Below are 57,375 nucleotides of genomic sequence, written 5' to 3'. Positions count from 1 at the left end.
TTTAAATCGCGTGCCATCGGGACCACACGCAGTTGTTTGTTCAAAACCCATCGTGTATCAATAGCGTGTCGCAAAAGAACGCAGTTAATTCGACTCGGAATAAATGCGTTGTCGTCGATTCCGGATGGAGGTTGCAATGTCTTCCTCGAGGTTTGAACAGCATGCTCGCCTGCTCCTCGGCATCGTCGTCACCGCCTTCTGCATCAATGCCGGGGCCCAGACTCCGACCCAACCCGCGACGCCTGCGTCCGGTGCGGGCCCGGAGCGATACACGATTTCGTACATCTGCGGTGATGCACGAATCGACGGTACGGCGCCGCTCCCCCCCGACGGCCGTCCGTACAACCTCGGCGTGTCGTTCGTATCGGGCGGCACGGGGCAACCGCTGTCGAACGTGGAGGTGCGGCTGAGACGGCATGGCCGCGTGCTCGTCGCGTTCAAGGCAACGGGCCCGCGCTGTCTGTTCAGCGTGCCCGAAGCAAGCTACCGGGTCGAAGGGACTTATCAGGGGGCCACGCAATTCGCGATCGTCGAAACGGGTGCCCTCACCACGCAGCTGAAATGGTGAGCCGTATCCGAACCCGCGTGCCGACAGCGCGCGAGATCGCACCGTTCCCCGCCATCCATCATACGAGGAGGATTGAATGACTCGTGCAGAACGACCGGACGGCGCGCCCGTCCGTGAGCCGAAACCCTCCTGGGGTCCGGGAAAGAATGCGGCACTGAGCATCGTTGCGTTTGCCGCCATCTTCGGGGCCTTCGCGTATGTCGAGCGAGACACGAGGGTCGGCCATGCGAGCGTGACGCACGACATCGCCGGCGTAATCGGAAGCGCCGTCGGGAAGTACCGCAGCCTCGTCGTGGCTGCGACGGCGAGCGCACCCGGCGCGTCGGGCACCTCCGGCGCAGCCGCGCCCGGCGGGTCGACGTCGACGGTCGCGCAAGCCGCGACGCTCGCGCCGCCTGCGTCGGCAACGCCGTCGGTATCGGCCGCGGCCGAACCGGCCGCGCCGCCGCAACCGGCGGCCCGCTCCAGCGCGCGACATACGCGCCCCGCCCATGCGCCGTCCACCCGGCTCGCAGCCAACGCGTATGCCGCGTCGGCCGGCGGTCGCGGCGGACGGACGGCCGACGCGCACCGTACGTCGCGGTCGCAAACGCTCGCGCGCACGAGAAAACAGGCCGATCCCGCACCGCGGTTGCAGCCGCAATCGTATACCGCCGACACCACGCACATGGAGGCCACCAGCGTCACGCGCGACGAACTGGAAGGCGCCCGTGCGCTGGCCAGGGCGCGGTCGTGCGCACAGATCGACGCATGGAACTGCGTGGAGCAGAACGCGAGCCGCGCACTCGCGATCGACCCGACGAACAGCGAATCGCGCGCGCTGCTGGGACAAGCGATCCGCAACCGCCTGTGAACCGGTCGGATACCGCCGGGCCTTGCTGCCCGGCGGCGCGACGGCCGGCGACCCGCGTCGTCGGGCGTGCAACCGATGTGATCGTTACAGAGTGAGGACACACCGTGGCCAACAATCGTAAACAACAATGCACTACCGCGGCTCCGCCCACGCGGCGGATCCTCCTGCATGCGCCGCTGCTCCTGATGCTCGTCGCGTCAGGCTCCTGTCTCGCCGCCGAAGGCGATGACCAGCCGCGCGGCGCGAGTGAAATCGCCGGAACGAACGGCGCGCCGGATGCGCCACCGCGCGACATGCAGCCGGCCGGTGCGTCGCTGACGAGCGTCCAGATTTCCGACGCCGTTCCGCCCAATGCGCCGACGCCGATTGCTCAGTCCTCCGATGCGTCGTTGCAGATCGCGCAGGCTTCGACCCCGCAGCCGCCGGGGACCCCGACCACCGTCGTGATCGAGCCGGAAGCGCCGCCGCCGGGCAATCCGGCGCCGGGCGGGCAAGCACCGAATGCGCCGATGCAGGCCGCGCCGGCATCGGACGCGGCGCCGCCGACCATGCCGGCACCGCATTCGCAGACCTCCGATGCGCCGATGCAGTTCGCGCAGGTTTCCGACACTGTGTCTCCGGATCTTTCGGCACCGCATTCGCAGACGTCGGATGGTCCGATGCAACTCGCGCAGGCATCCGACACCGCGACTCCCACCACGCCTGCCGCGCGTTCGCAGACCTCGGATGCGCCGATGCAACCTCCGCAGGTGTCCGCCGATACCGCATCGCCGACGACATCCGCACCAGCGCCGCATGCGCCCGACCTCCCGATCCAGGCCGCGCAAGCAGCGGACCCTGCGTCGCCCGCCACGCCGGAGCCCGCATCGAGCACGCCCGCGCCGAGCGCCCATCCGTCGGACGCCCCCGCACAGCTCGCCCAGACGACCACTACACAGACGAATCCGCCGACGCAGACCGCGGAGATATCCGGTACGCCGATGCCGAACTCGCCTTCCCCCGTCACCACGGCGCCTGGCGTGCAGCCGCCATCGACGCAGGGACCGGGCTCGCAATCGCCCGGCGCCGAGCTCCCCGGCGAAGCGACGCAACGCTCGCAGGGGCCCGACGTCGAGACGCCGAACGCGCACGCGCCGAACCTCCGAACGGCCGACGTCCCGACCGTGCGCAACGACGTGTTCGGCCTCGCGGCGAGCGGCGGCGCCGTCCAGGCGCTCGAAGAAGCGAAGGCGCGGCCCGATGCGTTCTCCGCGGTCGACATCGCGCAGCTCGAAGAACTGAAGATTCGCCAGCAGGTTCGCGGCGGCCGCGACAAGTCGCGCTCGATGACGAGTACCGACCGCTTCGACGGCCTCGACAACGCGCTGAAGGCGGCGGACGACCTCGACAAGCGGATGCCGGCCACACCCGAATACACGCCGGTCAGGACCGCGCTCGCGGGCGACCGCACGGTCGCCCTTGCGGCGCGCGGCGACATGAAGCAAGCCGTCGCGACGTTCGAGACGATTCCGTCCAACGCCGAAATCTCGGTCGACGCGCTGGCCGCCGTCGGCGATGCGTACCTGTACCTGAGCGAGCCGGCCAAGGCGAACGCCGTCTACCTGCGCGCGCTGCAGCAGGCGACCGCGTCGCCGACGGACCGCGCGACCCGCGGCTTCCAGTACGGCGCCCGCACGCGGCCGATCGAACTGCGCGAAGGGGTGTTCTGGTCGTACGTCGACCAGGGGCGAGCGCCGGAAGCGAAGCAGGTGCTCGACGACATGGAGAAGTCGCTGCCGCCGGCCAAGCAGGTGACCAACGTCGGCCCGGGAGAAAGCGACTATCTGCGCTACTACCGGCTGCGCGCGCAGTACCTGATCTTCACCGGTCATGTCGACGAAGGGATCGCGGCGCTCGAGCAACTCGAGAAGGAGGTGCCGTTCAACGCGGAGATCCGTGCCGCACATGCCGACGCGGTGTCCGGCCAGGCGCATCCGCGCCAGGCGATCGCGATGTATCGCGCGTCGCTCACCGATCACCCGGACAGCGTCGAGATGCTGTCCGGCCTCGGCCGCGCATCGCTCGCGGCGGACGACTACGCGTCCGCGAAGAGCGTCGACCAGACGCTCGGCGACACGTTTCCCGACAGCGGCGCCGTGCGCGGCTTCAAGCGCGACTACAAGGCGTACCGCAGCCCCGTGTTCACGACCGACCTCAGCTACGAACACGGCAACAGCGCGTTGGCCGACAACAGCTTCACATCGGACAGCTACGTGTATTCGCCGCCGTTCGGCGACAACTGGCGCGTGTTCTCGCACACGTTCTTCGGCTATGCGCAGACCGACGGCGGCAACATCAAGCGCACCCGCACGGGCATCGGCGGCGACTACCGGCACGGGCCGCTCACCGTGCAGGCCGAAGCCACGCGCTCGCTCGGCACGGACGGCCGCACCGGCGGCCGCGGGTCGATCGCGTACGCGCTGAACGACTACTGGACGGTCAGCGCCGGGCTCGACAGCAACGACAACTCGCTGCCGTGGAAGGCGTACGCCGCGCACATCTGGGGCCGCTCCGCGAACGCGTCCGTCGTGTACCGGCAGAACGACCGTCGCGAGGTCAAGCTGAGCTACGGCGTGAGCCGCTACAGCGATTCGAATTTCCACCAGGAGATCGCGGCAACCGCGACGCAGCGCGTGTACACGTCCGCCCGGCAACTCGTCAACGTATCGCTGGATCTCGGCACCGACAGCAACACGCGCCGCGACGCGCCGTACTACAGCCCGGGCCGCGACTATGCGGCCGCGGCAACCGTCATGCACCAGATGATGCTGTGGAAGAAGGGCGACATGGGCCTGCAGCAGCGCATCTCGGTGTCGGGCGGCATCTACAACGAGCGCGGGTTCGGTTCGAGCCCGCTGTGGAGCGCGCGCCTCGAGCACGCGTGGACGTTCAAGCACGACATCACGCTGAGTTATGGCATCGAGGTCAGCAGCCACGCGTACGACGGGCAGCGCGAGCGCTCCGAAACCGGCTTCATGTCGGTCAACCTGCCGTTCTAGCAAGGAGATCGCGCAATGCAATCCAGACGGACCTTCATGTGCGGATGCCTCGGCGCGTTTGCTGCCTGTTCGCTGTTCCCCGGCGTGTCCAACGCCAAGATGATCGACCTGCTGCCGCCGTCCGATCCGGCCGACGGCAAGACGTTTCGCGTGATCTGCCTGCACGACGTGCGCGACAACCTGATGGCGTCGTTTTCGGGGCCCTCGGCGGTGATCGACCCGTTCGCGGTCGACACCGGCACGCTGACCGCGATCTTCTCGTGGCTGCAGACCAACAACTACCACACCATCACGGTCAAGCAGATCGAGGAGTCGCGGCACGGCGGCAAGCCGCTGCCGCCGCGCTCGGTACTGCTCACGTTCGACGACGGCTTTCGCAGCCACTACACGAAGGTGCTGCCGCTGCTCGAGCGCTTCAAGTATCCGGCCGTGATGGGCCTCGTCACCGCGTGGATCGATACGCCGGCCGATACGCCGATCCGCATCAGCGACAAGGTCCAGGTGCCGCGCGACTATTTCCTGTCGTGGGACGAGGTGAAGAAGCTCGGCCAGTCGCCGTTCGTCGAGCTCGGCTGCCATACCCACAATCTCCATCACGGCGCGATCGCGAACCCGCAAGGCAACGAACTGCCGGCAACCACGTCGCACCTGTACCTGCAGCACGAGAAGCGCTATGAAACCGACGCCGAATTCCACGCACGCGTGCACGACGACCTGCAGACGTGCGTGCGCCAGATCCGCGAACGCACGGGCATCGTCGCACGGTCGATGGTCTGGCCATACGGCGCGGAAAATCAGCCCGTGCGCCAGATATCGACGTCGCTCGGCATGGACATCCAGTTCAGCCTCGATGCGGGCCCGAATACGCCCGACGTGCCGCTGGACCGGCTGAGACGGATTCTGCTGATGTACGACGTCGACATCGGCGGGTTCGAACGCTCGATGCGCGAGCCGGCATCCAACCGCGGCGACGTCGACGTGCCCGAACGCACGGTGCAGGTCGATCTCGACCAGGTCTACGATCCCGATCCCGCGCGGCAGGAAGCGAACCTCGGCAAGCTGATCGAGCGCATCTACCGGATGCAGCCGAAATCGGTGTACCTGCAGGCGTACGCGGACCCGAAGGGCACGGGCGTGGCCGAAGCCGTGTATTTCCCGAACCGGCACCTGCCGATGCGCGCCGACCTGTTCTCGCGCGCCGCGTGGCAGCTCAACACGCGCTCCAACGTGCAGGTGTACGCGTGGATGCCGGTGCTCGCGTTCCGGCCGCCGGCCGACAAGCTGCGCGGGCTCGAAGCCGTGACCGCCTATGGCGGCGCGCCGGCCCGCGAGAACGGCACGCGCGTGTTCCGGCTGAGCCCGTTCGATCCGGAGGCGCGGCTGATGATCCAGCAGGTCTACGAGGATCTCAGCAAGCACGCGTCATTCAGCGGGATCCTGTTCAGCGACGATGCCGTGCTCGACGACTACGAAGACGCGAGCCGGCACGCGCTGCGCATGTATTCGCAATGGGGGCTGCCGGCCGACGTCGGCAAGATCCGCGAGAACCCCGAGCTGTTGAAGCGCTGGACGCGGCAGAAATCGCGCTACCTGATCGAACTGACGAAGCAGCTGGAACAAATAGTGCTGGCCCACCAGAACGCGGGCGACGTGCTGACCGCGCGCAACATCTTCGCGATGCCGGTGCTCAAGCCGGAATCGGAAGCGTGGTACGCGCAGAACTACGACGACTTCCTGGCGACCTACGACTACGTCGCACTGATGGCGATGCCGTACATGGAACAGGCCAAGGATCCGGAGGGCTGGCTGGATCAACTGGTGAAGGCGGTGCGTGCGAAGCAGCGCGGGCTGCAGCGCACCGTGTTCGAACTGCAGTCGTACGACTGGCATGCGAAGAAGGAAGTACCGGCCGGCACGCTCCTCTCGCAGATGCGGCGGCTGCGCAGCGAGGGCGCGGTGAATTTCGGCTACTACCCCGACAACTTCCTGAACGGTCAGCCTGAACTCGATGCAATGCGCGACGTGATGTCGCTGAAGTCCCGCCTCGATCCGACCTCGATCAACGCACTGATGCAGCAGCAAACGAAGGGAACCAAAACACCATGAACTCCCACAGCATCATCCAGCGCCTGCAGGACTTCGTTTTCTACTATCCGTTCTTCATGTCGTATCTGTGGATGATCGGCGGCGTCGTGCATTACTTTCTGCTCGAGGAGGGTCGCGTCCTGTCGACGCGCACGATCGCGGCGAGCGGCATTCCGAAGATCTCGATCGTCGTGCCGTGCTTCAACGAGGCCTCGAACGCGCGCAGCGTGATCCGTCACCTGAACGCGATGGACTACCCGAACTACGACATCATCGCGGTGAACGACGGCAGCAAGGACCGCACCGGCGAGATCCTGAACGAGCTGGCCGTCGAGATCCCGCGCCTGCTCGTGATCCATCACGCGCGCAACGAGGGCAAGGCGGTCGGTCTCACGACGGCGGCGGCGGTATCGAACGCGGAGTACCTGCTCTGCATCGACGGCGACGCGCTGCTCGCGCACGATGCGATCGGCTGGATGCTCGAGCATTTCCTGACCGATCCGGGGGTCGGCGCGGTCACGGGCAATCCGCGCATCCGCACGCGCACGTCGCTGCTCGGGCGCATGCAGGTCGGCGAATTCTCGTCGATCGTCGGACTGATCAAGCGCACGCAGCAGGTGTACGGCCGCATCTTCACGGTGTCGGGCGTGATCACGATGTTCCGCAAGACCGCGCTCGCCGACGTCGGCTACTGGAGCTCGGACATGCTGACCGAGGACATCGACATCAGCTGGAAGCTGCAGTGCCGCGACTGGCGCGTCGTCTACGAGCCGCACGCGCTCAGCTGGATCCTGATGCCCGAGACGGTCAAGGGGCTCTACCGGCAGCGGCTGCGCTGGTCGAAGGGCGGCATCCAGGTGCTGCTCAAGTACGCGGGCACGCTGATGCGGCCCACGCAGATGATGATGTGGCCGTTGTTCGTCGAGTACCTGATCGGCATCGCATGGGCGTACGCGATGTCGTTCATCCTGCTGCTCGCGCTGATCGACGTCTTCTATCCGCTTCCGCCGACCTGGCATGTGTCCGTGGTGCCGCACTGGCACGGGATGCTGCTGGTCGCGACCTGCATCCTGCAGCTGATCATCGGCAGCATGATCGATCGTCGTTACGACGAGAAACTCCTGATGTACTTCCTTGACACCATCTGGTACCCCGTGGCGTTCTGGTTGATCAGCATGATCACCACCGTCGTCGCCCTGCCCGCCGTCGTACTGCGGGGCCGCGGCAAGCGCGCCGTGTGGGTCAGTCCCGACCGAGGCATTCAACATGAAGAACGCGCCGATTATTGACCTTTCCCTGCGCGCACCGCGCGACATGATTGCCGAACGCGGCAACATCGTCGGTCCCGTGCTCGTTGCGTGGTTCCGCCTCGTGCGGCCCGCGCTGGTCGGGGGTGTCTGGGCATCGATCTGCATCTATACGTACCGCTACCTGCTGCCATTCAACGAGGCCGAGATGCCGATCGAGCAGATCGTGTTCTACGTGACCAGCATCGCGCTGATCGCGGGCACGATCGTCACCTGGCTGATCGCGGGGCGCGTCGTGCATCCATTCGCGTACCGGCTGCGCGTATCGAAGATGCTGCGGCGCACGGCGAGCGTGAAGGTGCGCTCGGTGCCGGCGACCGCGCTCGGCGGCGATCGCCGGCGCGGCACGCGGCGCACGACGCGCATTCTCGTCGCGTCGCACGATGCGAACGGCTCGATCTCGGGCATCGAATGGATCGCGCATGCGGGGCCGCAGCCCCGCGAGTGAGCACCGGAGACGGGCGGCGCCGCGCGACGGACGGCACGGCGCCGCAGCGCTCCTCAAATCGTGCCGGCACGCACCGCGCGCCGGACGGACAACTTCATGTAGGCGAGGTGAATCATGTGCGGAATCGTCGGAGCAAGCGGTCTGAAGAATCAGGTGCCACAACTGGTCAATGCGCTGAGCCGGCTCGAGTATCGCGGCTACGATTCGTGCGGCATCGCGGTGCTGCGTGACGGCCATTTGCGCAGCGAACGCACGCTGCGGCGCGTCGCGGACCTGCAGGACCGCGTGCTGACGCTCGGTCTCGAAGGGCAGACGTGCATCGCGCACACGCGCTGGGCGACGCACGGCGCGCCGTCCGAAATGAACGCGCACCCGATCATGTCGGGCGACACGATCGCGGTCGTGCACAACGGGATCATCGAGAACCACGACGAATTGCGCGCCGAACTGCGGCAGCGCGGCTACACGTTCCGCGGCGAGACCGACACCGAGGTGATCGCGCACCTGATCCACAGCGTGTATCGCGACGATCTGTTCGATGCGGTCGTCCGCGCGGTCAAGCGGCTGCACGGCGCGTATGCGATCGCGGTGCTGAGCGCACGCGAACCGCAGCGGCTGGTTGCCGCGCGCGCCGGCTCGCCGCTGGTGATCGGCATCGGTGCGGACCAGAACTATCTGGCGTCCGACTGCGCGGCGCTCGGCGACCTGACCGACCGCTTCGTCTATCTGGAGGACGGCGACGTCGCGCTGATCACGCCGGAACGCATCGACGTGGTCGATTCGGTCGGCGCCGAAGCGAGGCGTCCGCTGTGCGAGGTCAAGGCGCGCGCAGACGATGCGGCGCTCGGGCCGTACCAGCATTTCATGCAGAAGGAGATCTTCGAGCAGCCGAAGGCGATCGCGGCCACGCTCGACGGCATCGACACGATTTCGCCCGCGCTGTTCGGCGGCACCGACAGCGCACGCGCGTTGCTGTCTAAGACGAAAAGCGTGCTACTGCTCGGCTGCGGCACCAGCTACTACGCGGGCCTGACCGCGAAATACTGGCTCGAGAGCATCGCGGGCATCCCCGCGCAGGTCGAGATCGCGAGCGAATACCGCTACCGCGATACCGTGCCCGATCCGCGCACGCTGGTGGTCGGCATCTCGCAGTCCGGCGAGACCGCCGACACGATCGGCGCGATCGAGCGCGCACGCGGGATGGGCCAGGACATGTCGATGGCAATCTGCAACGTGGCGACCAGCTCGATCGCGCGCGCCGCCCCGCTCTGCTTCCTCACGCGCGCCGGCATCGAGCTCGGCGTCGCGTCGACCAAGGCGTTCACGACGCAGCTCGTCGCATTGTTCCTGCTGACGCTGACGCTCGCGCAGCAGCGCGGCCGGCTCGACGCCGCGCAGGTCGCGCTGCATCTGAAGAAGCTGCACGAACTGCCCGACCGCATCGGCCACGCGCTCGCGCTGGAAACGCAGATCATGGGCTGGGCCACGAAGTTCGCGCGCACCGAGAACGCGCTGTTCCTCGGCCGCGGCATCCACTACCCGATCGCGCTGGAAGGCGCACTGAAGCTCAAGGAGGTGTCGTACATCCACGCGGAAGGCTATCCGGCCGGCGAGTTGAAGCACGGGCCGCTCGCGCTGGTCACGAGCGCGATGCCGGTCGTCACGATCGCGCCGGACGACCGCCTGTTCCAGAAGCTGAAGTCCAACATGGCGGAGGTACGCGCGCGCGGCGGAAGGCTGTACGTGCTCGCGGGCCATCAGCTCGACATCGACGCCGACCGCGACACGCACCTGATCCGCGTGCGCGAATCGGGCGACGCGCTGTCGCCGATCGTCAACGTGATCGCGCTGCAGTTGCTGGCCTATCACGTCGGTTGCGCGCGCGGCGCCGACGTCGACAAGCCGCGCAACCTCGCGAAGTCGGTCACGGTCGAATGATGGCGCTGCCCGTCCGGTTGCCGGGTGCGATGCGATCGCACCCGGCGTTGCGTGCGGCGACGCGGCTCGCCGCGGCCGCGATCTTCAGTGCGGGTTGCGGCGCCGGCTGCGACGGCGCGCCGGCCAACGCACCCGTCGTGCACACGGTCACGATCGACGCGCCCGCCGAGCCGGCCGACCCGCCCGCCGCCGACAAGGACAAGGAGAAGGACAAGGGCGATCCGCGTCGCTTCATGCACGGCATCGGCGTGGCCGATGCCGGCGACGGCAAGCGCTGGGTGTTCTTCAGCAGCTCGGGCCTCGTGCCGCGCGGTGCGATGCGCAACGGCAGCTGGTCGCACGACGTATACGTCGGCGAATGGCAGCCCGGCACGCCGGAGCTGACGCACGTGCGCACGTTCATCAGCCGGCCGGAGGCGCAGGAGCCCGTGTCGATCGCGCAGAACGGGCGCGGCGTCATCTTCGTCACGTTCGAGGACGGCTGGAACACGTCGCAGGAAGTCAGCCAGCGATACGGCGTCTATCGGCGCAACCTGAAGCCGATCAAGCCGTATCCGAACGACGTCGAAGCGGGCGGCCATTCGGGCCACGTCGCCGCGGTCGGCGAGCGCTTCGTCGTGTTCTACTCCGCCGACTGGGTCGACGGCGGCGGCGTCGACAATCTCGGCAGCGGCAACGGCGTGTACGTGAAAACCTACGATGCGGCCGGGCGCGTGCTGAACCATGTGCCGGTCGTCTCGCATCGCCGCGAATGGTGGCCGATCGTCGCGGGCTCGCCGCGCCGTGCGTTGCTGGTCTGGCAGAAATACATCGACGGCAGCACGGACGCGACGCTCGAATATGCGATGTTCGATCCGTTCACCGCGAAGCTGGAGAAGCTCGGGCCGCTGAACGACGCGATCCAGTACTACGTGTATTCGTCCGCGTACGTGCCCGCGGTCGATCGCTTCATCGTCGTCACGACGTCCGCGGACAATCGCGGCGTCGCGATCCTGATCGGCCCCGACGGCCGCCGCATCGCCACGCTCGACTGCCTGCCGCCGTCGGTGCGCGAATCGGGAATCGGCGTCGATGGCGCGCATGCGTACGTGCCGACGCGTGACGGGCGGCTGTTCACCCTTACGCTGACGGCAACGGGCATGTCGGTCGGCGGCGTGCAGCGTTCGCCGATTCCGTGGGGTTCGACCGGTATCGCCGCGTTTCCGGCGCGCGGCGGCACGATGCATTTCGTGTCGCTGACGCCGACCGGCACGCGCGAAGCCGATTTCGACACGGCGCGTGAAACGCTCTTGCCGAAGGCCGACGCGCAGTGCCAGAGCCATTGAAGTCGACGGCGATCGTGCCGGATCGGCGCGATCGCCGCACGCCGAGGTGACGCTGGACGGATCGCGCAACGCGATCCTGCCCGCATCCCGCCTGCCGGGTTGGCCCGCACGCCGCCGCCCCGCTCCACGGTGCGATCCCGGCCGCGCCGGATCCGCCGCGCCGAAGTCGCCAGCGCCGCCCGTACCGGATAGACTGTCGCCCGATTCCTTCGGCCGGCCGCGGTGCCATCCGCCCTGCCGCCGCCGACGCCCCCCTTTCACGGAGAACGAATGCTGAAGCGCCAGTGGTTTTCGCTGTTGCTGCTGACGGTGTGCCTGATCGCCACGCGCGCGTCCGCGCAGGGCACGCTCGAACTCGAGACCGACGGCACGCCGCGCGTGCTGACTCGCGAGGCGCTGCTCGCGCGCGCCGATGCGACGGACATCCACGTGCCGCGCGACATCGCGTACGGCCGCCCGATGACGTTCCGCGCGGTGCCGTTCGCGGCGCTGCTCGGCGACACGCCGCTGCCGGCGGACGGGGTGCTGGAGACGCGCGCGGCCGACGGTTTTGCCGCGCAGCTGCCGCTGGATCTCGCGCGCCGCCGCGCGCCGGGCGGCGCCGTCGCATGGCTCGCGATCGAAGATCCGGCGCACCCGTGGCCCGCGCTGCCGGGCAAATCGGTCAGCGCGGGGCCGTTCTATCTCGTATGGCTGGGGCCGCACGCATCGTCCGTGCGCGGCGAGCAGTGGCCGTACCAGATCGTGCGCATCACGATCGAATCGTCGCCGCTCGCACGCTGGCCGTCGCTCGCCGTCGATCCGTCGGTGCCGGCGAACGACCCGGCGCGCGCGGGCCAGCGGCTGTTCGTCATGCAATGCCTCGCGTGCCACCGCATCGACGGCGCGGGCAGCAGCCAGGCCGGCCCCGACCTGAACACGCCGATGAATCCGGTCGACTACTTCCAGCCCGCCGCACTGCGCCGCTACATCCGCAATCCGGCATCGGTGCGCGACTGGCCGGGCCGCGCGATGCCGGCGTTCCCGCCCGACCAGTTGAGCGACCGCGAACTCGGCCGGATCGTCGCCTACCTGACCTACATGGCCCGGCGCAAGGCCGGCAAGTAAGCCGCGCGCCGCGGCCCGCGCGCGTCAGGCGCCCGGTTCCTGCGCGCTTTGCAGCACCGCGCGCAGCAGCACGTCGGCGCCGGCCGTCGACCATTCCGGCGTGATCGCCTCCGCTTCGTTGTGGCTCAGCCCGTCGACGCACGGCACGAAGATCATGCCGGTCGGCGCGACGCGCGCGACGTAGCACGCGTCGTGGCCCGCGCCGGACACGATGTCCATGTGCGACAGCCCGAGCGCCTGCGCGGCGTCGCGCACCGCGTCGATGCAGCGCGGCGCGAACGGCACCGGCGCATACGTGAAGATCTGCTCGATCTGCGCGCCGAGCCCCGCGTCGGTCGCCACGCGCGCGAGTTCCGCACGCAGCGCCGCATCGAGTTCGTCGAGCACCGCGTCGTCCGGATGACGGAATTCGACCGTGAAGAAGCAGCCGCCCGGCACCGTGTTGCGCGAATTCGGCCGCGCGTCGATCATCCCGACCGTCGCGCGCGCATGCGGCGCATGGCGGCGGCCGAGCGCATCGACGAACTGGATCATCCGCGCGGCGCCGACCAGCGTGTCGCGCCGGAATTCCATCGGCGTCGTGCCCGCGTGCGCGTCGACGCCCGTCAACGTCACCTCGTACCAGCGCTGCCCCTGCCCGGCCGTCACGACGCCGATCGTCTTGCCCGCGCGCTCGAGAATCGCGCCCTGTTCGATATGCAGCTCGTACGCGGCATGCACGCGATAGCCGCCGACGGGCTCGCTGCCCGCATAGCCGATCCGCGCAAGCTCCTCGCCGATCGTCTTGCCGGCGCCGTCGGTGCGCGACAGTCCGTATTCGAGCGGATAGACGCCCGAGAACACGCCGGCCGAGATCATCGCCGGCGCGAAGCGCGAGCCTTCCTCGTTGGTCCAGATCACGACGTCGATCGGACGCTCGGTCTCGATGCGCGCATCGTTCAGCGCGCGCACGACCTCGAGGCCGCCGAGCACACCGTAGATGCCGTCGTAGCGGCCGCCGGTCGGCTGCGAATCGGCGTGCGAACCCGTCATCACCGGCGCCGCGTCGGGATTGCGGCCCGCGCGGCGCGCGAACACGTTGCCCATCCGATCGACGCGCACCGTGCAGCCGGCTTCGCGCGCCCACTGCACGAACAGGTCGCGCGATTCGCGATCGAGGTCGGTCAGCGCGAGACGGCAGACGCCGCCCTTCGGCGTCGCGCCGATCTGCGCCATCCGTTCGAGCGATGCCCACAGACGCTCGCCGTCGACGCGCGGCGCGCTCGCGAGGTCGTCACGCATTGCCGGCCTCCGGCGCGTCGCCCTGCGGCTTCGTCTGCAGCGCATAGCGGAAATCGCAGCGCTTGCCGCCCTGCATGATCGTGCTCGTGCGCGTCAGCGCGATGCGCGGATCGTAACCCTCGATGAAGTAACTGTCGCGCGCGCAACTCAGCAGGTGGCCGATCTCGCCGAGCCCCATCGCGTGATACATCTCCGCGTAGCTGCAGCGGTGTACGTCGTAATCGTAGTGCGCGTCGTCCGCGCGGCGCACCTCGACGTCGAGCGCATCGTCCTTCTCCCACAGCACCTGCAGCGCGATGAACGACTGCACGCTCGTGCCGTCCGGCTCCTGCGCGGCGAACGCGCGGCCCGCGTCGACGGCCGCGCCGCGCACGGCTTCCGCGATCACGGCCTGCGCGCGCTCGATGCCGAATTCGCGCTTCATGATCTCGTAGATCGGCTTGATGATTTCCGCTTCGATGCGGCGCCGCGCGAGAATGCCGAGGCGCGTGTCCTCGGGCGCTGCGGCGGATGCGTGATTCGTGTCGGTCATCGGATATCTCCGTCGTTATTTGGTTGCGGGGCGCGCGCCGCCGAGCACGTCGACGACGGCCCACTTGCCGCCGCGCACCTGGTAGATGGTGAACGCCGGGTCCTTCAGGTTGCCTGCGCCGTCGAACGCGACGCGGCCCGTGACGCCCGGCCGGTCGATCGCGCGCACCGCCGCGACCAGCTTCGCCGGCTGCGTCGTGCCGGCCTTCTGCGCGGCGGCGATCAGCGTGGCGGCCGCGTCGTACGCAAACGGTGCGTGCAGTTCGATCGGCGCGTGGAAGCGCGCGCGGTATTGCGCGTCGAACGCGCTGCCGCCCGGCATCCGGTCGAGCGGCAGGCCCGGTTCGAGTGCGGTCACGCCGTCGCCGTCCTTGCCCGCGAGCGACAGGAAGGTCTGGCTCACGAAGCCGCCGGCGCCGAGCAGCGGCGCGGTCACGCCGAGCTGGCGCATCCGGCGCGCGATCGGCGCGGCCTGCGCGTCGAGCCCGCCGAAGAACACGAGGTCCGCGCGCTTGCCCTTGATCGCGGTCAGCACGCCGCTGAAGTCGGTCGTCTTGTCGTTCACGTACTGGCGATCGACGATCGCGCCGCCGTTCGCCTGCACGCCCTTGATGAACTGGTCGGCAAGCCCGGCGCCGAACGACGTGCGATCGTCGATCACCGCGATGCGCTTCGCCTTCAGCGTCTTCACCGCATAGGTGCCGGTGAACTGGCCGCCCGCATCGTCGTGACCCATGATGCGGAACGCCGTCGCGTAGCCCTGCTGAGTGTACTGGTGACCGGTGGACGCCGGCGCGATCTGCGGAATGCCCGCATCGCGGTACACGCGCGACGCCGGCACGCTGCAACCGGTGTTCCAGTGACCGACGACGCCGATCACGTGCTGGTCGACGAGCTGCTGCGCGACCGCGACGGCCGTGCGCGGGTCGGACTGGTCGTCGGCCGCGACGAGCTTGTAGACGACCGGCTTGCCGCCGATGCTCGGATGCTTCGCGTTCGCGTCGTCGATCGCGAGTTGCGCACCGTTCTGCAGGTCTTTGCCGATCCGCGCGGACGGACCGGTGAGCGGCGCGGCAAGACCGATCAGGATCGTCTGCGGCGCGGATTGCGCGAACGCAGGAACGGCGACGATCAGCGCGACTGCGGAGAATGCGAGGCTGGCGGGAAGGAAGGCGATTTTCATGTACGGGGACCGGTGGCTCGAATCAAAACATGAAAAATATTAAATATTCCGCACCCACACCCCAAATACTCAATTGTTGGATGCTTATGCCATGCCGCGCACAATAACGTAAACACCTGTAAATACGCGGTATTTTCGTGTTGTCGCTTACCCTGATTTTTCGATAAAATTCCATACATGAAAAATATCGAACAATTGCCGCACGATCCGCCGTTACGCGCCGTCCGCGCGTTCGAGGCGTTTGCGCGCCTCGGGTCGGTCACTGCGGCTGCGCACGAGCTCGACATCACGCCGTCCGCGGTCAGCCATCAGCTGCAACTGCTGGAAGCGTTCATCCAGACGCCGCTGACCGTGCGCGAAGGCCGGCTGCTTGCGCTCACCGACGAAGGGCGCGACTACTACCGTTCGATCAGCGCCGCGTTCTCGGTGCTGCGCAGCGCGACGCGCTTCGTGCGCGACCGCTCGTCGCTGCGCCAGATCACGATCAGCCTGATCCCGCTGCTCGGCATCGGCTGGTTCATTCCGCGGCTGCACGCGTTCCTCGCGGAGAACACCGATGTCGACGTGACCGTGCTGTATGCGCATCACCGCAACTATCGAAGCGACGCGTCGGACCTGTCGATCCGCTTCGGCACCGGCGACTGGCCCGGCTACCGCTGCGAGCGGCTGCTGCCGGGCGCGATGGTGCCGATGTGCAGCCCGTCGTTCCTGAAGCGCCACGGGCCGTTCCGCACGCCGGCCGATCTCGCGCGCGCGCCGCTCGTGCACGACGAGGATCGCAGCACGTGGGTCAACTGGCTGCAGGGCGCCGGCGTGCGGCACGTGTCGCATGCGGTGGGTCCGATGTTCGAGGACGGGCAACTGACGCTGAGCGCGGCCCGTGCGGACCTCGGCGCGGCGCTGCTGCGCGCGCCGCTGGTCCAGCGCGAACTGGCGAACGGCGAGCTCGTGCAGCTGTTCGACCATGCGCTCGACGATGGGCGCGATTACTACCTGTGCACGCGCGACGATGCGGACATGCCGGATGGCGCCAGGCGCCTGGCCGCATGGTTGAGGCGGATGGCCGCGTGAACGGCGGCCCCGCAGCACGCGCGCGGAATCGCGCGGAGCGCCCCGCCGGAACAGGGGCCGGAAGCAGATAGAAATTCCCGATGCCGAGGATTGAGACAAGCAATTTCACAAACCGAGGGTGACCCCGGATACTGGGAACACTTCATCAACACCCCAGCAAAAGGAACCCGCAAGATGCCGATCATCAACACCCAGATCAAACCGTTCAAGGCAACCGCATACCACAACGGCGATTTCGTGCCCGTGTCCGAAGAGAACTTCAAGGGCAAGTGGTCCGTCGTCGTGTTCTACCCGGCCGACTTCACGTTCGTCTGCCCGACCGAACTCGGCGACCTCGCCGACCGCTACGACGAATTCCAGAAGCTCGGCGTCGAAATCTACGGCGTGTCGACCGATACGCACTTCACGCACAAGGCGTGGCACGACACGTCGGACACGATCGGCAAGATCAAGTACCCGATGATCGGCGACCCGACGCTCACGCTGTCGCGCAACTTCGACGTGCTGATCGAGGAAGAAGGGATGGCGCTGCGCGGCACGTTCGTGATCAACCCGGAAGGCGAGATCAAGCTGTGCGAAATCCACGACAACGGCATCGGCCGCGACGCAGGCGAACTGCTGCGCAAGGTGCAGGCCGCGCAATACATCGCGGCGCACCCGGGTGAAGTGTGCCCGGCCAAGTGGACGCCCGGCGCGGAAACGCTGACCCCGTCGCTGGACCTGATCGGCAAGATCTAACGGTGGCGCGGCGCGCGTCGCACGACGCGCGCCACCCGCCCCCGGCCGGGCCGCCGCCTCGCGCGGCCCGCGCCCTTCTCCGGCACGACGTGCCCGACCCGCCTCATCAATACGGAATCCGAAACGCCATGCTCGACGCCAATCTCAAGACCCAACTGAAAGCGTACCTCGAAAAGATCACGCGCCCGATCGAACTCGTCGCATCGCTCGACGACAGCGCGAAGTCGCAGGAACTGCTTGCGCTGCTGAACGAGATTGCGTCGCTGACGTCGCGCGTGACCGTGACCGAACGCCGCGACGATGCCGAGCGCAAGCCGTCGTTCTCGATCGGCGAACCCGGCAAGCCGGCCGGCATCCGCTTCGCCGGCATCCCGATGGGCCATGAATTCACGTCGCTCGTGCTCGCGCTGCTGCAGACGGGCGGCCACCCGATCAAGCTCGACGACGACGTGATCGAACAGATCCGCGCGCTCGACGGCGACTACGCGTTCGAAACGTATTTCTCGCTGTCGTGCCAGAACTGCCCGGAAGTCGTGCAGGCGCTGAACGTGATGTCGCTGATCAACCCGCGCATCCGCCACGTCGCGATCGACGGCGCGCTGTTCCAGAACGAAGTCGACGCACGCCAGATCATGGCCGTGCCGACCATGTTCCTGAACGGCGAATCGTTCGGCCAGGGCCGCAGCAGCGTGAAGGAAATCCTCGCGAAGCTCGATACGGGTGCGAGCGCGCGTGCCGCGAAGTCGCTCGAGAACAAGCCGGTGTTCGACACGCTGATCGTCGGCGGCGGCCCGGCCGGTGCGGCCGCCGCGATCTACTCGGCGCGCAAGGGCATCGCGACGGGCGTCGTCGCCGAGCGTTTCGGCGGCCAGGTGCTCGACACGATGGCGATCGAGAACTTCGTGTCCGTGCAGGAAACCGAAGGACCGAAGTTCGCGGTCGCACTCGAACAGCACGTGAAGCAGTACGACGTCGACATCATGGACGTACAGCGCGCCGATGCGCTGATTCCGGGCGACGTGCACCAGATCCGCCTCGCGAACGGCGCGGTGCTGAAAGCGAAGACGATCATTCTCGCGACCGGCGCGCGCTGGCGCGAAATCAACGTGCCGGGCGAGCGCGAATACCGCAACCGCGGTGTCGCGTACTGCCCGCACTGCGACGGCCCGCTGTTCAAGGGCAAGCGCGTCGCGGTGGTCGGCGGCGGCAACTCGGGTGTCGAGGCTGCGATCGACCTGGCCGGCATCGTGAAGGAAGTCACGCTGATCGAATACGGTGCGCAACTACGCGCGGACGAAGTGCTGCAGCGCAAGCTGCGCAGCCTGCCGAACGTGACGATCGTCACGCAGGCGCAGACGACCGAACTGACCGGCGACGGCAGCAAGCTGAACGGGCTCGTCTACAAGGATCTGCGTTCGGGTGAAACGAAGCGCGTCGATCTCGAAGGCGTGTTCGTGCAGATCGGCCTCGTGCCGAACACCGAATGGCTGAAGGGCACGGTCGAACTGTCGAAGCACGGCGAGATCGTTGTCGATGCGCGCGGCGCGACGTCGGTGCCGGGCGTGTTCGCGGCCGGCGACGTGACGACGGTGCCGTTCAAGCAGATCGTGATCGCGGTCGGCGAAGGCGCGAAGGCCTCGCTCGGCGCGTTCGATCACCTGATCCGGCAAGACGTGACGCCCGCTGCCGCCGACACGCCGCAGGCCGAAGAAGCGATCGCCGCGTAACGCGCGCCGACGCACCGCACAGGTTCGTCTCTCTTGGCCCCGCACGCCCTGGTCGGCGTGCGGGGTCCTTTTTCATCCGGCGACGAACGGCGCAGCGCGAACGCGGCGCCCTCCGCGTCACTGCGCGACGGCCGGGCCGCTATTCGCCGGCGCGGGCGCCTTGAAGCTGCTCGACTGCCGGACCAGCTGCTCGGTCATCGCAGCGGCGACCGAATTCGCACCGCCCGACGTATGCGGCCGGTCGGCGCTCGGCGGCGCCACATACTGCGGCGGCGGCAACGACGGATCGAGCTTCGCCGACTCGCGCACGAGCGCGGCGGTTTCGGGCGTTTCGGATTTCATCGCCGGTGCTGCCGCGGCGTGTCGTTCGAGCCCGTCGCGCTTGCGCGGCGCGTGCTGCGGCGGCTGATACGCCTGCTGAGTCGAGCGCGTCGGCTGCGCGGCCTGGACCGGCGGTGCGGATTGCACGGGCTGGGCCCGTTGTACCGGTTGCGCAGAGGGCACGGACCGCGCCGCCTTCGCAGGGGTCGAATCCTCGGGCTCGACCGTCACGACATGGACGGCCGGCGGCGCGGCGGCCGGCTTCGCAGGCGGCGCGGGCGCGGCGATGACCGGCACGACGGCGGCGGACGCCGGTGCGGCGCTCGTGCGCGTCGGGGCCGGAGCCACGGCCGGTGGCGGTACGGCCGCGTGTTGCGGCACTGCGTCGTCCACATGCGCGGAAGGAACGGCGACCCGCGCGGGCGGCGCAATCGTGCCCTGCGCGGTGTGACCATCGTCGGCGGCCGCCACGGTGGCGGCCGGTGGCGCGGACTCGCCGATGCCGGCCTCCGCGATCGCGCGGTGGTCCGCACGCAGGAGCATCACGTAGCCGGTGCCGGCTGCGGCAACCAGCAATCCGCCGGCGATCATCAAGGTCTTTCGGGTACTAGTCATGCTTGCTCACCGATCTTATCGACGTGAACAAGCCATCATACCCGCGCGTCGGCGCTCGATCCCGCACGAATACATTTGGTTGCATTGATGGCGACCCCAAGGCCGCGCGGCGGTAAAACGCCGCGCCGCCCTATCGTCAGACGGTTCGATTCCCGTGGGCTTGCGCTCGTCAGATACAGAACACTGCCACCGCGATCCCGCCGAACAGCGCCCATTTCACGACGTAGTACACGGTGCGATTCCATGCCTTGAGCCGCTTGCCGGCGCGGCGGATCGCATACAGGTACCTGAACGCATGATTGAGGCCGCCGGTGCGGTCGCCCGTTTCGTTCGGCGATGCGGCCGCGCGCATCAGCAGTCGTCCGAATGCATCATTCACGCGCTGCGCCCATCGGTATTTCATCGGCCGGTCGATGTCGCAGAACAGGATCACGCGGTCGTGCGCGGTGCGATTCTCGGCCCAGTGCAGATAGGTCTCGTCGAACATCACGGCCTCGCCGTCGCGCCATGCGTACGACTCGCCGTCGACGACGATCCGGCACGCGTCGTCGTTCGGCGTATCGAGCCCGAGGTGATAGCGCAGCGAGCCTGCATACGGATCGCGATGCAACCCGAGTTTGCCGCCCGGCGGCAGCTGCGCGAACATCGCGGCCTTGATCGACGGAATCCGCGACAGGATCTCGACCGTGCGCGGACACAATGCCTGGGCGGACGGATGCGGCGCGTCGTACCACTTCAGGTAGAAGCGCTTCCAGCCGCGGCGAAAGAACGAATTGAAGCCGATGTCGTTGTACTCGCCGGACGCCTTGATCCGGCTCGCGTCGCGCAATGCGAGCGCTTCGGCGCGGATGGTCCGCCATTCGCGCTGCAGCACCGCGAGTTCCGGAAAGTGCCGCGTATCGACAAACGGCGTGGTCGGCACCGACGAGAACGCATAGGAAAAGCAGTTCAGCGGTGCAGTGAAGGTCGAGTGGTCGGATAGTTGCCTGAACAACCTGTGCCGAACCTTGCCGCGCCGATGCGTGTACACGACACACGCAATGAACACGATCAACAAGACCCAGCGCATCGATATTTCCCCCGTCAGCTGTTTGCCGGAATTCTAGGTACGGGGAAAATTTCCTGCGCTGACGCGCAGGCGATGCGATGCGCGGCGTCGGCACGCGGCCGGAGTGCGGATCAGCTCGCGCCAAAACGCCGAAAAGCCCGTGCGGACGGGCTTTTCGGCACGATCGCAATGCGCGCGCGGCATGCGGCCGCCGCACGCGCCTGCATCGATTATTCCGGAAACGGCAAATCAGTTTGTCCGTCGGCGCGCATACCGAACGTGTTGAGCGTCATCGCGACGAGCGCGTAATAGCCGAGCAGCGCGACGAGGTTCACGACGGTCTCGTGACCGAAGCGCGCCCGAGCGCGCGCGAACGTCGCATCGCTCACGCGCCGCGTGTCGTACAGCTCGGTGGCGAACGCGTGGATCAGCGCATCGTCGTCCGATTCGAACGGCGGCTCGACGCCGCGGCGGATCGCATCGGCCGTCGCAGCCGGCACGCCGGCGTCGAGCGCGATCGGATGATGGATGTGCCATTCGGCCTGCGAGCGCCAGCGCGCGGCCGTCACGAGAATCGCGAGCTCCGACAGCCGCAGCGGCAAGCCCGTGCGATAGCGGCAGAACGCGCCGAGCCGCTGCGCGTGCTGCGCGAGCTCGGGGCTCGCGATCCAGCCGAGGAACGGGCCGTTCAGGTTGCCGCGCGGGCCGCTGAGGATCTCGGCGAGCACGGCCTTCTGCTCGTCGGTGGCCGACGCGGGATCGAACGGAGGCAGTCTGTCTGTCATGGTGATGAGTCGGTAATGTCGAGGTTCATGCGCCGGCCGCTGCGAGCGCCGCACCGATCGCGCCGGACAGCCGTTCGACGATCGTGTCGATCTGCTGCGCGGTGCATACGAACGGCGGCGCGACGAGGATGTGATCGCCGTGCACGCCGTCGATCGTACCGCCCATCGGATACACCATCAGCCCGCGCTGCATCGCCTCGCGCTTGACCGCCGCATGCAGCTTCAGCTCGGGATCGAACGTCGCCTTGCTGTCGCGATCGCGCACGAGCTCGACGCCGACGAACAGCCCGCGCCCGCGCACGTCGCCGACATGCGGATGCGCGGCGTAATGCTCGCGCAACGACGCACGCAGTTGTTCGCCGCGCGCCCTCACGTTGTCGAGCAGCTTCTCTTCGGCAATCACGCGCTGCACTTCGAGCGCGGCCGCGCACGCGGTCGCATGACCGAGATACGTGTGACCGTGCTGGAAGAAGCCGGAGCCGTCGACGATCGTCCGGTAGATGCGGTCGCTCACCAGCGTCGCGCCGATCGGCTGATAGCCGGCGCCGAGCCCTTTCGCGATCGTCAGCAGGTCGGGCGCGACTCCGTCTTCGTCGCACGCGAACAGGTAACCGGTGCGGCCCATCCCCGACATGATTTCGTCGAGGATCAGCAGCACGCCGTATTTGTCGCACACCGCGCGAATCTTCTTCAGGTAGGTACGTACCGGCGGTACCGCGCCGGCCGTGGCGCCGACCACCGTTTCGGCGACGAACGCCGCGACGTTCTCCGCACCGAGTTCGACGATCTTCCGCTCGAGTTCGTCGGCGAGGCGCTGCGCATACGCTTCGTCGCTCTCGCCCGCCGCCTGGTCGCGATATGCATAGCACGGGCTCACGTGATGCGCTTCGATCAACAGCGGCAGGAACGGCTCGCGCCGCCATGCGTTGCCGCCGATCGCGAGCGCGCCGAGCGTGTTGCCGTGATAGCTCTGGCGGCGCGCGATGAAGTGGCGGCGCTGCGGCTCGCCCTTTTCGACGAAATACTGGCGCGCGAGCTTCAGCGCGGCTTCGATCGCCTCGGACCCGCCCGACACGAAATACACGTGCTCGAGCCCGGCCGGCGCGGCCTCGACGAGCCGGTCGGCCAGCTCCTCGGCGACGTCGGTCGTGAAGAACGACGTATGCGCGTACGGCAGCTGCTGCGCCTGGCGCTTGATCGCGTCGATCACGCGCTGGTTGCTGTGGCCGAGACACGACACGGCCGCGCCGCCGCACGCATCGATATAGCGTTTGCCGGTCGAATCGATGATCTCGATGCCGTCGCCTGCGACGGCGACGGGCAAGGTGGCGCGCGGAGCGCGATGAAAGACGGTCGTCATGCGTTGCCTCATGGATCAGGACGCGCGGGGCGCGTGCGCGGACGGCACGATGCGCGTCGCGAAGCGCTGCGTGCCGTGTTGATGGATCGTGAAGTCGATCGCGGTGTCGCGAATCGCGAACACCGCGGTCGCCAGCGTGTTTTCGTCGTCCGGGTCGTCCGGATCGTCGCGATAGATCGGCAGCCCTTCCGGTGCGCGATCGCCGAGCACGCGCAGCAGCGCGGCCTCGTCAGGCGCGTCGATGCCCGGCGTCAGCGCGTCGACGCGCCGCTGTCGATCGCCGGACGATTGCGTGACGATCTGCGCTTGCGCGTCGCATCCCGGATGCACGAGATGATTCGCGTGGCCCGCAAGCCGCTCGACTTCGACGACCGAACAGCGCGCGACGCTCGCCTCGATGCTCAGCAGCCGCGTATCGCCGGTCGCGCCGAGCGTGTGATGGAAGCCGCTGGCACGCGCATGCGTGCGCAGCACGTCGGCGGCCGCGTCGAGCGACGTCGCGTCGAGCACCGCACGCGCGAGGATCATCCGCGGCACGCCGGCAGCCGGCGTGCGGATCCGCAGGTTGTTGATCGCCTGCGCGATGCCCGCGCGGTTCGCGGCGAACGTATGGCCGGGCAGCGAGCCCGGGTAGTAGAAGCTGACGAAGCCGGGCTTGCCGTGCGGCTGCACGTCGACGAGCAGGCAGCGCTCGCGCAGGTACGGATCGCCGTCCTCGTTGTGCGCGATCCAGCGCGTGCCGCCGGCGTCGCGTGCGGCGAGCGTCGTGCAGCCGTCCGGCGCGTTGTGGATCAGTTCGCCGCGGCAATTCCACAGGAAGACGTCGTCGGCCGTCCAGCCGGCGCCGGCCGCGATGCCGTCCAGTTCCGCGACGAGATCGGGGTACGCGGCAAGCGCGGCCTGCCGAAGCGCGGCGACGAACGGATGGCCGCGCCAGCGGCGCACGGCCTGCCACGCGCTGCTCTGCTGCATGTACGTATCGAATACGGGACGGGCGAGCTCGCCGAGACGCACGCCGATGTCGAACGGCGTGCCGGCGATGACAGGAGAAAGGGAAAGCGGCATGGCAGGCGAGTCGGTTTCGTTCAGGATACGTGTTTCAGGAATTCCTTCAGCCGCGGTGTCGGCGGCCGGTCGATCAGGTCGACCGGATGGCCGTCCTCGGCGATGCCGCCCTGATCCATGAACAGCAGCCGCGTGCCGACCCGCTTCGCGAAGCCGATCTCGTGCGTGACGACGATCATCGTCATCCCTTCGGTCGCGAGATCCTGCATCACCTTCAGCACTTCGTGGCGCAATTCCGGATCGAGCGCGGACGTCGGCTCGTCGAACAGCATCAGCCGCGGCCGGATCGCCAGCGCCCGCGCGATCGCGACGCGCTGCTGCTGGCCGCCCGACAGCTCCGACGGATAGTGGTTCGCGCGCGATTCGAGGCCGACCTTGTCGAGCAGCGCCATCGCCTGATCGCGCGCGTCGGCCCGCGACGCGCCGCGCACCTGGATCGGCCCGAACATCACGTTCTCGAGCGCGGTCATTTGCGGAAACAGGTTGAACTGCTGGAACACCATGCCGGCTTCGAGGCGGATGTTGCGGATCGTCGTCGCATTGCCGCGCACGCTCTGGCCGTCGACCAGCAGCTCGCCGCCGGTGATCTTCTCGAGCGCGTTGATACAGCGCAGCATCGTCGACTTGCCGGAGCCCGACGGGCCGACCACGACGACCACCTCGCCCGCGTCGATCTTCAGGTCGATGTTCTTCAGCACCGGTACATGGCCGAAGCTCTTCGACACGTTCTGGAATTCGATCATGCTCATAAGATTTTCATCCGCTTTTCGACGAGCCGAAGCGTCAGCGTCATCGCGCCGGTCAGCATCAGGTAGATGACGGCCACCGCACTCCAGATCTCGACCGCCTGGAAATTGCCCGCGATGATTTCCTGCCCCTTGCGCGTCAGCTCGCCGACGCCGATCACGATGAACAGCGACGTGTCCTTCAGGCTCACGATGCACTGGTTGCCGAGCGGCGGAATCAGCCGCCGGAACGCGAGCGGCCCGACCACCTTCAGCAGCACGCGCGGCATCGACAGGCCCATCGCGAGCCCCGCTTCCGTCAGCCCCTTCGGGATCGACAGCAGCGCGCCGCGCACCACTTCCGCGAGATACGCGCCCGAATTCACCGTGATCGCGATGATCGCGGCCGTCAGGCCGTCGATGCGGATATGCGCGAGCAGCGGCAGCGCGAAGTACAGGAACATCACCTGCACGACGATCGGCGTGCCGCGGATCAGTTCGATATAAACCTGTGCGAGCACGTTCATCGCCTTCGGTCCGTATGCGCGGAACATGCCCGCGATCATCCCGACGACGAACCCGCCCACCAGCCCGAAAAATGCGATGAACACCGTCAACCGGACCCCGTCCATCAGGTCCGGCAGCGCTGCCCAGATCGCCGACCAATCGAAATTCACGTGTTGCTCCCCGTTCGGTTCAAGACCGGCGCGACCGCCCGGCCGCGCCATGGCGTGGCGTCACGCTCACATCTTCGGCGGCTCGGCGCCGAACCACTTCTTGTAGATCTGCGCGTAGCGGCCGTCGGCCTTGATCTTCACGAGCGACGCGTTGACCTTCGGCACGAGCGCGCTGCCCTTCGGGAAGCCGATCCCGTACTTGTCGCCGCTCACCGGCTGGCCCGCGACCTTCACCTTGCCCTTGCCTTCGTTGTTCACGAAGAACAGCACGTTCGGCGTGTCGTGCATCGCCGCGTCGACGCGGCCGGCCTCGAGCGCGAGGTACGCCTGGTCGATGTTCGGGAACTGGCGGATTTCCTTCGGCTTCAGGTGTGCCTTGATCCAGTCGATCGTCGCGGTGCCCGTTTTCGCGGCGATCACCTTGCCGTTCAGGTCGTCGATCGACTTGATCGACGTATTGCCGGCCTGCACCATCGCCGCGAGCCCGCTGTCGTAGTACGGCGCGGAGAAGTCGATCGCCTTCTTGCGCTCTTCCTTGATGGTCATTCCCGACAGCGCGACGTCGATGTTCTGCGTCTGCAGGGCCGGAATCAGGCCCGCGAAGTCCATCGGCTGGATCGTGTACTTCCAGCCCTGGTCCTTCGCGATCTCGGCCCACAGGTCGAGATCGAAGCCGACGTACTTGTCGCCCTGCTTGAACTCGAACGGCATGAACGACGTATCGGTCCCGACGACGAGCGTCTTGGTGTCCGCGTGGGCGATGCTGGCGCCGAGCGCGGCAGCGACCGCGACGGCTTTCAGGAAGGAACGGCGACTCATGACTTTTCTCCGCATGATTGAGCGATGTGACCGGCCGGCTGGCCGGGGAACGACGACATCAAGCCGCACCGCAACATGCGATGTTGAATTAAACCTTAGTGCAACAAGTGTTGTCAACACGGATACTACGACAACAAAAAGATCCGCAACGGGAAAATGTATCGAGACAAACCCGAGCCGGACCGGGCGGGGTTGATCGGAGGAAAGGCGGTGCAGCGGGGGCGCGGGTAGCGACGGACCGGTGGCCATGGCGCGCCGTTGCGCGGCGCGAAGGCATGGACGGGAGGATGGGACGAGATGCGCACGCGCTGTTGCGGCGGCTTCGTGTATTGCCGTGGCGATCCGACGATCGGGGTGACGACTGCGCATCCAGCGACAGTCATGCGCGCGGCGCCGGCGGCGCCTGGCGAGCCCACGCACACAGCGGCGCGGGCATCGCCGGTTCATTCCCTCGCCGTCACGGCGTCGCGAAGAACAGCGCGACGACGCAGGCCATCCCGCCGAACCACACGAGCGAGCGCAGCGCCGCCCAGTTCAGCAGATACATCAGCGCGTAGACGACGCGAATCGCGACGAACGCGATCGCCAGTTGGTCGACGTGGTGCGCGTTCGCGCCGTTGTGCCAGGCGACCACCAGCGCGGCCGTGAACAGCGCGAGCGCTTCCCATGCATTCTGATGTGCGGCCTGCGCCCGCGCCCGCCAGCCTTCGAGCTTCGCCAGGTATTCGCGCGGCGTGTGGTTGTCGTAGCCCTTGCAGGCCTTTGCCAGGAACGTCATCGGGAACGGCAACAGCGCGACGATGAACAGGCACAGCTGGGACGTCGTCATCCAGTCTCCTCCTTTATGATTACATTGATCAATGACAGGGTCGCGCAGAGCTTAGCATTGCATCGGGCGGCTCGCGCACCGGTTTTCTAGACGGGAGACTCGGCAATGCAAGCGGCAGAACGCCGCGGCGGCACGCAGCCGGCACAAAAAATTCCACCAAATCGCCGACAAATACGTTAATTAAAACTGGTCGAACACCAATAAGATAGCGCTCGACACTGGCTTTGCGCATTAGCGCGCGAGCCCCGCCGAGCTGCGCAGCGCGATGGTGCGCGCGCCGAACGACTTTCGACCCGAGCCCGACCATGCCCCGTCCCATCGTCGCCCATATCCGTCCGGACGCCGTCCGCCACAACCTCGCGTTCATCCGCCGCACCGCCGCGCAATCGCGCGTGTGGGCCGTGATCAAGGCCAACGCATACGGCCACGGGATCGAGCGGATCTATCCGGGCCTCGCGGCCGCCGACGGCATCGCGCTGCTCGATCTCGACGAAGCCGTACGCGTGCGCGAGCTCGGCTGGGACAAGCCCGTGCTGCTGCTCGAAGGGATCTTCGAGCCGGCCGACGTCGAACTCGCCGACCGTTACCGCTTGACCGTCGCGGTGCACTGCGACGAGCAGCTCGACCTGCTGGTCGCCGCGCAGCCGCAGCAGCCGATCGACATCCAGCTGAAGATGAATTCCGGAATGAACCGGCTCGGCTACCGGCCGCACGCGTTCCGCGCCGCGTGGGAGCGCGCGGCGGCCGCGCCGTCGATCGGCAGGATCACGCTGATGATGCATTTCGCGAACGCCGACGAAGGCGAAGTCGACTGGCAGCTCGAGCAGTTCGACGCGGCCACCGCCGGGATTCCGGGCGAGCGCTCGGCATCGAATTCGGCGGCCGTGCTGTGGCATCCGCGCGCGCATCGCGACTGGGTGCGGCCCGGCACGATCCTGTACGGCGCGTCGCCGACGGGCGCGGCGCGGCATATCGCCGACACGCCGCTGATGGCCGCGATGACGCTGACCAGCAAGATCATCGGCGTGCAGACGCTCGCGCCGCAGGAGACGGTCGGCTACGGCCGCCGCTTCACGGCGGAGCGGCCGATGCGGATCGGCGTCGTCGCATGCGGCTATGCGGACGGCTATCCGCGCCACGCGCCGACCGGCACGCCGATCGCGGTGGACGGCGTGATCACGCGCGTCGTCGGCCGCGTGTCGATGGACATGCTGACCGTCGACCTGACGCCGTGCCCGCACGCGGGCATCGGTTCGAGCGTCGAGCTGTGGGGCGGCCAGGTGAAGGTGGACGACGTCGCGGAAGCCAGCGGCACGATCGGCTACGAGCTGATGTGCGCGCTCGCGCGCCGCGTGCCGGTCGTGATCGTGCCGCCCGGGGCGGCGTCGGTGCAGCCGGCGCTGCGCACCGGAAGCTACGGGCGATAACGCACGACAGGGACGCAGCGGCACGCGCGCGTGCCGCCGAGCGTCCTGAGCGTGCCGATTTCGTTTGCGGGCCGCATACAGCGGCCCGTTCGCTTTGGCAGCTTATGCTTGTGCTGCGTGCCGATTACGCGGCACGCGCGCGAGACCAGCTTCGCTGCCGAGCATGCGCACGCGCCCTGTCGCCGTGCGGCGCGTCACGACCGCCACGTCGGCTTGCGCTTTTCCAGGAACGCGTCGATCCCCTCGCCCGCGTCCTCTTCCATCATGTTGCGCGCCATCACGTCGCCCGCAAACGCATACGCGTCGTCGAGCGACATCTCGCGCTGCCGGTAGAACATCTGCTTGCCGTAGCGCACCGCCGCCGGACTCTTCGCGACGATCTCCGCGACCTTGCGCGCGACCGCCGCGTCGAGCGCATCCTCGGGCACCGCTTCGTTGACGAGCCCCCACGCGGCGGCCGTCGCCGCATCGACGAAACGCCCGGTGACGAGCATGTCGAACGCGCGCTTCGCCGACACGTTGCGGCTCAACGCGACGGCCGGCGTCGAACAGAACAGCCCGACGTTGATGCCCGATACCGCGAAGCGCGCGGTGTCGGCCGCGACCGCGAGATCGCACGCGGCGACGAGCTGGCAGCCGGCCGCCGTCGCGATCCCGTGCACGCGCGCGATCACCGGCACCGGCAATGCACGCATCGCGAGCATCACGCGGCTGCATTGCGCGAACAGCGCGCGGTAGTAGTCGAGTTCGGGCTTCGCGCGCATCTGCCGCAGGTCGTGGCCCGCGCAGAACGCCTTGCCCTCGGCAGCGAGCACGACGCAGCGCACGTGCGGATCGGCGGCGAGCGAAACGAACGCGTCGTGCAGGCTCGCGAGCATCGCGTCGGACAGCGCGTTGAACTGTTGCGGCCGGTTCAGCCGCAGCGTGACGACGCCGTCGCGCACGTCGCGCAACAGGATCGGCTCGGGTGTGTCGTGACTGGATTCCATGATGCTCCGCTCGGCGGGGTTCGATCGGGGCGCGAACGGGCGGCACGGGCTGCAAGCGGCCGGGTTCGCGATCGGCATGATCACGAATCGTCCTCCACATTGCGCGCGACGTCCAGCGGGGTGTCGGCCGGCGTACGAGGCGGACGTACGAGGCAGACGCAATAGGCAGGCACGCGCGGAGCGCACGTTCAAGCGATCGTCCGACGCGTTACGCCTGCCCCCGCTCCAGCTTCGCAATCGTCGCACCGGCCGTCAGCGCGACCAGCGCGGCCACCGCGTATGCAGCAAAGCCGAGCGCCGCGACCGCGCGCAGTGCCGCCGGCAGATTCGGCAGCAGCATCGTCGCCGCGCCCGCGAACGCCACGCCGAGCAAGCTTCCTGCCTGGCGCGCCGCATTGAGGAACCCCGATGCGACACCGGCCGCATCCGCCGGCACCTGTTCGAGCACGGTCGCGATCATCGGCGGCACGGACAACGCGGTGCCGGTGCCGAACGCGGCCATCGCCGCCCACGCGACGGGCCATGGCGCGTGCATCGTCAGCGCGGCCGCAAGCGCCGGAACCGCGCAGGTGGCGAGAATCAGGCCGCCGGCCATCAACTGCGTCGCGCTGGCCCGTCCATGCAACCTGCCCGACAGCACGTTGCCGAGCGACAGGCTCAGCGCGAGCGGCAACAGCATCAATCCGGTCTGCCGCGCATTGAGGCCGACGCTGCCGTGCAGGTACAGGCTCAGGATGAACAGCAGCGCGAAATAGCCGACATAGACCAGCGTGCCCATCACGTTCATCGCCACGAACACGCGATTGCGGAACCACGCGAGCGGCACCATCGGTTCGGCGACGCGCCGCTCGACGGCGACCAGCACGGCCGCAGCGAGCACGGCGGCCAGCAGCGCGATGCGGACGTCGGTCGCGCCCGGGCCACGCGTCGGCAGTTCGATCGCGGCGAAGCACAGCGCGCCGAGCGCCGTCGTGCTGGCGAGCTGGCCGGCCCAGTCGAAGCGGCGCGCGGCGTGTCGGGCCGACGCACACACCAGCACCGCCGCGCCGCCGAGCGCGAGCGCGCCGGTCGGCACGTTGACGAGAAACGCGCTGCGCCAGCCGAAATCCTCCACCAGCACGCCGCCGAGCACCGGCCCGACGGCCGCCGCCACCGATGCGATGCTCGCCCACACCGCGATCGCCCGCGCGCGTTCGGCCGGCACGTCGAACGTGTTGCGCACGATCGCGAGCGATGCGGGCAGGAACAGCGCTGCGCCCATGCCCTGCACGAAGCGCGCGGCGACGAGCACCGGTACGGACGGCGCGAAGCCGCATCCGGCCGACGCGACGACGAAGAGCGCCAGGCCCGCGAGATACGCGTGCTTCGCACCGAACCGGTCGGACAGCACGCCGCCCGCGAGGATCAGCGCGGCGAAGCTGAGCGTGTACGCATCGACGATCCATGCGAGGCCCGCGACCGTCGCGCCGAGGCTCGCGCGCATCGCCGGCAGCGCGACGTTGACGATCGTCGAATCGAGCACGGCCATGAACATCCCGATCGCGACGAGCGCGAGCGTGAAGCGGCGTTCGCGCGGCGTCGGACGACCGGCCGGCGCCGGGACGGCAGTGACGGCCGCGGGGCCGCGGACAGACGGGCAGGAAGACGTGCAATCGGTCATGAGAACTCCAGGCTGATGCCGAGAGTCTAGGAACCGTACGCAATGCAGAAAAGTGGTAATTTCGCATCTGCGTGATGCACAAATGCATCGCCATTCTCTTTCTCGAGGAACCGCCGATGCGCGTGAACTGGGACAACGCCCGCTTCTTCCTCGCGCTGGCCCGCGCCGGCACGCTGCGCGGCGCGGCCACGCAGCTGAACGTCGACCAGGCGACCGTCGGCCGCCGGATCGCCGCGCTCGAAGACGAACTGTCCGCGCGCCTGTTCCTGCGCACCCCGACTCTCTATGTGCTGACACCGGCCGGCGAAGCGCTGCTCGAGCCGGCGGAAACGATGGAGCGCGCGTCGCTCACGATCGAGCGGCGCGTGATGGGCTTCGACGAGCAGCTGGCCGGCTCGGTGCGCATCGCGACGACCGACTCGCTCGGCAAGCGCTTCGTGGTGCCGGCCATCGCGCGCCTGCGGCGCAAGCATGCGGGTATCGACGTCGTGTGCGTGACGTCGGCCGGGATCGCGAACCTCACGCGCCGAGAAGCCGATCTCGCGATTCGCACGTTGCGGCCGGAATCGCCGGACCTGATCGTGCGGCGGCTCGGGCAGCTCGAAACCGGCATCTATGCATCGCGCGGCTATCTCGCCGAACGCGGCGAACCGGTGCCCGGCAGCGCGTTCGAAGGCCATGATCTGGTGATGTACCAGCAGCCCGTGGTGCCGACGATGTGGGAGGCGCTGTGCGGCGAGCCGACGTCGCGCGGCCGTGTGATGTTCCAGACCTCGTCGACGATGATGCTGGTCGAGGCGACGATTGCCGGGCTCGGCCTGGCCGAGCTGCCGTGCTTTCGCGCGGATACCGAACCGGAGCTCGTGCGGCTGATGGGGCGGCGCTGCAATCATTTCGACGTGTGGCTCGTCGCGCATGCCGATCTCTACAAGACCGCGCGCGTGCAGGCCGTGATCGAAGCGGTCGTCGACGAATTCCAGTCGGCCGCGCCGTCAGTTCGCTGACGGCTTCCCGTCGATGGTCGTTCAAGGGCCGCGCACCGCCCCCGGTACGCCGTCAGCCCGCGAGCTTCTTCAGCGCGTCGAGCACCGCGTCGCCCTTGAACGGCTTCACGATCCAGCCCTTCACGCCGGCGGCCTTGCCGCGTTCCTTCATCGCCGGGCTGCTTTCGGTCGTCAGCATCACGATGTTGACCGACGCGTTCGCCAGTTCGCCGCGAATCTTCTCGACCATCGTCAGCCCGTCCATGTTCGGCATGTTCACGTCGCTGATCACGAGGCGCACGCCGGGCGTCGCCTTGAGCTTCGCGAGCCCGTCCTTGCCGTCCACCGCCGTCGCGACGTCGAGCCCGTGATTGCGCAGGAAACCTGCCACTTCGTCGCGCACCGTGCCCGAATCGTCGACCACCAGAATCTTTGCCATCGTCTTCCCCTTTCGTTGTTGCCGACTTCAACAGTCGATATTCCATTCAAAACAGTTCGAGTTCGCCCGACTCGACCATCGGCCCGACGTCCTGCACCGACTCGCGGAAATCCTCCGGCGACCAGCTCAGGCTGAACACGAAACGCTGGTCGAGCTGCACCGCTCGGCCCGATGCGGGGTCGGTCATCCGGTACTTGAAGCAGAGCTGCGGACAGTCGCCGCCGAACGAAATGAACTTCTGCTTGTGATTGACGACGAGCGGCACCTGCACCGGATGCCGTGCGAGCGCCTCCGCGTCGCCGAGATAGCGGTTCTTGAACGCGCCCCACACGAGGTTGGTCAGTTCGCCGAGCACGCTGTTCACGTCGCGGAAATCGGCTGCGCGGCCGTCGTCGCGCGTGCCGCCGATCATGTCGAGCAGCGGCTGCTCGCTCGTCTGCAGCAGCATGTAGCCGCGGCACCACGCGCTTTCCAGCGCGATCAGGCTGAACACTTCGCCGAAGATGATCTGGTCGCGCACGATGCATGGCGTGTCGCGCTCGATCGTCATGCCCGGGAACAGGCTGTCGAGCCGCGCCTCGGTGATTTCGGCGATGCCGCGCACGAGCGCGTTCGGGTAGTCGCGGCTGAACAGGTATTCGTCGATCGCGCGCTTGAGCGGTGTCAGGTCGTCGGCCGCGTAAGCCGCGCATGCGACGCGCGCGAGCGCATCGGGCAGCGCGTCGCGCGACGCGTCTCCGGCATTCGACACGCGGCGCAGGATGATCGGCAGCTCGGGCCGTAGCGCGTCGATCTGCGCCGCGACGATCGCGCTTTCGGCCGGCGAGCCGCCGTAGTCCTCGGCGAGCAAAATGGCGCCGAGATCGATGTTCGAGCGCAGCACCTTCAGCAGCCGGTTGCGGCGCACCGTCAGGCCGACGAGGTTGTGCTCGTCGCAGAAGCGCTTGATCGCCGCGGCATGCGCCCGGCTGTCGTCGAGCACGAGCACCTTGCTGACGGGTTGGTCTACGGTCATCGCGGAAAATCCTCGGAATCGGTCAAAACAGTTCGAGCTCGCCGCCGGTATCCACGGTGGCCGCTTCCGGCACGTGGAAATCGACCGGCGCATTCGCGCACACGCACAGGGTCGCGCCGATCCGCACGTCGCCGTCGAGCGTCACGTCGTATGCAGCCGCGTGATCGGGGTTCAGCGCCGGCAGATAGTCGATGCTCGCGCCGCTCAGCAGGTAAGGCGTCGACATCCCGAGATCGGGAAACGGTACGGTCAGCGCCTGGTTGATCGCGCCGCAGCACAGATTCGCGACTTCCATGAACGCTTCGGGCAGCGGCCGCTGCGCGCCCGCGCCGGGCGACGACGCAGCGAAATGGCGGCGCGTCGGTTCGTCGTCGCGAAAGCGCAGCGCGAGCAGCAGCCGGAAATGCAGCGCCGAGATCGTCAGCACCGCGACGTGCTCGGCGACCTTCGGCGTCGCACGTGATGTCGAGCGTGGCGCATCGTGCGACGCGTCGTGCGTATCCACGGCGACCGGCCGGATCTCGCACGCGCCGCCGGACGCGAGCCGCGTGCGCGCCGCATCGAAGAAGATCCGCTCGAAAGCGGTCCGGGCCTGCGCACTGATCACGCCGCCGCTCCTTCGAGCCGCGCATGCAGTTGCCCGGCGAGCGTCTCGACCGTCGCGAGCGCGGCGGTGATCATCTTGCCGCCGGCCTGAATGTCCTGGAACGTCGCGGCCGTCACGAGATCGTTGCGGTTCAGGCTGTCGCGATAGCTGTTCGACAGTTGCTGCGAGCGCGCGGCGAGCCCGCGCACCTCGCTCGCGACGATCGAGAAACCGCGCCCCGCGGCGCCCGCGCGCGCGGCCTCGATCGATGCATTCAGCGACACGATCGACACGTGCGCGACGATCGCCGACAGCTCCTGGTTCTTCGTGCGCATGTCCTGGTTCTGCGTGGTCAGCGAGATCATCTGCTCGTGCCAGCGCTCGAACGTGCCGGCCAGCCCGCGCAGCCGCGCGGCTTCGTCGGCGAGTTTCGTCGCATGCTGCGCCAGCGCCGCGCGTTCGGCCGCGAGCGCCTGCAGCGCGTCGCGCTGCTCGCCGGCGCCGGCCGCCGCGCGCGCCAGCATGTCTTCGAGCTCGGCTTCGCGGCGCGCCCATGCGTGCGCCGCGTCGGCGTGCGCGGCAACGGCTTCGTCGGCCCGGGTGTGCGCCGCGCCGAGCGCGTCGCGCAATGCGTCGGCTTCACGCGTCATCGCGGCGACGAGCCGCGCTCGCGCGATCCGGCATACGATCGTGGCGATCGCCGCAACCACGAGCCCACCCGCCAGCGCGCCGCCGATCGGAATCATCCACGCTTGCACGATCACTCCGTTGCGTCGACGTTCGCGATGGCCGCGCGTGCCGGCTGTTCGCCGTCGTGAACGGCGCCACCGGCCGCGAACCGCGCGGGCAGCGACACGATCGTCTCGAATGCGCGATACGACGCGCCGACGCGCTCGTCGGTGAAGCGCAGCGCGATGTCGCCGCCGTCGCGCTGCAGGAAGTTGCGCACCGCGTCCATCCCGACGCCGCGCCCCGACACCTCGGTCACCGCACGCGCGGTCGAGAAGCCCGGACGGAAGATCAGTTCGGCCACCGCTTCGTCGGTCAATGCGGCTTCGCTGCCGGCGTCGATCCAGCCGCGCTCGCGCGCGATCCCGCGAATCCGCTCGAGTGCCAGCCCGCGGCCGTCGTCGCCGAGCACGAAACGCAGCGCGCCGTCGTCGACGTCGACCGCGATGTCGATCTTGCCCGCCGGCGGCTTGCCGGCCGCGCGGCGTTCGTCGGACGTTTCGATCCCGTGGTCGATCGCGTTGCGCAGCAGGTGCATGAACACGTTCTTCAGCGTCGCGCCGATCTCGCTGCGCACGCGATGGCCGTTGCTGTCGATATGCACGACGGGCGCCGGCTTGCCGAGTTCTGCCGCGAGCGACGGCAGCGACTCGATCACGCCGCCGAGCGCATCGCCGATACCTTGCGTGCCGAGCTGGCTCAGCAGGCGGCGCACCGAATCGCGTGCCGCACGCCAGTCGCCCGCGTTCGCCGGATCGGCGCCGTCGAGCATGCGCAGGCTCTCGCTGATGTGCGCGCGCTCGACCATCAGGTAGTCGGCGCTGCCGTGCCGCGCCGGCTCGCCGTGACGGCCGAGCGTGACCGCGTTGATCGTCGCGTAGTGGTCGACGGCCTCGCGCACGCGGGCCAGGTCGTCCATCAGCGCGTCGCGGTTCCACTCGGGGCCGCCGTCCGCGCGGCGCAGCGATTCGTACGCCTGCTCCGCTTCATGCACGATGTTAGTCAGGTGCTGCAGGCTGTAGGTGCGCGCATTGCCCTTGATCGTGTGCATGTTGCGGAACAGCGCCGCGACGATCGAGTGGTCGGCGCGCTCGTGCTGACGGATCATCCGCTCGTTCTCGCTGAGGAAGCCCTTCGCGCTGTGCACGAAGTCGTGGAACTTGTCCTGGCTGATCGACAGGATCTCGCCGATCATCTCGAGGCGGCGCTGCTGCTCGCCGGCCTGCGCGGTCAGCTCGCGAATCTCGGTCACGTCGCGCACGCACAGCATCAGCCGCACGACCGTGTCGGTCTCGTCGGTGATCGCCGACCAGCTCAGGTCGAGCCATTTCTCGCGGCCGTCCGGCATCCGCTTCGCGACTTCGTTGACGAGCAGATGCTCGTTGAACGCGAAGTTCATGCTGTCCTCGCCGAGGCACGCGTGCACGGCCGCGTCGACCTGCGAGCGCGCGTCGGAACCGATGCTCGACTCGTCGAACACGAGCGCCATCAGGTCGCGGCCGGCGATGTCGCCGGTCTCGAAGATGGTCTCGAGATACGCCGAATATTCGGCATGCACGACGCCGCCTTCGACCACGGTCAGGATCCCCTGCTGCATGTTCTGCAGCATCGCCTGGATGTCGGCGGTCTTCTGCTTCAGTTGCGCGGCGTTCTCCTGGATCTTCTCGATCATGCCGTTGAACGCGACGATCGAGTGGCCGATCTCGTCCATCCGGCCCACCGGCACGCGGCGCGTGAAGTCCTGGCTCGTCGCGATCTCGCTCATCATCGTCTGCATCCGGCTCAGCGGGCGCGTGATCTGCCGATACAGCACGAAGCCGAGCGCGGTCAGCAGCACGACGACCGTGCCGGCGACACCGCCGATCGCGGTCGCCGTCGTCGACAGCATCCCGTTCAGCGCGCGGATCGCGTCGTCCTTCTGGCGGTTCTTCTCGACGCGCAGCGTGTCGACGATGCTTTCGAGCTCGTCGCGATACTGCGCGACGTTCGCGAACAGGTACGCCTGCGCCATCTCGGGCTTGCCGTCGGCCTTCATCTTCACGGTGTCGTCGATCGCCGCGAAATAGTTCGCCGCGCTGTCCTTCGCCTGCGCGACGAGCCCTTCCTGTGCGTGGCCGACCGCCGATTTCGCCTGCGCGTCGAGCGCCGTGCGCAGCGCGGCCTGTTTCGTCTTCAGCTCGTCGCGCGCCTGTGCGGCGGTGTTCGCGTCGGGCGCGTACACGAGCGTCATCGTCGCGATCTGGATGTTCTTCACGTCGGCGACGAGATCGGCCGACGCGAGCGCGCTCGGCACGATTCCCTGGGTGACCTGACGGACCTCGGACGCGCTCTTGCGCGTCTGGTACACGGCGTACACGCCGATCGCGGACAGCGCGAAAAACGTCAGGACGACTAGCAGCGTAATGCGATGACGGATGGTCATGAGTACAGCTCCCCGCAGCGATCCGGGTGCGATCGCCTTTTGGCCTATTGATATTGAAAGAATATGAGCGGCGAATTATCGGGGATGGTGTATGACGGTCCGATGACTGAAAATCAATCGGTCATTAAGAAAATCGCAATGATCAATTTCGGGGAGAAAGGGCTAAAGTTTTTATTGGAGCGGCCGTTAATATCTGCTCCGCGCGCCTTGGCAGGACTAAGGGGCCACCCGAACAAGGCGACAACGAAGCATCATTGTTTTATTCGAGATCCGTCAATCACTCTGATTGAATATCGGTAAAACGTTTGCGCATTGTCTGCCAGTCGAATCGCGTGCGCCGTCCTTCACGCGCGATAGCGGGCTGCTACAGGATTCCCATCGCGGTCAGTTCCGCTCCGCCGCCGCGAGCCAGTCCTCGATCTGCAGTTCGGGCACGCGCGCAAATTCCCGCGCGTTACGCGTGACGAGCACAAGTCGCCGCGCACGCGCCTGCCCCGCGATCAGCGCGTCGTACGGGCCGATCAGCGTGCCCACCGCAGTCAGCTGTGCACGAATCTCGCCGGCATGCTGAGCATCCTCCGCATCGAACGACACGACCTCAAACTGAAGTCCCGCGACGCGTGCCAGATTCGCCGCCATCCGCTGACTCTTGTATGCCCCGTAATAAAGTTCATGCGCGACGATCGCAGGGATGCCGAAATCTGCAGGTCGATGCGAACGCAAGCGGATCAGCATCGCCGGCTCGCCCTTCAGAATGGCGATCACGGCATTGGTATCCAGCAGAAACTTCATTCAAACACGTCCAGTCCCGGACGCTCCTGCGCGGCGGGTTTGGTTGTCGCTGCGGCCTCGAAATCAGCATCAACCGGGCCGATCAACGGCGTCAACCATGCCCAGTCTTGCGGCACCGGCTCGAGAATGACTGATGCCCCATGTCGACGAATCCGCACCTCTGACGTTTCGAAGCGGAATTCCTTCGGCAGGCGCACGGCTTGCGATCCGCCGTGCTTGAAGATCTTGGCAGTATCCATCTCCGCAACCCATGTATCTACAAAACGTATCTATTTTAACAACTATGGGTGGGAGTGACGAGTCATCCGGTCGCATATTGCCAATCATCGGTCGCCTTCCGGCAAAGCTGGTCGCACGAGACACGAATAGCTGTCCCCATATCGGAGGTCCCCGAACCCCATATTCATTCCCAAGGAGAAACAATCAATCGCCATCCGGCGATTCCCGTCTCGGCCGGTGCGCTCTAGACTGTCGGATCACTCCCCACCGGATCCCAGCAATGACCGACGTCCTGCCGCTTGCCACCGACTCCGAATCCGGCCTCCAGTACCTGCTGCGCCCGGCCGCCGGCCCGCTGGCGGGCCGCCTGTTGCTGTTGCACGGCGTCGGCGGCAACGAGACCAACCTGCTGAACCTGGCAGGCACGATCGACCCGCACATCGAGATCGCGTTCGTGCGCGGCCCGCTGACGTTCGGCCCGAACCAGTACGCGTGGTTTCCGGTGCGCTTCGGCGCGAACGGCCCGGAGATCGATGCGGCCCGCGCGGACGCGAGCCGCATGCAACTGATCGCGCTGCTGCGTGCATTGGGCGCGCGCGATGCCGCAAACGGCACGCGCGCGTTGCCCACCGTCATCGCCGGCTTCAGCCAGGGCGGCATCATGAGCGCGAGCGTCGGCCTCACGTCGCCGGCCGACGTCGCTGCATTCGCGGTGCTGTGCGGCCGCATCCTGCCGGAGATCGATCCGCTGATCGCGTCGCGCGATGCATTGCGTGCGCTTCATGCACTGGTGATGCACGGCCGCTTCGACGACAAGCTGCCGGTCGCCTGGGCCGACACGGCCGACGCGAAGCTGACGGCGCTCGGCGTCGCGCACGATACGCGGCTGTACGACGCCGGTCACGAACTCACCGCACAGATGGCCCGCGACTTCAGCCGCTGGGTCGCCGCACACACCGGATCGAACTGAGCGCACCAGGCCGTCATCCGGCCGGTGCGCATCGCGCGTTGCGTCAGACGTTGCTCGCCGGATCGGCGCCGATCGGCGCGCGCGCGGCGGCAACAGCAGCGTCCCGCGCGGCCCCGCGTTTCGCGAGCTTCCAGCCGACCGCCAGCGCGAGCACGACGACCGGAATCATCGCGACGGTCCACGTGCCGCCCGGATAATCGAAGCCCATCAGCACCAGCACGCTGACGAGAAACCCGAGCGTGAGCCACGACGTGAACGGCGCGCCGGGCATCCGGAACGACACCGGGCTCAGTTCGCCGCGGTTGACCGCGCGGCGGAACAGGATCTGGCACATCACGATGAAGCCCCAGGTCGTGATGATCCCGAGCGACGCCATGTTCAGCACGATCTCGAACGCCTGCGCCGGCACGATGTAGTTCAGCGGCACGCCGATCGCGTTGACCGCGACCGTGACGAGGATCCCGCCGTACGGCACGCCGCGCGCATTCATCCGCGACACGAAGCGCGGCGCCGAGCCGCCCATCGCGAGCGAACGCAGCACGCGTCCGGTCGAATAGAGGCCGGAGTTCAGGCTCGACAGCGCGGCCGTCAGCACCACGACGTTCATCACCGTGCCGACGTACGGCACGCCGAGCTTGCCGAAGAACGTCACGAACGGGCTTTCGTGCGCGCTGTATGCAGTCCACGGCAGCAGCATCGTCAGCAGCACGACCGAGCCGACGTAGAACAGCGCGATGCGCCACATCACGCTGTTGATCGCCTTCGGCAGCACCTTGCGCGCATCGGCGGTTTCACCCGCCGCGACGCCGACGAGCTCGATGCTCGCATACGCGAACACGACGCCCTGCACGATCAGCACCGCCGGCAGGATGCCGTGCGGAAAGATCCCGCCGTGGTCCGCGATCAGATGCAGCCCCGGCATCTGGCCGGCAACCGGATGGCCGCTCGCGAGAAACACGGCGCCGACCGCGAGGAACAACGCCAGCGTGCCGACCTTGACGATCGAGAACCAGAACTCCATCTCGCCGAACACCTTCACGCCGATCATGTTCATCACCGACACGATGCCGAGCGCGCCGAGCGCGAACACCCATTGCGGCACGTCGGTGAACACGGCCCAGTACTTCATGTAGATCGCGACCGCGGTGATGTCGACGATGCCGGTGGTCGCCCAGTTCAGGTAGTACATCCAGCCCGCGACGAACGACGCGCGCTCGCCCATGAACTCGCGCGCATACGACACGAAGCTGCCGCTGGTCGGCCGGTGCATCACGAGCTCGCCGAGCGCGCGCATGATCAGGAATGCGAACGCGCCGCAGACGAGATACACGACGGCCAGCGCGGGGCCCGCGCTCTGCAGGCGGCCGCCCGCGCCGAGAAAGAGGCCCGTGCCGATCGCCCCGCCCATCGCGATCATCTGCACGTGGCGCGGCTTCAGCTGCTTCTCGTAGCCGGACTCGTGCGACGCGAACATCGCGTCGCGATCGGCATGACGGGGATCGGCGCCCGTGGCCGTGTCGGCCGGGCGCTCGGTGGCGTGCTTCATGGCATGTCTCCGTTCTTGATGTGTGTTGATGTGTGTTGATGTGTGTTGACGTGCGGCGCCCTGTCGGCGGGGCGCCGCCGGCACGGCCGCGCACGGGCCGCCGGCCGCATGCGCGGGCGCCGTGCGCCGGAATCAGTAAGCGCGCGGACGGATCAGCGCTTCGGGCTGCAACGCTTCGTCGAGTTGCGCGACGGTCATCAGCTGGCGATCCAGCACGACTTCGCGGATCGACTTGCCGCTCTCGTGCGCCTCGGCGGCGACGGCCGTTGCGCGCTTGTAGCCGATGTACGGGTTCAGTGCGGTCGCGAGCGCAACCGAGCGCTCCATCGTTTCGCGCAGCCGCTCCGGGTTCGCGGTGATCCCGCTCACGCAGCGGCCCGCGAGCGTCGTGCACGCGGCCGTCAGGTGGCCGAAGCTGCGGAACAGCGCGCTCGCGATCACCGGCTCGAACGCGTTCAGCTGAAGCTGTCCGGCTTCGGCGGCGAAGGTCACCGTCAGGTCGTTGCCGAACACTTCGAACGCGACCTGGTTCACGACTTCCGGAATCACCGGATTCACCTTGCCCGGCATGATCGACGAGCCGGCCTGCACCGGCGGCAGGTTGATCTCGCCGAAGCCGGCGCGCGGGCCGCTCGACAGCAGCCGCAGGTCGTTGCAGATCTTCGACAGCTTGACGGCGATCCGCTTCAGCACACCGGAGATCTGCACGAACGCGCCGCAGTCCTGCGTCGCTTCGACGAGGTTCGGCGCGGTGCTCAGGTCGAGGCCCGTGATGCGCCGCAGCGCGGCCAGCGCCTTCTCCGCGTACTGCGGATGCGCGGTGATGCCGGTGCCGATCGCGGTCGCGCCGAGGTTGATCTCGCGCATCAGCCAGCCGGCTTCCTGCAGGCGCGCGATGTCCTCCGTCACCATCACCGCGTAGGTCGAGAACTCCTGGCCGAGCGTCATCGGCACGGCGTCCTGCAGCTGCGTGCGGCCGAGCTTCAGCAGCCCCGAGAACGCATCGGCCTTCTCCGCGAACGCATCGCGCAGCCGCCCCATCGCTTCGAGCAGATGCTCGACCGCGAAGCAGGTCGCGATCCGGATCGCGGTCGGATAGACGTCGTTCGTGCTCTGCGCGAGATTCACGTGTTCGTTCGGATGCAGGTATTCGTACTGGCCGCGCGCGTGCCCCATGATTTCGAGCGCGCGATTGCAGATCACCTCGTTCGCGTTCATGTTGGTCGACGTGCCGGCGCCGCCCTGGATGATGTCGACGACGAACTGGTCGTGCAGCCGGCCTTCGCGGATCTCGACGCACGCGGCGGCGATCGCGTCGCGATACGCGCGCGGCAACAGCCCGAGTTCGCAGTTCGCATCGGCCGCGGCTTCCTTCACAGCTGCGAGCGCCATGACGAGATACGGCAGCGACGCGATCGTGCGCCCCGAAATGTCGAAGTTCTCCTTCGCGCGCAGCGTATGGACGCCGTAGTACGCCGCCTCCGGAATGCTTCGTTTCCCTAAAAGATCCGCTTCGACGCGGAAGCCGCCTGCCGTCATCGTGTCCCTCCTGAAGTGTCCGTGGCCGCCGCGGGTCGCCGGCTTCCTTCACCGCTTCCCGGTACGACGGGTCGCATTCTATGCCTTTGCATAAAGAAGCTCGCTTCTGTATTATCGAAAGCGGTTTTGCGTGGGACGCAACAGCGAGAAACGGATGAAAACAACGGCGAGAGACACCGGCGTCGATCACCTCGGCGCGATGCGCGCGTTCGTGCGGGTCGTCGAAATGGGGAGCTTTTCAGCGGTCGCGAAAGAGATGCACGTGTCGACGTCGACCGTCGCGCGCAAGATCACGGCGATCGAGGACGCACTCGGCGTCGCGCTGCTGCATCGGTCGACGCACAGCGTGACGCTCACCGAGGCCGGCCACATCTACCTGGAACGCGCGGTCACGCTGATCGCCGATCTGGACGATACGCTGCGCGTCGTCGCCGAGCTCAACGCGCAGCCGAGCGGCCCGCTGAAGCTCACCGCGCCGGTCGCGTTCGGCCGCCGCCATCTCGCACCGCTGATCGCGCCGTTTCTCGCGCGCTACCCGACGATCCAGCTCGACGTACGGCTCACCGACAACCACAACGATCTCGTCGCCGGCGGTTTCGATCTCGACATTCACGAAGGCGAGAACTATCTGGACAACCTGGTCGTCCACCGGCTGTCGCGCAACGACAGCATCCTGTGCGCGACGCCCGGCTATCTCGACCGCTGCGGGCGCCCCGCGACGCCGGACGACCTGCAGCAGCACAACTGCCTGCGCTACGTGCATCCGGAAGGCGATCCGCGCTGGGAACTCGTGCGCGGCGACGCGCGCCACAGCGTGCTGCCGGCCGGCAACCTCGTCACCGATCACTCGGAACTGCTGCTCGACGCGACGTGCGCCGGGCTCGGCATCGCCGAGTTCGAGATCTGGCTGGTGCGCGACCTGCTCGCGAGCGGCCGGCTGGAACCCGTGCTGCCGCGCTATCGGCTGCACAACAAGCTGACGGGCGACTACATCTACATCGCGTACCTGGCGAACCGGCGCAGCTCGGCGAAGCTGCGCGTGCTGAAGGAGTTTCTCGCCGAACATCTCGCGCACATCGGCGAGCTGTCGGAAGTCGAGCTGGCGAAGATTCGCGACGCGGGCGCGTAGCGGGCGCACGGACGGCCGCGGCCGCGGTGCGCGGCCGCGCCGCTCGGCAGCCGCGCACCGAAGGCCGTCGAGCCCGGTGTCAAGGAAGCCGTGCCGCAGCGCGTGCGCCGTTCCCGCTCGGGATACCGCGGCGCGAAAGCGCGTCAGCGGACGCCTCGCGATCGTCGGCAACGCGCGGCAAACACTGCATCCGGTCGCGTGCCGCTGCCAACCGCGCGCAACGTCGCGAACCCGTCCGGCGAGCGCGCGCTCGTCGAAGCGGCGTGCGAACGCGCCGGGCCGCGCGCCGCATCGGCACGCCGGACAGCGCCGTTCAGGCTGCCTGCAACTCGAACGGGAACGTCGCGCGGCCGACCTCGACGCCCTGCGTGTTCAGCATCCGCGGCCGGTGGAACGCCGCGAGCCGCGCGCGCTGCGCGTCGGTGCCGATCTGCAGCCGTTCGAGCAGTTCGCTGACCATCATGTACAGCACGTCGATGTTGCCGTCGCCGATCTTCACCGAGATGCCGAGCGCGCCGTCGGCGCCGAGTGCGCGCGTGCGCGCGGACGCGCGCACGCCGATCCCGTAGCACGCATCCGCGCCGAGCTTGCCGACGACCTGCCCGTCGAACGCGTCCATCAGCACCGTGCAGTAGCGGCCTTCTCCGGCGACCAGCTCCGGATGGGCCGTCATCGCGTGATGGATGCGCGCCAGCGCGCGCACGCGCGCGCTCGCCGCGTCGGCGCCGCGGGCGTCGACCGCATCCGCGCCGTCGGCGAGCGAGGCATACAGGCGCGCGAGGCGATCCAGCGAGAATGCCGGCGTCGGCAGGTTGCAACCGTCGATCGCCCAGTCGACTTCGTCGTCGCGCAGCCCGCAGGCATCGGCGACCACGTGCTTCACGCGCACCTGCATCGGATGATCCGGCAGATGGTAGTCGGCGATCGCGGCGCCGATCGCCCGCGCGCCGGCCAGCATCCCGACGTGCTTGCCCGAACAGTTGCTGCAGACGCCGGTCGGCGTGTAGTCGCGCTTGATCCACGACCGGTACACCGCATCCGACAACGGCGCATGGCCGCCGCAGCGCAGATCCGACTCCTGCGCGTCGACCTTCTCGAGCATCGCCCGCGTGCGCGCGATGTGCCGTTCCTCGCTGCTGTGCGATGCGCACATCAGCGCGATGTCCGCGTCGTCGAAACCGAACCGCTCCGGCGCGCCCGTCTCGATCACGGACAGCGCCTGCGCCGGCTTCGCCGCCGAGCGCGCGAGGGTCGTCCGGAACGGATCGCCGAGCCGGAACAGCAGCTTGCCGCCGGCATCCACGACCGCCACATCGGCGACGTGCGTGTTCTCGATCGCATTGCCGCGGTACGTGACGACCGCTGCGCGTTGGGTGTCCATCTGTGCTATCTCCTTCGTCGGGCCTGATCGCCGGGGCCCTGCAAACCGGTACGGCAGTGTAGCGATTCGCCGCCGGGTCGCGCCGCCTGACCGGTGGAAAGCGGTATTGCGCCCGATGCAAAGCCGTCGCGCGGATCACGAGAACCTGGCCGGTCCTGTACGAAAACCATTCGATCGTTTACTTATCTCGTAATAATTCGTAGAATTGCGACCGCTAATGCGAATCATACGCATTTACATAAACGTCTTCCGATATCGCGGGCGAGCCCGCCGGCATCGCGACGACGATCCGTTTCACCGCTACTTTCGCTGCCTCTCTCCATGCCCGCCCAGTTCAAGACGAGGCCCCGTGCCCTCGTGTCGGCGCTGACCTGCTCCGTGTTCCTGACGCCGCTGCTCGCCTCCGCCGAAACCGCTCCTGCTGCCGCTTCCGCTGCCCCTCCCGCTGCCGCCGACATGCCGGCGACGCTGCCGACCATCGCGGTGCAGTCGTCCGCGCTGTCGGACATGCAGGTGAAGCGCTCGCCGTCGTACAAGTTCACCGCGCCGCTGCTCGACACGCCGCGCTCGGTCACGGTGATTCCGGAACAGCTGATCAAGGAGAAGAACGTCACGTCGTTCGCCGATGCGCTGCGCTCGGTGCCCGGCATCACGTTCCTCGGCGGCGACGCGGCCGCGAACCCGTCGGCCGACCGGCCGGTGATCCGCGGCTTCGAATCGCGCAACTCGATCTTCGTCGACGGGATGCGCGACTCGGGGCTGCAGAACCGCGAGACGTTCGCGGTCGAGCAGATCAGCGTGATCAAGGGCCCCGATTCCGTGTACGCGGGCCGCGGCTCGGTCGGCGGCAGCATCGACATCGTCACGAAGACGCCGCAGAACGACAACTTCGTCAACGGCAGCATCGGCTTCGGCACCGACGGCTACAAGCGCGCGACGGTCGACGCGAACCGCAGGATCAACGACACGACGGCCGTGCGGCTGAACGTGATGGGTCACGACGCGAACCAGGCCGGCCGCAACGACGTGTACAACAAGCGCTGGGGCGTCGCGCCGTCGATCGTGTTCGGGCTGAACACGCCGACCACGGTCACGGTCAGCTACTACCACATGAACTCGTACGACATGCCGGACTTCAGCGTGCCGTTCCGCGCGTCGGGCGGCACGCCGGTGCCGACCGATCGCGGGCAGTTCTTCGGGCTCAACACGCGCGACTATCGCTACGGGCAGACCGACACCGGCGAAGTGCGCATCGAGCACAAGCTCGACAACGGCTGGAAGCTGAAGAACACGACGATGTTCGGCCGCTCGACGCTCGACTACGTCGCGACGAATCCGCAGATCCTCGCGTCGAATCCGAACATGCTCGGGCTGCAGGCGAAGAGCGGCAAGTACGCGCTCAACGGCTTCTCGAACCAGACCGAAGTGACCGGCAGCGCGAGCCTGTTCGGAATGAAGCACACGATGACGGCCGGCGTCGAGTTCAGCCACGAACAATCGCGCTACGAGGGTTATCTCGTGTCGGATTCGGCCGGCAACAACATCCGCTCGAACAGCCCGTGCGCGGTAGCCGGCAACTGCACGCCGCTCGCAGGCGGCTGGAACCCGAACATGCCGTGGACCGGCAGCATCGTGCTGAACGGCGACAAGGGCTTCCCCGGCCCGACGACGAACACGCGCACCGACACGGTGTCCGCGTACATCTTCGATACGGTCAAGCTGTCCGAGCACTGGCAGTTCAACACCGGGCTGCGCTTCGACCGCTACGACACGACCGGCAAGCAGGCCGGCGTCGCCGACCTGTCGAACACGTCGAACCTGTTCAGCTACCAGTTCGGCCTGGTGTTCAAGCCGGTGACCAACGTGAGCCTGTATGCATCGTACGGCACGTCGTCGAACCCGCCGGGCTCGAACGCGGGCCTCGGCGGCGGCAGCGACCAGATCACCGCGACGAACCAGGACCTTGCGCCCGAGCGCTCGCGCAACATCGAGATCGGCGCGAAATGGGACGTGCTGCAGGATCAGCTGTCGCTGACGTCGGCGCTGTTCCAGACCGACAAGACCAATGCGCGCGTCAGCGACGGGCTCGGTCATACGGTCAACGCCGGCAAGCAGCGCGTGCGCGGCGTCGAACTCGGCTTCGCGGGCAACCTGACGCCGAAGTGGCACGTGTTCGGCGGCTACTCGTACCTGAACGCGATCACCACCGATGCGGGCCCCGGCAGCCCCGGCGCATCGGGCCTGCCGATGGTGATGGTGCCGAAGCACAACTTCACGCTGTGGACGAGCTACGACGTGATGCCGAAGCTCACGCTTGGCGCGGGCGCGACGGTGATGAGCCAGACCTATGCGTCGGTGTCGGCGACGACGAAGAAATGGACGCCCGGCTATGCGCGTTTCGATGCGGCCGCGACGTGGCGCGTGAACAAGACGATGGACGTGCAGCTGAACGTGCAGAACCTGTTCGACAAGAAGTATTACGCGAGCGCGTATCCGATCTACGCGACGTGGGCGCCGGGCCGCTCGGCGATGGTCACGCTCAATTTCTATCAGTAAACCGGCGCAACTGCGGCGGGCGCACGCGTTGCATCGCGCCCGCCCGCGTCGCCTCGTCTTCCCGACGAAGCGTCTACGCCTCCAACGCCAGCAGCGCGAACGTCGCGAGCCAGTGCTCGCCCATGTAGTCGCCGGCCACGTGTGCGAGCGCGCTTGCGAGATGCCGGTCGGCTGCATCGAGCAGCTTCGTGCGCCGCGCATCGCCTTCCGGCAGCGCGCCGGCCAGCGAGCGCTGGCACCACGCGCGGCTCAGGTTCAGCCCGTCCAGATGCGCGATCTTGCCGTCGCTGCGATCGCTGACGGTGGCCGGCACGAACAGCGTCGCCGGCTCGCCGCGCGCGAGATCCGGCAGGAAGCGCGCGAACCAGCCGTCGAATTCGCCGGCCGGCAGCACGCGCCGCATCAGCTCCGCCTCCATCAGCGCCGGCGACAGGAACTCGTCGCCCGACGGCTCCCACGCCTGGCACGCGACGTCGTTCAGGTGCCAGCGCTTCGCCGTATCGACGATCAGCGCCGCGAGCCCGTCGCGCTGCGTCGCGCGTGCGAAGTCGAGCGTCAGCGCGAGCGCGAACGCGGTGTTGAAGTGCGTGCCGACGCGCAGCGGATAGGTCGCTTTCGGCAGGAACGCCTCGAAGCGCGACACGAACAGATCGGTGAGCGGCGTCATCGTCTTCGCCCAGCGTGCGGCCTGCGGCACGACGCCCTTCAGCGCGAGCCGCTCCAGCTGCGCGGACAGCGCGAGGAGCCACGCCCACCCATACGGCCGCTCGAAGCCGCTGTTGTGCGGCAACGCGAGATACGCGCGTTCGCCGGCGACGTTCGCGTCGGTGACATGCGCGTCGACCACGGCGATGATCCGCTCGGCCTCCGGCAGCGCCGGATGGCGTTCGAGCACGCGCAGCACGAGCCAGTAGCCGTGCACGCACGAATGCCAGTCGTAGCTGCCGTAGAAGATCGGATGCAGCGCGCGCGGCCCCTGCACGTCGTGCGGACCTTCGAGCGAATGCGTGAGCTTGTTCGGATATTCGCGGGTCAGGTGCGCGAGCGCGAGCGACGCGAATTTCGACGCGAGTTCGGGGGTCAGTCGGTCGGTCATGGAAGGTCTCGTCAGAAGCGGAATACGAACGCGTACATCAGCAGCGTGTTCACGGCGAGCAGCAGCACGGCGGTCGGCCACTGCGCCTTGATCACGCCGTTCTTGTCCTTCAGCTCGAGCAGCGCGGCGGGCACGATGTTGAAGTTCGCGGCCATCGGCGTCATCAGCGTACCGCAGAAGCCGCTCAGCATCCCGATCGCGCCCATGATCGCCGGGTTGCCGTGGAACTGGTGGACGATCAGCGGCAGCCCGATGCCGGCCGTCATCACGGGAAACGCCGCGAAGCCGTTGCCCATGATCATCGTGAACAGCGCCATCCCGACCGTATAGGCGGCGACGACGGCGAACGGCGAATCGATCGGCACCCACTCCTTCACGAGCCCCGACACCACGCCGCCGACGCCCGCGACCGCGAACAGCGCGCCGAGCGCCGCGAGCATCTGCGGCAGGATCGCGGCCCAGCCGACCGCGTCCATCGTGTGACGCGCTTCCTTCAGTGCATGAACCGGCGAATCGCGCAGCATCGCGAGCGCGACGCCGAACGCGACGAGCGTGCCGAGCACGAGCGCGATCAGCGTCACGCTCTTCGCCTCGACGAACGGCACGAGCTTCAGCGCGAACGTGCCGATCAGCGTGACGACGGGAATCAGCAACGCGGGCAGGAACAGCCGGTTGCCGAAGCGCAGCGCCTTCGCGTCGCGGCGTGCGGCGGCCGCGTCGCCCGCTTCGTCCGACTTGCCGCGGCCGAGCTTGCCCGAGCCCGCGATCAGCGCGAGCGCGATCGCGAGGCAGCCCGTGACGAAATGCGGCAGCAGCGCGCCGAACAGGAACGTGAGCGCGTAGATCGCCCAGAACGCGAAGTTGACGACGCGGCGCGGGTTCGTGCGGTCCGTCAGGTTGAAGCACGCGAACGCGGCGAACATCAGCCCGGCGAGCGTGTACAGCGGTTCGAGGCCGATCATCGCGCGCCCTCCCGTCCGAACGCGCCGAAGCCGCGCGACAGCCGATGGTCGAGCAGCGCGAGGCGCGTGCAGTGGATCAGCAGCGCGGCGATCGCGGTCGGGATCGCCCAGACCGACAGGTGCAGCGGCTCGATCGCGATCCCGTTCTGTTCGAGAAAGCCCTTGATCAGCAGGATCGACTGGATCGCGATGAAGATGTCCTCGCCGAAGAACACGGCGACGTTGTCCGCGGCCGACGCATGCGCGCGAATCTGCTGGCGCACCGCGTCCGGCAGGTCGCCGTGCCGGCTGACCGCCGCGGCTTCGGCCATCGGCGCGATCAGCGGCCGCACCATCTGCGCGTGTCCGCCGAGCGACGTGAGGCCGAGCGCCGCGGTCACCTGGCGCAGCACGAAATACAGCATCAGCACGCGGCCGGTGGTCGCCGCGTGCACGCGCGAGATCATCCGCTTCGCCTGTTCCTTGAGCCCGTTGCGCTCGAGCAGCGCGATCACCGGCAGCGTCAGCCAGATCAGCCCCATGTAGCGGTTGTCGGTGAACGCCTTGCCGAACGCGCTGACGATGTCGACAAGATTCATCCCGCCCGCCAGCCCCGTCGCGAGCCCCGCGATCGTGACCACCAGCAGCGCGTTGAAGCGCAGCGCGAAACCGATCACGACGATCGGCACCCCTATCAGCACGAGCATTGCCCCTCCTTGTGTCGGATGCACGGCGCGGTGAGCACGCGCCGCCCGCCCGGTTTCGACCGGGTTCAGGTCGCAAAATCTAACACGAGACTTTATCGATAAAAAGTCGACAATTTGCTGCTTCGGGTAAACGTTGAAACCGGTGCGATGCGGCGCCGGGCGTGGGCTGTTTGGTCCGCCGCTCGTGGTTCGGCACGCGCTCATCCGGCCGGCCGCGGACGCGCGAGCGGTGCCGCGACGCGCGCGGCACGCGCCGTGACGGCGGACCGCCGGCGGACGATGGTCCGCCCGCCGCGCGTGGCGCAGCGCGGATGCGCCGACTACACTGGAAGGCATCGCAACGGACGGGAGAGCCGCCATGATTGACGTATTCCAGACCATCGGCAGCCGCGCGTTCTCCGCTCATCTGGCGAAGGACGGGATGGTGACGCTGATGGAACAGCGCCACGAGGTCGACCGCGTGACGCTCGCCACCGCGTACGCCGCGCTCGTCGAGGAATCCGAGCAGGAAGCCGATCTGCGCGACGCGACGATCGAAGGGATGATGCGCGCGCTGATCCAGGGCTACGCGCGCAGCCATTGAGCGGCTGAACGCGCGCCGGGCGCGGTGCGCCGGCCGTGTCGCGCGGCCGGCTCGCCGATGCCGGCGCCCGCGCCCGCGCGTGCGGAAACGGCTGCGAACGCGCGCTTTCCGCACTGCGGCACGTCGTTGTATCCGGCTGCCCGGCTGGCCCGGCAGCGCCAATTTCCGTCCGGCGATAGAGGAAAGGGTCGGAAACGCCGCGATGGCAATTTTTTCGATTGCCGCCGCTCGCGCCGCGTGACAGCATGCGGGCGTCGCCAATCGAACAGAATTCCGTGCCGTCCGCCCGCCGATGCCGTTCGGCACGCCGGACCGGCACCGCCTCCCATGAACCCGGCCCAGATCCAACACTACGAACCGACCGGAGTATCCCGCTTGTGAACATCGGCATCGTCAACGACCTCCCGCTTGCCGTCGAGGCGATGCGCCGTGCGATCGCGCGCCGGCCCGAGCATCGCGTGCTGTGGGTCGCGACCGACGGCGCGCAGGCCGTCGAACTGTGCGCCGCGCAACCGCCCGACGTCGTGCTGATGGACCTGATCATGCCGAAGTTCGACGGGATCGAGGCGACGCGGCGAATCATGCTCTCCGGCCGCCCGTGCGCGATCCTGATCGTGACGAGCTGCATCGGCGCGAACGCGTGGCGCGTGTTCGAGGCGATGGGCGCCGGCGCGCTCGACGCGGTCGACACGCCGCGGCTCGGCGAAGGCGCGGCCGGCGATACCGCGCGGCTGCTGCTCGCGAAGATCGACCAGATCGGCCGCCTGCTCGACGCGCCCGGCGGCGTCCGTGCGGCCGGCACGGCCGCACGCGGGAGCGGCGGTCCGCTGATCGCGATCGGCGCGTCAGCCGGCGGCCCCGGCGCGCTCGCGTCGATCCTCGGCAGCCTGCCGGCCGACTTCAGCGCGCCGATCGTGATCGTCCAGCACGTCGATCGCGCGTTCGCCGAAGGGATGGCGCAATGGCTCGACGGCCAGACGCCGCTGACGGTGCGCGTCGCGCGCGAAGGCGACCGCCCGCAGCCGGGCGTCGCGCTGCTCGCGGCAACCGACGATCATCTGCGCATCACCCGCGCCGGCACGCTCGAATACACGCGCGAGCCGGCCGCGACGCCGTACCGGCCGTCGGTCGACGTGTTCTTCAACAGCCTGACCGAGCACTGGCCGGGCCGCGTGATCGGCGTGCTGCTGACCGGCATGGGCCGTGACGGCGCGATCGGCCTGAAGGCGCTGCGGATGAAGGGCTATCACACGATCGCGCAGGACGAGGCGACGAGCGCCGTCTACGGGATGCCGAAAGCGGCCGCGACGCTCGGCGCGGCGCGCGCGATCCTGCCGCTCGAGCGCATCGCGGGCGAACTGGCGGCGCTCGCACGGATCTGACGCGCGATGAACCTCCGTCATACCCGACGCGGCCACGGCGCGCCCCGGCATCGATCATGAACAGCGACCTCACCCGCCCGCGCGGCGGCCTGCACCCGGCGTTCGACAGCGCGTACGCCGCGCCGACGCCGCACGCCGCCGCCCCCGCGATGGTCCTGCTGGTCGACGACCAGACGATCGTCGCGGAGGCCGTCCGGCGCGCGCTCGTCGACGAGGAAGGCATCGACTTCCACTACTGTCCGCGCTCGGACGATGCGCTCGCGACCGCGATCGAAACGCGGCCGACCGTGGTCCTGCAGGATCTCGTGATGCCGGGCACCGACGGCCTGAGCCTCGTGAAGGCTTACCGCGCGAATCCGGCGACGCGCGACGTGCCGATCATCGTGCTGTCGACGCAGGAAGAACCGGTGATCAAGAGCGCCGCGTTCGCGGCCGGCGCGAACGACTACCTGGTGAAGCTGCCCGACCGCATCGAACTGGTCGCGCGGATCCGCTATCACTCGCGCTCGTACATGAACCTGCTGCAGCGCGACGAGGCCTATCGCGCGCTGCGGCAGTCGCAGCAGCAACTGCTCGAGGCCAATCTCGAACTGCGGCGCCTCACGCATTCGGACGGCCTGACCGGGCTGTCGAACCGCCGCTATCTCGACGAATACCTGGCCGCCGAATGGCGCCGCGGCACGCGCGAGCGCAGCGAACTGTCGCTGCTGATGATCGACGTCGACAACTTCAAGCTGTACAACGACACGTACGGGCACGTGTCCGGCGACGCGGTGCTCAAGCAGGTCGCGGCGACCATCGAGCGATGCCTCGGGCAGTCCGGCGATCTGGCCGCGCGCTTCGGCGGCGAGGAATTCGCGGTCGTGATGCCGGCGACGTCGCCGGGGGCCGCGCGGCTGCTCGGCGAGAAGATCCGCCTCGCGGTCGAGGCGTTGCGGCTCGAACACGCGCACTCGTCGACGGGCCGCTACGTGACGATCAGCATCGGCGGCGCGAGCGTCGTGCCGGGCGCCGGCCTGCCGACCACGTCGCTGATCGAGGCGGCCGATCGCGCGCTGTATCGCGCGAAGCACGACGGCAAGAATCGCGTCGAGATCGATGCGCCGGCCGCGCCCGCGGGTCCGCCGGGCGGCGGCGGTTTCGCGTGAACGCCTACACGGTGACGAGCCGGCGCGCGTAGTCGGCCGGATCGAGCGGCCGGCCGAACAGGTAGCCCTGCTGCATGTCGCAGCCGATCTGCTGCAGGAACCACGATTGCGCCTGCGTCTCGACGCCTTCCGCGGTGACCTTCATCCCGAGCGAATGCGCCATCGCGACGACCGCCTGCGTGATCGCGACCGAGTCGCGGTGATCGGGCACGCCGGACACGAACGACCGGTCGACCTTCAGGTTGTGCAGCGGAAAACGCTTCAGGTACGCGAGCGACGAATAGCCGGTGCCGAAGTCGTCGACCGAAATCCGCACGTTCATGTCCGTGAGCGCTTCGAGCATCGGCATGACGGTGTTCGTGTCGTTCATCAGCACGCCTTCGGTAATCTCCAGTTCGAGCGCGCCCGGATCGAGCTGCGTCTGCGCGAGGCAGTCGTACACCGATTCGACGAGCCCTTCGTGGAACTGCCGCGGCGACAGGTTGACCGCCACCATCAGGTCGGGCGCGATCGTGCGGCGCCATTCGGCGGCCTGCCGGCACGCGGTTTCGAGCACCCACTGGCCGATCGCGACGATGAGCCCGGTATCTTCCGCGACCGGAATGAATTCGGCCGGCGACATCGGCCCGAGCTCGGGACTCGTCCAGCGCAGCAGCGCTTCGGCGCCGACCGTGCGGCCGCTGCGCGCATCGACGACCGGCTGGTACGCGAGCCGCAGCGCATCCGACGCGATCGCGCGGCGCAGCGACTGCTCGATCGCGAAGCGGCGCTGCAGGCGCAGGTTCAGCTGCGCGGTGAAGAACGTGAAGTGATTGCGGCCGCGCTGCTTCGCGTCGTACATCGCGGAGTCGGCATTGCGCATCAGCGTGACCGCGTCGTCGCCGTCGCGCGGCGCGACGCTGATCCCGATCGACACGCCGAGCCAGTACTCGTTGTTCGCGATCGCGAACGGCTTCGCGATCGTGTCGATCACTTCGCGCGCGAGCGCGGACAACGCTTCGGGGTCGTCGCAATGGTCGACGAGGATCACGAACTCGTCGCCGCCGACGCGCGTGAGCGCGTGCCGGCCGCCGCCGCATGCGACGAGCCGCGCGGCGACGCTGCGCAGCAGCGCGTCGCCCGCGTCGTGGCCGGCCGTGTCGTTGACCTTCTTGAAACCGACGAGATCGATGAACAGGATCGCGACGCGTGCGGGCCCGTCTGCCGCGTCGCGCGCACCGAACAGCTGGCGCATGCGATCGGAGAGCCAGCGCCGGTTGTAGAGCCCCGTCAGCGCATCGCGCGTCGCCAGGTAGCGCAGTTGCTGCTGCGCTTCGCGCACCGGGCCGATGTCGTGGAACGACACGAGCACCGATTCGGGCTGCGTCTCGCCCGGCTTCACGATCGGCACCGCGTTGCCGCGCACCCAGATGATGTCGCCGTCGGCCAGGCCGAAGCCGACCGTGTAGTCGAGCAGCGGCGTCGCCGTGGCGAGCGCGCGCCGGCTCGGCCACTGGTCCGGCGCGATCGGCGTGCCGTCCTCGTACAGCTTGTACAGGATCACCGTCGACAGCCGCCGGCCGACGAGTTCGCCCTTCGCGCGCATCATCCGGTTCGCGCTCGGATTGCTCGCGATCACCACGCCGTCGCGCGACACGACGAGTATCCCTTCGTTCAGGCTGTTGACGACGAGGCGGTGATGTTCTTCGCTGCGCACGAGTTGCCGCGCGATCCCGTCCTGGTGCACGGCGAGACCGACGCTGTTGCCGATGTCGCGCAGCAGGTCGGTTTCGGCATCGCTCGGGCGGCGCGGCGTACGGTGATACACCGCGAACGCGCCGAGCACGGTGCCGGCGTCGTCCAGAAGCGGCACCGACCAGCATGCACGCAGGCCGAGCGGTAGCGCGAACGAGCGGAAATCGGCCCACAGCGGATCGGTTTCGATGTCCTCGACGGCGATCATCCGGCGCTCGTGCATCGCGGTGCCGCACGAGCCGGCGGCCGGCCCGATCGGCGCGCCTTCGATCGCTGCGCTGTACTGCGCGGGCAGCGACGGCGCGGCGCCGACATGCACGTGCACGCCGTCCGCGTCGAGCAGCAGGATCGTGCACGATGCGCCGTCGCCGAGCAACGCCTCGGCACGCCGGCACACTTCCACGAGCAGCTCCGGCAGCGGTGTGTTGCGCGTGATCAGTCTCAGCACGCTTTGCTCGGACGCGAGCACTTCCGCTGCAAGCCCGAGGCTGTAGCGAGCACTTTGCGGTTCGGTATTCAAGCTGAATCCTGCCGTCAGTTCGACCGGGTCTGGTGCGCCCGATTCGTTAGCGATCCTTCGTGCCGCTTCTCGCCCCGGGTTTACGCAACCCCGGTGGCGTCCCCTTTCGTGCGCACCCCAACGCGCACCCAGACACATTTAACACCAATCCGTGCGGCCCCGTATATCCACATGAATAAGGGCTTACGCGCGGTCGGGGCCGCATCGGCGCGTACCGTTTCGTCTGACGGTTGCGGTGTGCCGCCGCGGTCAGTCCCGGCGGATATGTTCGGCCAGGAAATCGATCAGCAACCGCACGCGCGGCAGCAGTCCGCGCCGCGACGGGAACACCGCGTGGACCACGCCGCCCTTCGGCGCCCATCCCGGCAGCACGTCGATCAGCGTGCCGTCGCGCAGGTCGTCGTCGACGACCATGCACGGCAGCTGCACGATGCCGACGCCGTGCACCGCCGCATCGCGCAGCGCGTGCATGTCGTCGGTGACGTAGCGCGGATGGTGGCGCAGTTGCGCCTGCTCGCCGTTCGGCCCGACGAGCTGCCACACGTGATGCCGCGCCGGCCCCCAGTCGAGGCTCGGCTCGCCGGCCAGCTCCGCCGGCTCGGTCGGCACCGCGCGCCCGCGCAGCCACTGCGGCGCGGCCACGAGGCGCTGCGGGCTGTCGCCGAGAATCCGCATCACGAGGCCGCTGTCCTCGAGCGGCGGGAAGCGCACGCGCAGCGCGAGGTCGAAGCCTTCGCTCAACAGGTCGACGCGGCGGTTCGTCGCCTCGAGATGCACGTGCACCGCCGGATGAATCGCCATGAAGCGCGCGACGAGCTCGCTCACGCGATATTCGAGCAGCGCGGTCGGGCAGCTGACGCGCACGATCCCGCGCGGCTCCGCGTGCCGCCGCTCGATCACCTCGCGTGCCGCGTCGGCTTCGACCAGCACCGCGAGGCAGCGCTCGTAGAATTCGCGGCCGGTTTCGGTGACCGTGAAATGGCGTGTGGTCCGCTGCAGCAGCCGCACGTCGTATTGCGCTTCGAGCGCCGCGACACGCCGGCTCAGCGTCGATTTCGGGACGTCCAGCGCGCGCCCCGCCTGCGTGAATCCGCCGTGCTCGACCACCTTCACGAAATAGTAAAGGTCGTTCAGGTCATCCATGATTGTTCCACCCATAGAACACTGACGGCATTCTAAGGGACTGGAAACGCGGTTGTTGCACGAATAGCATCTTTCTTCGATGTGGATCGATTTGGTCGACGCGACCTGAGACTTTCCCGAACGGGCCTTCGCGTGCCGGATCGATTGACTAAGCTTGGAGCATTCGCCCGCGACGCACGCGCCGACGGACGCGTGCGACAGCGCGGGCGCCCAGCCGCGACGACGATCCCGACGCCGCGGTCGCCCCACCCTGGACCCTCGGGATTTTTCTCACTTCGTGCTTTGTCTCTGGAGG

General features: G+C 67.9%; 49 protein-coding genes. 20 read left to right on the top strand and 29 right to left on the bottom strand.

From position 1 onward, the window contains the following. Positions 1-136 precede the first annotated feature (136 nt). The 9 genes from Q3A80_RS27930 to Q3A80_RS27890 all read left to right on the top strand — a co-directional run bounded on the left by Q3A80_RS27930 (position 137) and on the right by Q3A80_RS27890 (position 12,669). Complete coding sequence (locus tag Q3A80_RS27930) at positions 137-568, top strand: hypothetical protein (RefSeq protein ID WP_446332048.1); 432 nt, start codon at positions 137-139, stop codon at positions 566-568. 76 nt (positions 569-644) lie between these two features. Beyond that, positions 645-1,421, top strand: a complete 777-nt coding sequence (locus tag Q3A80_RS27925) for a hypothetical protein (RefSeq protein WP_446332047.1) — start codon at positions 645-647, stop codon at positions 1,419-1,421. Positions 1,422-1,525: 104 nt separating this feature from the next. Further along, complete coding sequence (gene pgaA, locus Q3A80_RS27920) at positions 1,526-4,459, top strand: poly-beta-1,6 N-acetyl-D-glucosamine export porin PgaA (RefSeq protein ID WP_446332046.1); 2,934 nt, start codon at positions 1,526-1,528, stop codon at positions 4,457-4,459. A 15-nt stretch (positions 4,460-4,474) separates the two neighbouring features. Then, positions 4,475-6,565, top strand: a complete 2,091-nt coding sequence (pgaB, locus tag Q3A80_RS27915; protein WP_446332045.1) for a poly-beta-1,6-N-acetyl-D-glucosamine N-deacetylase PgaB — start codon at positions 4,475-4,477, stop codon at positions 6,563-6,565. Beyond that, a complete protein-coding gene (pgaC, locus tag Q3A80_RS27910; protein WP_446332044.1) occupies positions 6,562-7,833 on the top strand; it encodes a poly-beta-1,6-N-acetyl-D-glucosamine synthase in 1,272 nt (423 codons plus the stop codon). Before pgaB ends, pgaC begins: the two co-directional genes overlap by 4 nt. Next, on the top strand, positions 7,811-8,299 hold the full coding sequence (locus tag Q3A80_RS27905; RefSeq protein WP_446332043.1) for a Biofilm PGA synthesis auxiliary protein PgaD: 489 nt from the start codon (positions 7,811-7,813) through the stop codon (positions 8,297-8,299). The genes pgaC and Q3A80_RS27905 overlap by 23 nt, the downstream gene beginning before the upstream one ends. A 114-nt stretch (positions 8,300-8,413) precedes the next feature. Then, the gene (glmS, locus tag Q3A80_RS27900; protein ID WP_446332042.1) at positions 8,414-10,237 is read left to right on the top strand and encodes a glutamine--fructose-6-phosphate transaminase (isomerizing); all 1,824 of its coding nucleotides are present in this window, start codon (positions 8,414-8,416) and stop codon (positions 10,235-10,237) included. A 29-nt stretch (positions 10,238-10,266) separates the two neighbouring features. Continuing rightward, a complete protein-coding gene (locus Q3A80_RS27895) occupies positions 10,267-11,562 on the top strand; it encodes a hypothetical protein (RefSeq protein ID WP_446332041.1) in 1,296 nt (431 codons plus the stop codon). A 270-nt stretch (positions 11,563-11,832) separates the two neighbouring features. Further along, positions 11,833-12,669, top strand: coding sequence for a c-type cytochrome (locus Q3A80_RS27890; protein WP_446332040.1), 837 nt, complete (start codon positions 11,833-11,835; stop codon positions 12,667-12,669). A gap of 24 nt (positions 12,670-12,693) precedes the next feature. Here the strand turns inward: Q3A80_RS27890 and Q3A80_RS27885 are convergent, their stop codons facing one another. From Q3A80_RS27885 to Q3A80_RS27875, 3 genes are read right to left on the bottom strand one after another with little or no spacing between them, the layout of a single operon-like run. Further along, complete coding sequence (locus Q3A80_RS27885; protein WP_446332039.1) at positions 12,694-13,950, bottom strand: Zn-dependent hydrolase; 1,257 nt, start codon at positions 13,948-13,950, stop codon at positions 12,694-12,696. Continuing rightward, positions 13,943-14,482, bottom strand: a complete 540-nt coding sequence (locus tag Q3A80_RS27880; protein WP_446332038.1) for an L-2-amino-thiazoline-4-carboxylic acid hydrolase — start codon at positions 14,480-14,482, stop codon at positions 13,943-13,945. Before Q3A80_RS27880 ends, Q3A80_RS27885 begins: the two co-directional genes overlap by 8 nt. Positions 14,483-14,497: 15 nt before the next feature. Then, on the bottom strand, positions 14,498-15,664 hold the full coding sequence (locus Q3A80_RS27875) for a branched-chain amino acid ABC transporter substrate-binding protein (protein WP_446332037.1): 1,167 nt from the start codon (positions 15,662-15,664) through the stop codon (positions 14,498-14,500). 177 nt (positions 15,665-15,841) lie between these two features. On the opposite strand from Q3A80_RS27875, the gene Q3A80_RS27870 reads away from it, so the two are divergent. From Q3A80_RS27870 to ahpF, 3 genes are all read left to right on the top strand, one after another. Then, positions 15,842-16,735 (top strand): LysR substrate-binding domain-containing protein, encoded by an 894-nt coding sequence (locus tag Q3A80_RS27870; protein ID WP_446332036.1) that lies wholly within the window; start codon positions 15,842-15,844, stop codon positions 16,733-16,735. A 174-nt stretch (positions 16,736-16,909) separates the two neighbouring features. Next, entirely contained in the window at positions 16,910-17,473 is a 564-nt protein-coding gene (gene ahpC, locus Q3A80_RS27865) for an alkyl hydroperoxide reductase subunit C (RefSeq protein ID WP_446332035.1), read from the top strand. Positions 17,474-17,601: 128 nt separating this feature from the next. Beyond that, entirely contained in the window at positions 17,602-19,200 is a 1,599-nt protein-coding gene (gene ahpF / locus Q3A80_RS27860; RefSeq protein ID WP_446332034.1) for an alkyl hydroperoxide reductase subunit F, read from the top strand. A gap of 117 nt (positions 19,201-19,317) precedes the next feature. Here the strand turns inward: ahpF and Q3A80_RS27855 are convergent, their stop codons facing one another. The 9 genes from Q3A80_RS27855 to Q3A80_RS27815 form a co-directional block, all read right to left on the bottom strand. Then, positions 19,318-20,136: an extensin gene (locus Q3A80_RS27855; RefSeq protein WP_446332033.1), complete on the bottom strand. Its 819-nt coding sequence runs from the start codon at positions 20,134-20,136 to the stop codon at positions 19,318-19,320. 169 nt (positions 20,137-20,305) lie between these two features. Further along, complete coding sequence (lpxO, locus tag Q3A80_RS27850; RefSeq protein WP_446332032.1) at positions 20,306-21,205, bottom strand: lipid A hydroxylase LpxO; 900 nt, start codon at positions 21,203-21,205, stop codon at positions 20,306-20,308. A 209-nt stretch (positions 21,206-21,414) separates the two neighbouring features. Beyond that, positions 21,415-21,969, bottom strand: coding sequence for a carboxymuconolactone decarboxylase family protein (locus Q3A80_RS27845; RefSeq protein WP_446332031.1), 555 nt, complete (start codon positions 21,967-21,969; stop codon positions 21,415-21,417). 25 nt (positions 21,970-21,994) lie between these two features. Continuing rightward, entirely contained in the window at positions 21,995-23,329 is a 1,335-nt protein-coding gene (locus Q3A80_RS27840) for an aspartate aminotransferase family protein (protein ID WP_446332030.1), read from the bottom strand. A 15-nt stretch (positions 23,330-23,344) separates the two neighbouring features. Next, a complete protein-coding gene (locus Q3A80_RS27835) occupies positions 23,345-24,394 on the bottom strand; it encodes a C45 family autoproteolytic acyltransferase/hydolase (protein ID WP_446332029.1) in 1,050 nt (349 codons plus the stop codon). Positions 24,395-24,414: 20 nt separating this feature from the next. After that, positions 24,415-25,143, bottom strand: a complete 729-nt coding sequence (gene glnQ / locus Q3A80_RS27830) for a glutamine ABC transporter ATP-binding protein GlnQ (protein WP_006486238.1) — start codon at positions 25,141-25,143, stop codon at positions 24,415-24,417. Then, positions 25,140-25,847 carry a glutamine ABC transporter permease GlnP gene (gene glnP / locus Q3A80_RS27825; RefSeq protein ID WP_446332028.1) on the bottom strand — a complete coding sequence of 236 codons (708 nt, stop codon included), beginning with the start codon at positions 25,845-25,847 and terminating at the stop codon, positions 25,140-25,142. Before glnP ends, glnQ begins: the two co-directional genes overlap by 4 nt. A 15-nt stretch (positions 25,848-25,862) precedes the next feature. Next, positions 25,863-26,615: a glutamine ABC transporter substrate-binding protein GlnH gene (gene glnH, locus Q3A80_RS27820; RefSeq protein WP_446332027.1), complete on the bottom strand. Its 753-nt coding sequence runs from the start codon at positions 26,613-26,615 to the stop codon at positions 25,863-25,865. Positions 26,616-27,072: 457 nt separating this feature from the next. Next, positions 27,073-27,444, bottom strand: a complete 372-nt coding sequence (locus Q3A80_RS27815; RefSeq protein ID WP_446332026.1) for an MAPEG family protein — start codon at positions 27,442-27,444, stop codon at positions 27,073-27,075. Positions 27,445-27,749: 305 nt separating this feature from the next. Between Q3A80_RS27815 and alr the strand changes: the two genes are divergently transcribed. Then, entirely contained in the window at positions 27,750-28,871 is a 1,122-nt protein-coding gene (gene alr / locus Q3A80_RS27810; RefSeq protein WP_446332025.1) for an alanine racemase, read from the top strand. Between the two features lie 194 nt (positions 28,872-29,065). On the opposite strand, the gene Q3A80_RS27805 is transcribed toward alr, so the two are convergent. Continuing rightward, entirely contained in the window at positions 29,066-29,860 is a 795-nt protein-coding gene (locus Q3A80_RS27805) for an enoyl-CoA hydratase (protein ID WP_446332024.1), read from the bottom strand. A gap of 208 nt (positions 29,861-30,068) precedes the next feature. Further along, positions 30,069-31,520, bottom strand: a complete 1,452-nt coding sequence (locus tag Q3A80_RS27800; protein ID WP_446332023.1) for an MFS transporter — start codon at positions 31,518-31,520, stop codon at positions 30,069-30,071. Between the two features lie 122 nt (positions 31,521-31,642). On the opposite strand from Q3A80_RS27800, the gene Q3A80_RS27795 reads away from it, so the two are divergent. Beyond that, entirely contained in the window at positions 31,643-32,524 is an 882-nt protein-coding gene (locus Q3A80_RS27795) for a LysR family transcriptional regulator (protein ID WP_446332054.1), read from the top strand. 52 nt (positions 32,525-32,576) lie between these two features. Here Q3A80_RS27795 and Q3A80_RS27790 read toward each other — a convergent pair whose 3' ends face one another. The 7 genes from Q3A80_RS27790 to Q3A80_RS27760 form a co-directional block, all read right to left on the bottom strand. Beyond that, a complete protein-coding gene (locus tag Q3A80_RS27790; protein WP_006759394.1) occupies positions 32,577-32,942 on the bottom strand; it encodes a response regulator in 366 nt (121 codons plus the stop codon). A gap of 46 nt (positions 32,943-32,988) precedes the next feature. Further along, positions 32,989-33,957, bottom strand: coding sequence for a chemotaxis protein CheX (locus tag Q3A80_RS27785; RefSeq protein ID WP_446332022.1), 969 nt, complete (start codon positions 33,955-33,957; stop codon positions 32,989-32,991). Between the two features lie 22 nt (positions 33,958-33,979). After that, positions 33,980-34,564: a hypothetical protein gene (locus tag Q3A80_RS27780; protein ID WP_446332021.1), complete on the bottom strand. Its 585-nt coding sequence runs from the start codon at positions 34,562-34,564 to the stop codon at positions 33,980-33,982. Then, on the bottom strand, positions 34,561-35,301 hold the full coding sequence (locus tag Q3A80_RS27775) for a methyl-accepting chemotaxis protein (protein ID WP_446332020.1): 741 nt from the start codon (positions 35,299-35,301) through the stop codon (positions 34,561-34,563). Before Q3A80_RS27775 ends, Q3A80_RS27780 begins: the two co-directional genes overlap by 4 nt. A gap of 2 nt (positions 35,302-35,303) precedes the next feature. Then, positions 35,304-37,694 carry an MCP four helix bundle domain-containing protein gene (locus Q3A80_RS27770; RefSeq protein WP_446332019.1) on the bottom strand — a complete coding sequence of 797 codons (2,391 nt, stop codon included), beginning with the start codon at positions 37,692-37,694 and terminating at the stop codon, positions 35,304-35,306. A 384-nt stretch (positions 37,695-38,078) separates the two neighbouring features. Further along, positions 38,079-38,486, bottom strand: a complete 408-nt coding sequence (locus tag Q3A80_RS27765; RefSeq protein WP_446332018.1) for a PIN domain-containing protein — start codon at positions 38,484-38,486, stop codon at positions 38,079-38,081. Beyond that, positions 38,483-38,725: an antitoxin gene (locus tag Q3A80_RS27760; protein ID WP_446332017.1), complete on the bottom strand. Its 243-nt coding sequence runs from the start codon at positions 38,723-38,725 to the stop codon at positions 38,483-38,485. Before Q3A80_RS27760 ends, Q3A80_RS27765 begins: the two co-directional genes overlap by 4 nt. A gap of 260 nt (positions 38,726-38,985) precedes the next feature. Between Q3A80_RS27760 and Q3A80_RS27755 the strand changes: the two genes are divergently transcribed. Next, on the top strand, positions 38,986-39,675 hold the full coding sequence (locus Q3A80_RS27755; RefSeq protein ID WP_446332016.1) for an alpha/beta hydrolase: 690 nt from the start codon (positions 38,986-38,988) through the stop codon (positions 39,673-39,675). 43 nt (positions 39,676-39,718) lie between these two features. On the opposite strand, the gene Q3A80_RS27750 is transcribed toward Q3A80_RS27755, so the two are convergent. Together Q3A80_RS27750 and Q3A80_RS27745 are read right to left on the bottom strand one after the other, a co-directional pair. Next, positions 39,719-41,221 (bottom strand): amino acid permease, encoded by a 1,503-nt coding sequence (locus tag Q3A80_RS27750; protein ID WP_446332015.1) that lies wholly within the window; start codon positions 41,219-41,221, stop codon positions 39,719-39,721. Positions 41,222-41,353: 132 nt separating this feature from the next. Then, entirely contained in the window at positions 41,354-42,760 is a 1,407-nt protein-coding gene (locus tag Q3A80_RS27745) for an aspartate ammonia-lyase (RefSeq protein ID WP_446332014.1), read from the bottom strand. Between the two features lie 154 nt (positions 42,761-42,914). Here Q3A80_RS27745 and Q3A80_RS27740 point away from each other — a divergent pair, with 154 nt between their 5' ends. Beyond that, a complete protein-coding gene (locus tag Q3A80_RS27740; protein ID WP_446332013.1) occupies positions 42,915-43,889 on the top strand; it encodes a LysR family transcriptional regulator in 975 nt (324 codons plus the stop codon). A gap of 313 nt (positions 43,890-44,202) precedes the next feature. Here Q3A80_RS27740 and Q3A80_RS27735 read toward each other — a convergent pair whose 3' ends face one another. Next, on the bottom strand, positions 44,203-45,270 hold the full coding sequence (locus Q3A80_RS27735; protein WP_446332012.1) for an asparaginase: 1,068 nt from the start codon (positions 45,268-45,270) through the stop codon (positions 44,203-44,205). A gap of 321 nt (positions 45,271-45,591) precedes the next feature. On the opposite strand from Q3A80_RS27735, the gene Q3A80_RS27730 reads away from it, so the two are divergent. Continuing rightward, the gene (locus Q3A80_RS27730) at positions 45,592-47,826 is read left to right on the top strand and encodes a TonB-dependent receptor (RefSeq protein ID WP_446332011.1); all 2,235 of its coding nucleotides are present in this window, start codon (positions 45,592-45,594) and stop codon (positions 47,824-47,826) included. Positions 47,827-47,899: 73 nt separating this feature from the next. Here Q3A80_RS27730 and Q3A80_RS27725 read toward each other — a convergent pair whose 3' ends face one another. The 3 genes from Q3A80_RS27725 to Q3A80_RS27715 are packed head-to-tail and all read right to left on the bottom strand — an operon-like array spanning position 47,900 to position 50,570. Beyond that, the gene (locus Q3A80_RS27725) at positions 47,900-48,922 is read right to left on the bottom strand and encodes a DUF2891 domain-containing protein (protein WP_446332010.1); all 1,023 of its coding nucleotides are present in this window, start codon (positions 48,920-48,922) and stop codon (positions 47,900-47,902) included. 11 nt (positions 48,923-48,933) lie between these two features. Then, entirely contained in the window at positions 48,934-49,884 is a 951-nt protein-coding gene (locus Q3A80_RS27720) for a DUF979 domain-containing protein (RefSeq protein ID WP_446332009.1), read from the bottom strand. After that, complete coding sequence (locus Q3A80_RS27715; protein WP_446332008.1) at positions 49,881-50,570, bottom strand: DUF969 domain-containing protein; 690 nt, start codon at positions 50,568-50,570, stop codon at positions 49,881-49,883. Before Q3A80_RS27715 ends, Q3A80_RS27720 begins: the two co-directional genes overlap by 4 nt. A gap of 358 nt (positions 50,571-50,928) precedes the next feature. On the opposite strand from Q3A80_RS27715, the gene Q3A80_RS27710 reads away from it, so the two are divergent. The 3 genes from Q3A80_RS27710 (at position 50,929) to Q3A80_RS27700 (ending at position 53,683) form a co-directional block, all read left to right on the top strand. Beyond that, positions 50,929-51,153, top strand: coding sequence for a hypothetical protein (locus Q3A80_RS27710; protein WP_446332007.1), 225 nt, complete (start codon positions 50,929-50,931; stop codon positions 51,151-51,153). Between the two features lie 377 nt (positions 51,154-51,530). Beyond that, positions 51,531-52,535 carry a chemotaxis-specific protein-glutamate methyltransferase CheB gene (cheB, locus tag Q3A80_RS27705; protein ID WP_446332006.1) on the top strand — a complete coding sequence of 335 codons (1,005 nt, stop codon included), beginning with the start codon at positions 51,531-51,533 and terminating at the stop codon, positions 52,533-52,535. A 56-nt stretch (positions 52,536-52,591) separates the two neighbouring features. After that, positions 52,592-53,683, top strand: a complete 1,092-nt coding sequence (locus Q3A80_RS27700) for a diguanylate cyclase domain-containing protein (protein ID WP_446332005.1) — start codon at positions 52,592-52,594, stop codon at positions 53,681-53,683. 4 nt (positions 53,684-53,687) lie between these two features. Here the strand turns inward: Q3A80_RS27700 and Q3A80_RS27695 are convergent, their stop codons facing one another. After that, positions 53,688-55,937 carry a putative bifunctional diguanylate cyclase/phosphodiesterase gene (locus Q3A80_RS27695; RefSeq protein ID WP_446332004.1) on the bottom strand — a complete coding sequence of 750 codons (2,250 nt, stop codon included), beginning with the start codon at positions 55,935-55,937 and terminating at the stop codon, positions 53,688-53,690. Positions 55,938-56,186: 249 nt separating this feature from the next. Next, complete coding sequence (locus Q3A80_RS27690; RefSeq protein ID WP_446332003.1) at positions 56,187-57,080, bottom strand: LysR substrate-binding domain-containing protein; 894 nt, start codon at positions 57,078-57,080, stop codon at positions 56,187-56,189. Positions 57,081-57,375 lie beyond the last annotated feature (295 nt).

Source organism: Burkholderia sp. SR8, assembly GCF_052851275.1.
The sequence above is the reverse complement of the archived record's forward strand: the minus strand, read 5'-3'. Positions and strand labels throughout refer to the sequence as shown.

Excerpts from the sequence above, each read along its gene's own strand:
- Q3A80_RS27930 (WP_446332048.1), top strand. The coding sequence starts at position 137 with ATGTCTTCCTCGAGGTTTGAACAGCATGCTCGCCTGCTCCTCGGCATC.
- Q3A80_RS27925 (WP_446332047.1), top strand. The coding sequence starts at position 645 with ATGACTCGTGCAGAACGACCGGACGGCGCGCCCGTCCGTGAGCCGAAA.
- pgaB (WP_446332045.1), top strand. The coding sequence starts at position 4,475 with ATGCAATCCAGACGGACCTTCATGTGCGGATGCCTCGGCGCGTTTGCT.
- pgaC (WP_446332044.1), top strand. The coding sequence starts at position 6,562 with ATGAACTCCCACAGCATCATCCAGCGCCTGCAGGACTTCGTTTTCTAC.
- Q3A80_RS27905 (WP_446332043.1), top strand. The coding sequence starts at position 7,811 with ATGAAGAACGCGCCGATTATTGACCTTTCCCTGCGCGCACCGCGCGAC.
- glmS (WP_446332042.1), top strand. The coding sequence starts at position 8,414 with ATGTGCGGAATCGTCGGAGCAAGCGGTCTGAAGAATCAGGTGCCACAA.
- Q3A80_RS27895 (WP_446332041.1), top strand. The coding sequence starts at position 10,267 with ATGCGATCGCACCCGGCGTTGCGTGCGGCGACGCGGCTCGCCGCGGCC.
- Q3A80_RS27890 (WP_446332040.1), top strand. The coding sequence starts at position 11,833 with ATGCTGAAGCGCCAGTGGTTTTCGCTGTTGCTGCTGACGGTGTGCCTG.
- Q3A80_RS27885 (WP_446332039.1), bottom strand. The coding sequence starts at position 13,950 with ATGCGTGACGACCTCGCGAGCGCGCCGCGCGTCGACGGCGAGCGTCTG.
- Q3A80_RS27880 (WP_446332038.1), bottom strand. The coding sequence starts at position 14,482 with ATGACCGACACGAATCACGCATCCGCCGCAGCGCCCGAGGACACGCGC.
- Q3A80_RS27875 (WP_446332037.1), bottom strand. The coding sequence starts at position 15,664 with ATGAAAATCGCCTTCCTTCCCGCCAGCCTCGCATTCTCCGCAGTCGCG.
- Q3A80_RS27870 (WP_446332036.1), top strand. The coding sequence starts at position 15,842 with ATGAAAAATATCGAACAATTGCCGCACGATCCGCCGTTACGCGCCGTC.
- ahpC (WP_446332035.1), top strand. The coding sequence starts at position 16,910 with ATGCCGATCATCAACACCCAGATCAAACCGTTCAAGGCAACCGCATAC.
- ahpF (WP_446332034.1), top strand. The coding sequence starts at position 17,602 with ATGCTCGACGCCAATCTCAAGACCCAACTGAAAGCGTACCTCGAAAAG.
- Q3A80_RS27855 (WP_446332033.1), bottom strand. The coding sequence starts at position 20,136 with ATGACTAGTACCCGAAAGACCTTGATGATCGCCGGCGGATTGCTGGTT.
- lpxO (WP_446332032.1), bottom strand. The coding sequence starts at position 21,205 with ATGCGCTGGGTCTTGTTGATCGTGTTCATTGCGTGTGTCGTGTACACG.
- Q3A80_RS27845 (WP_446332031.1), bottom strand. The coding sequence starts at position 21,969 with ATGACAGACAGACTGCCTCCGTTCGATCCCGCGTCGGCCACCGACGAG.
- Q3A80_RS27840 (WP_446332030.1), bottom strand. The coding sequence starts at position 23,329 with ATGACGACCGTCTTTCATCGCGCTCCGCGCGCCACCTTGCCCGTCGCC.
- Q3A80_RS27835 (WP_446332029.1), bottom strand. The coding sequence starts at position 24,394 with ATGCCGCTTTCCCTTTCTCCTGTCATCGCCGGCACGCCGTTCGACATC.
- glnQ (WP_006486238.1), bottom strand. The coding sequence starts at position 25,143 with ATGAGCATGATCGAATTCCAGAACGTGTCGAAGAGCTTCGGCCATGTA.
- glnP (WP_446332028.1), bottom strand. The coding sequence starts at position 25,847 with ATGGCGCGGCCGGGCGGTCGCGCCGGTCTTGAACCGAACGGGGAGCAA.
- glnH (WP_446332027.1), bottom strand. The coding sequence starts at position 26,615 with ATGAGTCGCCGTTCCTTCCTGAAAGCCGTCGCGGTCGCTGCCGCGCTC.
- Q3A80_RS27815 (WP_446332026.1), bottom strand. The coding sequence starts at position 27,444 with ATGACGACGTCCCAGCTGTGCCTGTTCATCGTCGCGCTGTTGCCGTTC.
- alr (WP_446332025.1), top strand. The coding sequence starts at position 27,750 with ATGCCCCGTCCCATCGTCGCCCATATCCGTCCGGACGCCGTCCGCCAC.
- Q3A80_RS27805 (WP_446332024.1), bottom strand. The coding sequence starts at position 29,860 with ATGGAATCCAGTCACGACACACCCGAGCCGATCCTGTTGCGCGACGTG.
- Q3A80_RS27800 (WP_446332023.1), bottom strand. The coding sequence starts at position 31,520 with ATGACCGATTGCACGTCTTCCTGCCCGTCTGTCCGCGGCCCCGCGGCC.
- Q3A80_RS27790 (WP_006759394.1), bottom strand. The coding sequence starts at position 32,942 with ATGGCAAAGATTCTGGTGGTCGACGATTCGGGCACGGTGCGCGACGAA.
- Q3A80_RS27785 (WP_446332022.1), bottom strand. The coding sequence starts at position 33,957 with ATGACCGTAGACCAACCCGTCAGCAAGGTGCTCGTGCTCGACGACAGC.
- Q3A80_RS27770 (WP_446332019.1), bottom strand. The coding sequence starts at position 37,694 with ATGACCATCCGTCATCGCATTACGCTGCTAGTCGTCCTGACGTTTTTC.
- Q3A80_RS27765 (WP_446332018.1), bottom strand. The coding sequence starts at position 38,486 with ATGAAGTTTCTGCTGGATACCAATGCCGTGATCGCCATTCTGAAGGGC.
- Q3A80_RS27760 (WP_446332017.1), bottom strand. The coding sequence starts at position 38,725 with ATGGATACTGCCAAGATCTTCAAGCACGGCGGATCGCAAGCCGTGCGC.
- Q3A80_RS27755 (WP_446332016.1), top strand. The coding sequence starts at position 38,986 with ATGACCGACGTCCTGCCGCTTGCCACCGACTCCGAATCCGGCCTCCAG.
- Q3A80_RS27750 (WP_446332015.1), bottom strand. The coding sequence starts at position 41,221 with ATGAAGCACGCCACCGAGCGCCCGGCCGACACGGCCACGGGCGCCGAT.
- Q3A80_RS27745 (WP_446332014.1), bottom strand. The coding sequence starts at position 42,760 with ATGACGGCAGGCGGCTTCCGCGTCGAAGCGGATCTTTTAGGGAAACGA.
- Q3A80_RS27740 (WP_446332013.1), top strand. The coding sequence starts at position 42,915 with ATGAAAACAACGGCGAGAGACACCGGCGTCGATCACCTCGGCGCGATG.
- Q3A80_RS27735 (WP_446332012.1), bottom strand. The coding sequence starts at position 45,270 with ATGGACACCCAACGCGCAGCGGTCGTCACGTACCGCGGCAATGCGATC.
- Q3A80_RS27730 (WP_446332011.1), top strand. The coding sequence starts at position 45,592 with ATGCCCGCCCAGTTCAAGACGAGGCCCCGTGCCCTCGTGTCGGCGCTG.
- Q3A80_RS27725 (WP_446332010.1), bottom strand. The coding sequence starts at position 48,922 with ATGACCGACCGACTGACCCCCGAACTCGCGTCGAAATTCGCGTCGCTC.
- Q3A80_RS27720 (WP_446332009.1), bottom strand. The coding sequence starts at position 49,884 with ATGATCGGCCTCGAACCGCTGTACACGCTCGCCGGGCTGATGTTCGCC.
- Q3A80_RS27715 (WP_446332008.1), bottom strand. The coding sequence starts at position 50,570 with ATGCTCGTGCTGATAGGGGTGCCGATCGTCGTGATCGGTTTCGCGCTG.
- Q3A80_RS27710 (WP_446332007.1), top strand. The coding sequence starts at position 50,929 with ATGATTGACGTATTCCAGACCATCGGCAGCCGCGCGTTCTCCGCTCAT.
- Q3A80_RS27700 (WP_446332005.1), top strand. The coding sequence starts at position 52,592 with ATGAACAGCGACCTCACCCGCCCGCGCGGCGGCCTGCACCCGGCGTTC.
- Q3A80_RS27690 (WP_446332003.1), bottom strand. The coding sequence starts at position 57,080 with ATGGATGACCTGAACGACCTTTACTATTTCGTGAAGGTGGTCGAGCAC.